Source organism: Kitasatospora sp. NPDC038210 (assembly GCF_055600605.1).
The window spans coordinates 1-44,142 of the sequence record NZ_JBVJYK010000040.1 but is presented as its reverse complement, the minus strand read 5'-3'; the positions used below and the strand labels follow the sequence as shown (position 1 = coordinate 44,142).

Genomic DNA, 44,142 nt, shown 5'->3' with positions numbered 1-44,142 from the left:
AGTCCCACGACGTGCGCTTCCACCAGCTCCAGCGCGGCACCTCCGACCGGGTGCGCAACAAGCGGGTCAACGAACGCACCGGCCAGGAAGTCGGGCGCACCTTCGAGCTCCACCAGCGGTCCCTGTCCCACACTCCCGTCCCCGGGCACGCGCCGGTCGCGTACATCCTGGTGCCGCCCGGAGCGAGCGCCAAGAGCCTGGCCGCCGAGTTCGCCCGCTTCGTCGGACTGCCGGTCGGCCCGCGCATGACCCAGGCCCTGCTCACCGCGACCGTCTGCAGCATGTACACCAGCCTGGGGGTGAGCCTGGTCCTGGTGGACGAGATCCACCGCCTCAACCCCCGCACCACAGGCGGCGCCGAGGCCGCGGACTTCCTCAAAGACCTCTCCGAACGGCTTCCCGCCACGTTCGTGTACGCCGGCGTCGATGTCACCGCCACACCCCTGTTCTCCGGTGTACGCGGCGCCCAGCTCGCCGGGCGCGCCTCGCTGGTCGACTGCGACCCCCTGCCCGCCCGCACCGGCCACCAGACACCGTTCCGTTCCACCGTGGCCGCGTTCGAGCACGCCCTCGACCACCTCGCCGAAGAACACCACCGCCCCATCCGCCCAGCGGCCCGATGACGATGAACCGTCCGCCCCGCAGCCGCGTGGTCGCCAGGCCGACCCCGGTTCGTGCTCACGGGCCGTCCACTTCCCTCCGCAAGCCGCTGTCGGGCTCCACCACTTCGTGGCGCAGCGGAACCGTGACCTGCGTCCTCTGGGCCCAGGAGCGGGCGTAGACCACGGTGTGGAACCCGCCGGCGTGGTAGCCGCCGCTGCAGATCACCACCTCGGCGTCGGTGACCTTCACGGTGAGCCTGCGCCGCGCTCCCCACTCGCCCACCAGGTAGTCGTTGCCCGCGGCGTGCACGTACCCGGCGGAGTCCGGCTGTACCCGGGTGCGGTGACTGTCCGAAGGCGGCCGGAGGAGCGGATGGTCGGCCGAAGGATCCGAGAACAGGGCGGACCGCTCGGCAGCCCAGCGCGCTGTCCGGTCGGGATCCCAAGAGCTGTGGAAGTCCTCCAGCCACGTGTGCAGGGCGGCAGCGAGGTCGTCCGGCGAGGTGAAAGAACGATCCGGTGGACAGACCGCCGTCAGATACCGACGGGCGGTCGCCAGCAGGTTCGGCACGGTGATTCCCTCGGCGAAGAACTCGACCGCGGTGCTGCCCAACTCGGCCTGCCTCCGGTAGACGGGCCAGCCGGTGCCCTCGTCCCAGCTCCATGACGGCGGCACCTCGATGCCCCGGGGATCCCAGCGCACCGTGTGCGGCACGCCGCCCCACTCGTGAAGGAGACGATGCTGGGCGGCCCACACATCCGACAGCTTCGGTGTCACCGCTGCCCGGGCTGCCAGCCGACCGGAGTCACCGGCAACCATCAGCACCACCGGGCAGCGGCGCCGCTGCCCGAATCCCACCTCGACCGAGCCCTCAGGCAGCCACAGACCGCACTCCGCCCAGCCCGGGGCCAGTTCCGGTACAAGACGCTCCCGCACCGCCGGCACCACCACAAGCGGGCGCAGGCGCGCCACCTCGGCCCGCAGCAGGCTCTGCGACGCCGGCCACCTGATCCGACGACCGATCTCCGCGGCGGACCGGGAGGGCTGCTCCTGCAGCAGACGCAGGATCCGGGCCTCGAACGGCGCTGCGAGCGACGGGCGCGGCGGCCGCCGGTAGCGGGGGGCCTCCGCCGCTCGAACGAGGCGGCGCACCGTGTTCGGCGCCATCCGCTCACGGCGGGCGATCTGCTTGATCGGCATACCGCCCTCATGCAGAAGACGCACCCGCGCCCAGGCTTCAGGGGAGAACACGCCGCCCACCCTCCACGCCCGCATCGGGCACCTCGGGCACCTCGGGCACCTGGCGGCCCGGTTCCCTCCACGCCCGGCGCACCTCACTCAACGCGGCGATGACAGGAACCACGGCAAGCAGAAGGGCCTCCAGCCCCCTCAGCACCCGACGGCCCAGGTAGTACAGGGCCGCCAGAAGACCTCCGACGGCCGTCACCGTCCCGGAGAGCTCGCTCAGCGTCATGCGGCACCGCCGCGGCGGCAAGAAACGACTGCAACCGGACGACCGGTACATGCGGGTCCCACTGCATACTCCCTCGTGCATCCACGCGGGCCCCACGTCAAAGGCCCGCCCTGCCAGCGCGCATGGATCTCCATTAGCGCCGGCACGACGGGCCATCACGTCCACAACTACTGTCCCGACCAGGGGTGACAAACCCTCGAACAACCGCCAACCGAAAACTGAACCCCTCCCGGCGGTCCGCAACCCCCGGAGCCTGCACCAGCCATCCCCACCGGACGGCCCGACGAACGCGGCAACCACTCCGGGCCGCCGAGAAAGGGACCCTCCCGTCCCTACACCACGGCCGCCCCGACCCGGCGACCTGCGCGCTCCTCACCCCCCATCGCCGCCGCGCCTGCCTGCCCCACCTCGATCCCGGCAGCCTCCTCACCGCCTGGGCGCACCACCACGGCCCTTGGCCGGTCAGCCCGCCTGCCGAAGCCCGCCCGTGCCGAAGACGTCATCGAAGCCATGCGCCTGCCGGGTGGTCACCAGGTAGTAGGAGCCACCCGGGTGCTGGTGCCCGTAACCGCTGTAGAACGCCACCTCCGACGGGGTCAGGACCCTCAGGTCGCCGAAGACGTAATACAGCGGGATCGAGACGCTGATGGCCGTGAACTGCAGGCCCGCCACGAGGCTCTTGCGAGAGACGGAGAAACGGTGGGAGTCCGCGCTGCCCAGCGAGGTCTTGGCGTCGATGCAGACGACCTGCATACCCCGCGCGGCGATCATGTCGGGCAGCTGCCGCAGGGGCGAGTCGGACAGGCGCAGCGCGGCCTGGATCGCCGGCGGGTAGGTGCCCTGGCCGAACGGGTGGACCGTCCAGCCGCGGCGTCCGAGTTCGTTCATGACGTGCTGTTCATGCCGGTCCCCGATCGCTTTGCGGTGGGTCCAGTCGGCCACGCGGCCCTCCCCTTCAACACGCACTCGTGGTACCAAAACTGATGCTTCCGTACTACTACGCTACCCGCTAAGCTGACGCCATGTCGGCATACGTTGACCCACGCTTTCGTCCCACGCTCTGGCCCGGCGCTCCGCTCCCCGTGCCGGCGCTCCGCCCGTTCACGGAGGTTGTGGTCAAGGGCGACTGGCTGCTCTGGAAGCCCGGCCCCACCTTCGGCCAGCCGCTCGTCGACCTTCCCGAGGACTTCTACCTTCGCGAACTCATGGACCTCTCCGCCGACGACCTCGACGGGATCGGAGAGGCGTTCTGCACCTACGGACTGCTCTTCGACCTGAACGGCGACGAGTACGACAAGAGCGACCTCGACGAGGAGGATCGGAAAGCCTTCGCCGAGCTTGTCCGGCGCCAGCCACCCGACGAGGAGGACCGCTGGCTGGCTGGCGTACACCGCGACCTGGTACGGGAGCACCTGGAACCGGCGCAGGAAGCCGTCCGCACCTGGCTCGCCTGCCAGCGCGAGGGCGGCCTCGAGGAACTCGTCTCCTCCCACGTCACCAACGAGGTGTTGACCGAATGGCAGGCGCTCAACGCACACAAGGACGAGCCCTGGCCCCATTCACTGGACCACCTAAGGGGGCTGCTCATCGAAACACAGCTCCAGCTCCTGTCAGGCACCCTCCAGCAGGCCCTGAGCAAGTTCAGCGTCGGCCTGGGCGACCTCGCCGATCGAGGCCCGACCGTCTACTCCGCCGCTTTCCTCCAGCTGTACAACCACCTCGCCGAAGGCGCGGCCGTACGCACATGCGCCAACCACAACTGCGGCCGCGACTTCGTCCGCCAACGCGGCCGCGCCAACTACGGCCAACACCGCACCACCGGCGTCAAGTACTGCTCCCGCGAATGCGCCCGCGCCCAAGCCCAACGCGACCTCCGCCGACGCCGCCGCACCACCGAACCCACCACCTGACAACACAGCCGGCAGCACACAGTCACACCCAACACACGCCCCCCGACAAACAGGGCTCTCAGTCGAGTTGTCGATCGCGGCCGAGCACCGGCGCGGGCACGGCGCGCTGTACGCCGCGCTGGACCGGGGGTGGATCGAGCCGACGCGGTTGCGCCGGGCTCTGGCCGGCCTGCCGGTGCCCAGGGCGGCCGACGGACGGATCGTGCTGGCTGTGGACGTGAGCAACTGGCTCCGCCCCGATGCCCCCACCAGCAACGACCGGCTCTTCTGTCACGTCTACGGTCGAGGCGACCGCAAGACGGACCAGTTCGTGCCGGGATGGCCGTACTCCTTCGTCGCCGCGCTGGAGTCCGGCCGCACCTCCTGGGTCGCGCTGCTGGACGCCGTACGCCTGGGTCCGGCCGACGACGCGACCGCGGTCACCGCCGGCCAACTGCGCGACGTCGTCACACGGTTGATCCGGGAAGGGCACAGGCGCGCAGGCGATCCCGAGATCCTGATCGTGATGGACTCCGCTTACGACGTCACCTACCTCTCCCACGCCCTGGCCGACCTGCCCGTCGTCCTGGTCGGGCGCCTGCGCTCGGACCGCGTCATGCTCCGCGACCCGGGCCCCGACCGGCGCGGCCCCAAGGGCAGTCACCCCCGACCTGCGCGGCCAAGTCCCCGGCCCACGCCCGGGCTCGCCGTTCCTGCTCCCACGGGGCGAGGTACGCGAGACAGTCCCGCAGACGCACCACCGTCCGGCCTGCCAGGTAGTCAGCGTGGGCGGCGCCAGGACTCTGGCCTGCGATCTGGTGGCCGACAACGATGATGTGCGCGAGCCGCTGGACCCGACGGCGCTGGTAGATCTCCCCGACGCCCGCCTGCACGCTCCACAGCGCCCGCAGATCGTCCAGCACCCGGTCGGTGGCGGCGAGGCCCGGGCGGGTCCGCTCCAGCAGGCTGACGATCGTCTCGTCGTCCGTGCCGGTGAGCAGCGCACCGACGGCGGGCAGGGAGAGGTCGAGCAGGGCGGTCCCGTCGGCTGGCTCGTCCAGGTGACCGGTCTTGGCGGTGTCCAGCAACGCGGCCGACACGAGAAGCGCGGCCTTGCCCACGGTGTCCGCGGGGTTGTGCCCGAGGTCCAGCGGTGCCCACTCGCGGCGGCGGTGCTCGGCGTGCCAGCGCACCAGCCGGTCGCCCCACACCACGCACCCCATCCACACGCTCGGGAACGCGATGGTGATGTAGACCTCCGGGTCGGACTCCAACGTCGCCAGGCGCAGCTGCTCGGCCGGCACGTCAACGGTCACGGCGCCGTCCAGGCGGACTTTGTAGGCGCGGGGCGGGCCCGGGGCGATCTCGCGGCTGTCGTGGTCCGGCTGCCACACCGGGACGTCGATCAGCCCGGCCCGGCCCTGGTGTTCGCCGCCGGTGATCCTCACGACATCGTCGCGCCCCCAGGCGCCGCGCTCGTCCGCCAGTGCCAGGGGAGACCGCTTCGGCCGCCAGCGCCATATCGTCCACGCCGCCGGCTCGCCGCACACCCGGCCGCGCAGCCCGTCCGCCAGATGGCACAGCAGCGCCCCGAGCCGCACGTCCTGGCCGTCCGCACCGAGGTACTCCAGCGCGGCCGCCAGGACGTCGACCACTTCGGCGCGGGGCTCCGCTGCGACGATCTCCAGCGCCTGCTCGTACGCCTGGTGCTGCTCCACAGCCGTCCTCCATCCCGTCGGTCTGCGGATCGTCGCACACGCGCAGGGCTTGGCGGGCCCGGATCCCGGCCGGACCGGCCACAGTCGGCCCGACTTCGGCGGGCGCCCCTCTGCCGGGCGCCGTCGCCATCTACGCGCGCCGCAGGCCCGCCGGTCCCGCTTCCCCCGCCCGCCCAGCCACCACCAACAGCAGCAGCAGCCAGGGCCCAGGAGAGGGATGTAGGAATTTCGGCGGCCCGTCACAGCTGCTCTGGCCTGGCCGGATGCCGCCCGCCTGCCCGGGCGGGGGCGTGGCGTCAGGAGCTACGTCAGGAGTCACAGCAGGAGCTACGTCAGGAGCTACGTCAGGAGTCGCTCCGGGGCCGGACACGGCGTTACCGCAGGCGCACGTTGCCCTTCGCGTCGATGACGATGCTCAGCTGTCCGTCGAGGTTCTCCCGCAGGATCTTGCTCAGCTGCGTCCAGTCGAAGGGATGCCGGGGAGCGGTGTCGATCCCCCCGGGGCTTGGATGCGGACCGTCATCACCCCATGTGGAGTCGAAGAGGAACGCGTCGGCGATCGTGCGCGCCATGGTGGACCCTTCTTCCAGACTGGCCGGATGGTCACCATAGATCCGGACCGTGACCCGGCGAAAGGACCGGTCGCGGTCGACCGGCATAGGGCTACCCGAGCACCAGCGCTCAGGTCAGCCGCTGGTCCCGGGCGGCACGGAGCAGCGCGACAGCGTGGGGTGCGTCGGTGGAGAGCCAGGGGTCTCCGTCGGTGGCGTCGATGATCAGGCGGCCGCGCACGTAGGCGCCCCAGCCGGCCCCGTCCCTCTCGGCCCAGCCGAGCAGTCGACGGCTCGCGTCACGGACGGCGAACACATCGGGAGCGTTGTCCCAGCCCTCGACCACCAGATCGCTCCCGTCGATGCTCCAGGTGGCGGTCGGGGCGCCCATGCCGCGGGCGAGCGGCGACTGCGCGGACACTTCGGGAGACAGTGCCAGGAGCAGCTCCCCGGGCACGGCGCTTCCCGCCCCCAAGACCTGCGCGGCGCCCGTGTGGTCGCTCACGCCGGCCGGGCCGGGACCGGGCCCAGCGGCGGCCGCGGCCCCGCTCGTTCCGACGCGCGGGGAAAGGACGGTGCGGGTGCCCGGAGTTCTGGCGGCCGCTCCGGCCGGGCTGCCGGGCGCGGCAACGTCGCCGGTGCCGGCGGCCGGTCCGACCGGAACGGGCACCGCAGTGACAGGACCGCTCGTTTCGACGCGCGAGGAGTCAAGGGAGATTGCGGGGCGGCCGGTTTCGACGCGCGGGGAATCAAGGGGTGTGGCGGCGAGCCCGGGCACGGACGCCTGACCGTCGCCCGGCCCCACACCCGGGCGGGCAGCGATCATCTCGTAGCGCAGGACGCGGGCCTGACGCACGATGCGCCGGGTGGCCCCGGTGAGAGCGGTCTCCAGAAGTGCGAGGGCCTGGACGCAGCGGAGGTCGTCACCCTCGCCACGGCGGGCCCGCTCCAAGTGCTCCAGGAACCGGGCGGTGCTGCGCTGGACGGCGGCGGCGAGCTCCAGGAGCTCGCGATGGCCGACCTCACCAGCTGCCGGGATTTCGACGCGCGAGGCAACAAGGGCATCGGCGACGGCATCCTGCTGATGCACCGCGCGCCGGCGCCGGTAGGCCTTGGACGAGCAGGAGCGCCCGCAGTACACCGGGTTCCGGCCGGGCCCCGAGGTGTGCAGCTCGGCGCCACACTCGGCGCAGCCGGGCACGGGCGACGGCGTCTCAATACGTCGCGCGTCGATTTCACCCGGCGCCTTGATGCCTCGCGCGTCGAAATCATCGGACGTCCTGATACCTCGCGCGTCGAAATCATCGCTCATGATCGGAAGAGTAGCCGGAGCTCCGGACACGGCCCGCACGCACAGCCCGCAGACGGGCCGCCGTCGCCGCGCACATCCTGCGTACGGCATCCGGCAGCGCTGCGCATCGCGGGCCTGTGCGCAGCGCTGCGCGGCGCTCATCCCTGCGCAGCGCCGCCGGTGTAGGCGAGACCTCCCTCGCCCAGCGGTCGGCGCCCTGCGCCCGCAGGGCGCGCCTCCGGGGGCTGCCCCTGCGCGGACTCGTCAGCCGGGTGCGCGAACGGGGAGCGCTCCACCGGGAGGAGACGGGCTCCGAGTGGCTGGTCGACTACGGCGTCGCCGTGGGAGAACGGCTGGGCCAGCGGGCGCCGCACCGGGCGGGACGATTGATCACTCATGCTGAGAGTCTGTCACCGAAGACCGGACATCAGTCAGCTCGTCTCGGACAACCCTCCCGCTCTCACCAGCGACCAGCCTCTGTGGATCCAGCTACGACTCCGTCTCGGCGGTTATCTTGTCTTCAAATTCAAACTCCTCGGGCAGGACGTCCTCCCAGTGCCGGAGGATGCCCTGGGCCACCAGCAGGGCTGGCACGACGTAGGCCTCGTCCAGAGCCCCCTCAAGTAGGTGAGCGACCCGGTGACGGTTGTAGTGGTTGGGAGCCTCGGGGGTCGGCTTGAACAGGTACTGCATGCCCGCGATGATCAGCCACTCGATGAGATGCCAGCTCCGGAAAGTCGTGGGCTCGGGCTTTATCTGCCATGTCTGCATCAGAACCAGCCCAGGGCCGCGGGCCCCCTTTTTGGGCGGTGGTATGGAGTCGGCGTAGGTGCTTTCGAGATGCTGTGCATAGGTGCGAACGATGTTGTCGAGAACGGCAGCAACCAAGGTCAGCGCGGCCTCGTGGTGACCGCTTTGTGCTGCCGACAACGCTTTACGGACCAGCTGAGCGAGCGGCTTGACCTCCGCATGGCTGATGGTCTGCAGGCTCACGTCGATGTCGGCAAGGATTTCGTCGCGCCGGTCGCGAAGGACCTGGTGACGCCTCACCTGGTCGTCCCGAGCCTGCACCAGCTGCTGAACGATCGCCGCACGGGGAGCCCACGCAAGCACGATGCCGTCTGCCGCGCTGATGTCCAGAATCGCTGCCCAGTCGTCGTCCCCGAAGCTGCGCAGATTGGGCGGCAGCAGCGCTTCTACAAGCTGGGTCAGGTTGCGCCCGGCCTCTTGAATCTGGCGGCTGACGTCCGGCAGGACCGACGTCAGGACTGCCAGCTGCTGCTCGAACAGCTTCTGCCCTACCGCCATATCGATGGTGGGCATCACCATCCGGGACACATGCTGCTCCATCGCCTTCGCGAGCCCGTCCGTGAAGAGACGGGTCTGCGCCCAGGCGAATTGGTGCGCAGTCTCAAGCCCGTTTCGGATGGCAGCAAGGGAGGCGTCGTTCGCCAGGGTCAGTGCCGCGATTTCCGGAACCTGGCTCTTCGGGAGACCGCTCTGGCTTGGCTTAGGCTCCTCACCAGCCTTCGACGGCTTCCCTCCCGTGCCAGCGACAGGTTGCGGCGGATCCTCGGCAGTCAGCGGCTTTGGCTCGGAGACAGGGTGATCGGGCTGCGCGTCGGGCGACTCGTCATCAGCGCTCATCCGGGCATTCTCCGTCTCCGCCCAGACCGGGCGCGAGCGATTTCGGCTCAGGGCTTCGGGCGCTGGCTCATCGCCCCTCACCGTCACCTCGCGGCCTGCGCGCGGTGCTGCGCCGCGGTCCCCGCTGCGCAGCACTGCCGGTGCAGGTGAGGCCACCGTGGCCCAGCGGCCCGCGTCAATCCGGCGACGGCCGCTCGGGCCCGGCGGCCTGACCGCGACTAACTGCTGACCAGTCCTGGACCGCACGACGGCGCCCACGCGGTCCAGCCCGGGCCGCCACCAGGTGCCGCCGGGCCGGACCGCTTCCTGGGCCCTACTCGGTGCCGGTCTCCGGGTGGAGCGGGCACGGGCCGCAGCAGCACCGGGCCGGCTGCTGGACCGCCGCGCTGGCACGCGCCTTGCGGATGGCGCCGATCGCGCTCGCCGCGCTGGAGATCACGCGGCTGACGTTGTAGACCGCGTGGGCGAGCTGGCCGGCCTGCGGGCCGCCCGGGTCAGCGACGGCCTCGGCGAGGACCTGCAGAGTGGACTGAACGGGCGTCATGACGCCCCCCTTCAGGAGAGGTGTGTTCCCTTCACCCCTTCGTGGTGCGCAGAGTCCACCTGGCAGGACCCGCGCGCAGAAACGTCTGTGGCATGGGGCACAGCGCCACGTTCCCCTACGGAATTTCGGATCCGAAAATGCGGCGCAACCGCGCACCGGACCGGCAGAACGAGGGGCGGTGTGCCAGGCAGAGAAGGCCGACCGCCAGCTGCCCGCCTACCCGAGGTCTCGGTGGGCTCCCGGACCGCAGGGGTGTCCGTTGCCACGGTGTGGACCAGGCTCCCGCAGGGCGCGGATGGGATGACACGCCCTCGATGTGCCGCATGCCCCGTGGCCCCAGATAGCCTGCCATCCGTGCATTTGGCATTCAGCGGTCGGAGGGACCGGGCATGAGCAGAGTGATCGCGGTCTACAGCGAGAAGGGCGGCGTCGGGAAGAGCGCGCTGTCGGCCGGCCTGACAGCCGCCGCCCGCTCACGCGGGTTGGACGTCGTTGCCGGAGACCTGGACCCTCGCGGAACGTTCACCGCCGAGCTCGGAATCGCCGAAGACCAGGCCCCCGCGTTCACCATGAACGACCTGCTCGCTCTCGATCCCCAAGGCGAGACCGGACTTGCCGCCGAGGCCTTCGCCCCGGCGTCCGACGCGTGGCCGGGCGTTCAGGTGATCGCCGCGGAGCGCGCTCTCGCCAACCGCGAGACCGACAACGTGGCGGTCGGCTTGGAGTTTCGCCTGCGACTTGCCCTGAAGGGCGCCATAAAGCCCGGTTCGGTCGGCATCCTCGATCTCCCCCCGCGCGCCGGCGGCAAGCTGGTCACCTCGGCCCTCGTCGCGGCGACTGACGTGATCATTCCGGCGACCCTTGACGAGGACGGCCGTATCGGCGCCAAGGAGGCGCTCGCGACCATCAAGCTGGTCAAGGACCTGGGCATGAACCCGGACCTGCGGGTAGTGGGCATCGTCCCGTCGATCGTCCCCGGCGGACGCAGCACGTTGAAGGACGCCATAGGGGGTTACCTGGCGGAGACGTACGGGGAGCTGTACCGCGACGATCTTGCGATCCCCCGGCATTCGGTGCGTCAGCAGACGCGGTTCGCGTGCGTTCCGATCACGGCTGCCTCCGGCAAGGAGGCTCAGGCACTCGCGGGTGCCTACGACCGAATCCTCACGGCGACGGGAGTGTCCCTGTAATGGCGGCCAACAAGTTGATCCAGGCCGGCACGAGCCGCCTGAAGAAGGCACCCGACTCTGCGGTCGATCCGGCGGTGCCCGCCAAGCTCCAGGAACAGGCTGCGGCACAGGCTGCTCCTTCCGCGTTGCCGGCGATCGTGGGCGCGCAGAGCGTCTTCGCGGGCGGCAAGGTGCTTACCGGCGAGGACATCACGGGCACTCCCGAGGAGCAGCTCGCCTTCGTCACCGAGCGGCTGCTTGAGATCGACGGCCTCGGGCGCAGGGCCGAGGACTTCGTCGTGCTCAACAAGGGCGTCTTGCTGGAGACCGCGCAGGAGCGCGAGCTGCACGTGGTCGCCGGCTACTCGAACTTCGCCGTCTGGGCGGGCGACGTCCTGGACGTGGACGACAAGTACATCTTCGAGCTGCTGCAGGACGCGGCCCGGGCCCGTGCCGTCTCGGAGCTGGGGCCGGACCTCACCCAGTACCTGGGGCGCGCTTCGGCCCGCAAGGCGGTGGCGGCCGTCATCGCCTCGCACGACCTGAAGACTGCCCGTACGGTCGTCGAGCGTGGCGTTGCCGAAGCCGTCACGCAGGGCAAGAAGCGCCCCACCGCGGCGCGGCTGGTCGAGCTCGCCTCCGAGCTGACGACACCGTCCATCCCCGGGCAGCAGGTGGGGTCGGAAATTTCTGACCCCGTCCCCGCCGTGCAAAGGTCAGAAATTTCTGACCTCGGGGATGAAGAGCAGCCGGGCGTCGCGCAGCTGCACGACCTGAGCCGGTCCGCGGCCGTCCTGCGAGAGCGCGTGATGCCGCTGCTCGCCCCCCGCGTGTTGAAGGCCGCGGCGGAGGCCGACCCGGCCGCGGCCCATCGGCACCTTGAGGACCTCGACGTCGAGGTGCAGCGCCTGGCCAAGCGCTTGGCCGTCGCCAAGAAGACGGTGGCCGCAGCGGTGGCCGCGGCTCCCGTGGATGCGGAGATCGTCGGCTGACTCCCGAGCGGTGACGGCGTTCGCGTCACGGCTCCGGATACGCAAAAGGGCCCGCCCCGAGAGGCGGGCCCTTCGCTGTACCGGGTCAGGGCGGGGCGGCGGTTGCCCCACGGGCAGGAGCGCCGGGCGACTACTCCGTGGTGCGCTCGCCCCGCTTGATGGCGCGGACGGTTGCGGGGGCCAGGCCCAGACGTGGGGCGAGGCGGTCGACCGGCACGCCCCGGTGCAGGGCTGCGCGGATGGCCCGGTCACGGGCCGCCCGGTACGTCTGGCGGATCCCGGCGCCGGCGACGGTGCGCTGGATCGCGACCGCGATCCAGCCGAGGGCGCTGCCCTGCCAGGTACGGGCACGGTCGCGGAGTTGGACGTTGGTCGGTCTGGCGGCGGTCGGGTTGGTGGACATGGCCGTCTCCTCACCTGGGCCACGTGCGGGCCCTGCGTGCACGGTGAGGCCAGATGGAAGATCAGGCAAGACCGCCGTTTCGGCCATACGACCGCCGACCGATGCAGAAATGTCTGAGCCACCGTGGCACGTGCTGCCGGGCAGGGACAGCGGACCGGTCTGACTTTCGGGAACCAGGCTCTTGCCGACGGGCGGGACGGCAAAGTGAACCCGGACTTCCAAAGAGGAGGATGGATGAGGGCCTGGATGAAGCCGGAAACCGAGGACGAGAGGTTCGCGCGTTGCCTTGGGCACTACGCCGCCGCTGTCACTGAGGCACTGATCGCCGACGGTCTGTCCGTCAGCCTCGACGCCATCTTCGGCCCCCGCATGGCGTGGGATGAGGCGAAGGAGAAAGGCGGTCCCGACGTCGAGGTCTTCGAGGACGCCGCGGCGTACCTGGCGTTCGGGCACGGGTTCCGGCGGCGCGTCGCGGGCGGCAAGGGCTGTGAGCTGAGGTGGGAGGCCGATTCCGGCTGGTACTTCTTCGTCGACGACATCAACGTGAAGTACGAGGAGTCGATGGCGGCGGCGCGATGGCTGGGGGCCGGTCTGGTGCCTGAGCCCACGCGCGTCGTGCAGTTCGTCTCCGCGGTGCTCCTGGATCCCGGCTCCGCCGGCAGTTCGGAACGCCCTTACTACCGGACTGCAGGGAAGGAACCGCAGGCCGTGGTCTCCCGGCTGGAGGCCCACGTGCCGAAGCGGTTCCACGGGACGACTGTGGTGGGGAACCTGCCGTGGAAGTACCGGCATGACTGGAACCGCAGCAACCTGGTCAGCCGCCAGGTCGTCTCCACAATGACCAGCACACCGGGCGAGCCCTGGACAAGCGTCCCGATCCGCGCTTCTGAGGCCGAGGCCCTGAGCCGACTCCTTGAGCTTCTGGAGATGTCCGGGCCTCCGTCCGCACTGACCGCGCTGGGCCACAACCTGGGCGAGGACCTCCGGTCCCGTCTCGCCGGGCACGGGGAAGCCGAACAGCAACAGCGCGGCATGCTCGAAGCCGTACGACTCAAAGAACACTTCGAGAAGTACCCGCAGCCGGAGTGACTGAACGAGCAAGGGCCCCGTACCCGGCGCGCTGCCGGACACGGGGCCCTTCGCGGTGTCCTGATCAGGCAGGGCCAGCAGCGCGGTCCAGGCCGATTGCCCGGGCGACGACGGCGAGGGTCTCGGTCCAGTCGCCAGCGCGGTGGACGGCGCGGTCGTCGACGTAGCAGGCGGCGCCGAGCTTGGTGCTGGTCACCAGCACCGGCCCCAGAGGAGGAGCGCGGTGATGCCGACGACGATCAGCAGCATCTGCGGGGAGATGCTGCGGGAGTTCTCCAGCCGCTGGATCTCGGCCCAGAGAGCGTCTGCCTTGGCCTGGAGGCCGATGCGGGACGGGCTGCCCGGGTCGAGACCGGCGATGGTGGTGGACAGGGCGTGCAGCTTCTCGTAGGCGGCGGCGAGCTGTGCGTCGCGGGATATCGCCCAGGACAAGAGGGTGCTCCTTCGGTCGGTCGTGCTCGGCGGGGACGGGCGCTGGTGCGGGCCGGGGCGGCGGCTGGGGTAGGCCGCCGCCCCGGAGACGGGGTCAGTGCTGGTCGTCGGGTCGGCTGGTGCGGCGCCCGTCCCGGTCGACGACCAGGACCGTCTCGATGCGCGGCTCGGGCACGGTGACCTCGACGGTGACCGGCGTGGGCTCGGGCGCGGCCACCGTGACGGCCGGGGCCTCGACCGTCACGTTCGGCGGCTTGGGCGCCTCGTTGATGACCGTGGTGTGGGTGGTGATCCACGAACCGGTGAGGGCCAGGGCCACCAGCGCGCCCCACAGCACCACGACCAGGCCCGCGGCGACCGGCCGCCCGGCACCCGGGGTGCCGTCCCAGACCATCGCGCAGGTCACCGCGCCCCACACCAACGCACCGAGCTGCGCCCCGGCGGAACCAGCGGTGCGCAGCGACCGCCACAGGATCAGCAGGCCGGTGGCGGCCCAGGCGCCGTAGAGGGTTGCGGGTCCGGCGGGCAGGCCGGTGCCGCGGTCGGTGAGGCTCCGGCGGATCGGGTCGTTGACGGTGTGCCAGACCTCGGCGGCAGGGTGGGCAACGTTGGCCGGGTCGAGCAGCCAGCGCAGTCCGGCGAGGACGTACGGGCCGAGTGCCAGGGCGAGGATGACGAGGACGGCCAGGGCGCCGAGGCCGACGAGGAGCGCCTGGGCATCGGTGAGGTCGGCGTAGCGGCCGGGCAGGACCTGGTGCGGCCGGCGGGGCGGCTCGGGGCGGTGCCAGATCATGTCCGGCCGCTCGTCCTGCTCGGGCGGTCCGATCGGGGGCAGGGCGCCGAGCGTGGGGAAGACCAGGTCCTCGTCGTCGTAGTCGTCGCGCTCGGGCTGGTCGGGGGTGTGCTGGGACACGGTGCTACTCCTCGGCTGGCGGGACGCGGAACGGGCGTGAGGTCGGGGGCCGGGCCGCCGCCGATGTGCGGTGGCGGCCCGGCTGCGGGTCAGGAGGGCAGGCGAACCGGCATCACGACGTAGCGGTAGGGCAGCTCGGCGACGTCCTGGTCGTCGCCGCCGGTGCGGGCGGTCAGCAGGGCGGGCTTGTGCTTGTCGCCGACGTGCAGGACCACCTCGGAGGAGCCGCAGGCCTTGATGCCGTCGCCGAGGAAGTCCGGGTTGAAGCAGATGGTGTAGTCGTCGGGCAGGTCGCCGGTGACGGTGACCTCGATCAGGTCGCGGCCGCGAGCGTCGTCGCCGACGCCGGCCTCGATGCGCAGCAGGCCCCGGTCGAGGGTGAGCCTCACGGGGGCGTTCTCGCGGGCAACCAGAGCGACACGCTGGACGGCGGCGGTCAGCTCGGTGGCCGGGGCGCTGATGGTGCCGTCGGCGTCGGGGATCATCGAGCCGAGCTTGGGGAACTCCGCGCTGATGAGCCGGGTCATGAAGCTGGAGCCGGTGGAGGACCAGCCCCACAGTTCGCCGTCGCTGTGGAGGGTGAGGGGCCGGTCGGTGTCGTAGGCGCGGGCGAGGTCGCCGAACGTCTTCGCGGGGATCAGCACCTGCAACGGCCTGGTGCCGGTCTTCTTCCGGCCGGCCTTGGCCTCCGGTGCCGGGACAGGCCGGACGGTCAGGGTGCGGTGGCTGATCCGGTAGCGGTTGGTGGCCACCATCGTCAGCTCATCGTCGTCCAGGGTGACCTGGACGCCGGTCAGCGCGGGCAGGGCCTCCTCGGTGGAGGCGGCGAAGGCGACCTGGGCGACGGCCTCGGCCCAGCTCTCGCCCTGCGCGGTGGCGACGGCGGGCGGCAGCGCGGGCAGCGACGGGTACTCGTCGGCCGGCAGCAGCGGCAGCTCGAACCGCGAGCGGCGGCAGGTAAGGGTCAGCCGGGTGTCGTCGGCGTCCAGGTCGACGTCGGCCCCCTTGGGCAGGCGGGCGCAGATGTCGTTCAGGAGCCGGCCGGGCACGAGGATGCGGCCGTCGTCGGCGATCTCGGCGTGGCAGGTGTCGGTCGCGTAGACCTCGTAGTCACTCGCGGCCAGGTGCAGGCCGCGGGCGTCGGTGGTCAGCAGGATGCCGGCCATCACCGGGACCACCGGCCGGGTGGAGACGGCGCGGACGGTGTGGGCGACGGCGGCGGACAGCTGCTGGACGGACAGGCGGAGCTTCACGGTGATCCCCTCCGGGGGCGGTCAGGCGGCGGTGGTGAGGGCGGCGAGCAGTTCGCGCTCGTCGTCGGACAGCTCCGAGCACGGAACGCAGGAGCCGAGGGTCTTGAGCGGCAGGCAGGCGTCGTAGCGGACCTGACACAGCGGGCAGGTCTGCCGCTTGGCCATGGCCCGGTCCAGGGCGGCGGCCCGGCCCGGGGTCATCGGCCGCACCGGCCGGGCGCCCTCGATGCGGTAGAGGTAGGCGATCCGGCGGCCGCGGCGGCAGACGACCTGCGCGGCGGGCTCCTGGCCGCCGGGGCGCAGGCCCATCGCGCGCAGCTGGCGGCGGGTGTGCAGGCCGGGGTCGGCGAACTTCCACGGCCAGGTCGGCAGGCCGCCGTGGTGCTCTCCGGTCGGATCCAGGTCGGGTGCGCGCACGCTGTTGCTCTCCGTTCCGGTTGGTCGGGGTGGTCGAGGTGGTGCGGGCCGGTCGGCCGGCCCCGGAAAGCGGCCCGCCCGCCCGGCCGGGATTCGGCGGGGCGGGCGGTGTGCGGGCCGGAGGCGAGACCGGGCGGCCGATCAGCGGACGTTGTTGTTGACCGTGCCCTTCCATCCCGCGGACTGCTTGCCGATGGTGACCTCAATGTGCCGGTGGAACATCGCGAGGACGGTGCCGGTCGCGGTGGCGCCGTCGCCGCTGGCCGTCGCGGACGCCCCGGTACCCGCCCCGGCGGCGACGGAGCGGAGCTTGCCGAGCAGGGCCGCGACGCCGATCACCACGGCTGCCACCGCGATGGCCGCCCACTTGAGGACCTCGCCGATCTGGTCGGCGTGCGGGGCGACCTGGCCGATCGCGGCGCCAACCATCCACACCGCGCCGCCGGCCGCGAGCGCGGCGAGCGAGCCGTAGAGGATGCAGTGCCGCATCACCAGCGGCAGGCCCTGCTCGGCGGCGGGCTGAACTGGGGCGGCGGGCTGCGGGGCGGGCTGCGCCTGCGCGGCGGTGGCGGTGAGGGGGTTGTGCACGGGGACGGCGACGACCTTGCCGTCGACCAGGGCGGGGATGAGGGCCGGGGTGGCGGGGGTGGGCTGGAGCGGGACGGCGACGATCCGGCCGTCGAGCGCGGCCGGTACGTAGCCGGGCTCCAGCAGGTAGGCGTTGAGGTCGACCGCCTGGTCTGCGGCGGTGGTGGGGCTGGTGGAGAGGCTGTCCACGGCGGGCTCCTTCGAGGCTGTGGGTCGGGCGGGGGATTGGGTCGGTGCGCGGCGCCGGGCGCCTTCTGGGGCCGCCGGAGACGCCCTTTGGCGGGCGGGGTCCGGCGGCCCTCGGAGAGGCCGGGAGACGGGCGTTGAGGGTGCCGGTCAGCCCTGTTCGCCGCTGTGACGGCGGGGCAGGTGCTCGGCGGTGTCGGGGTTCAGGTAGTGGTCGCGCAGGTCCGCCCGCTGCCAGGTCTGCAGCGTGGTGTCGCGCACGGCGAGGGCGGTTCCGACGGCGAGGCGGCGGCCGGTGGTGGCCAGGCGGAGCAGCTGCTCGACGGTCAGCTTCTCCCGGGTCATCAGTTCGTCGGCCTCGTCGATCAGGAGCAGCACGCGCGGCTCGGCCTCGGTCGGGGTGTGCTCCCAGCCCCGGCCGGCGCGCGCGTCGACCAGGGCGAGGGCGTCGGCGAGCATCTGGGCGGCGCCCTCGTAGCCGGTGCGGCGGTCGGCGCCGGTCAGCTCGCCGTGCGGGTCAATGGCCCAGGTGACGGCGACCGGGTCGGCGGCGTGGGCGGCGGCCAGGTGCTGGAGGCGGCGGGTCTTGCCGGAACCGGTGGGGCCGACCAGAAGAAGCTTGTACACGGGGGTGGGTCCTTTCTCGGGGCGGGTGCGCCCGCACCCCGGAAGTGGGTGCGGGCGCGGGTGTGTGGGAATCGGCCTGGTGGGGCCTGGTGGTGCGTCAGGCTGGTGCGGATCGAGGGAGGGTGCGGTGGGCTGGTTGTTCCGGGACGAGCCGGAGACGGTGGAGTTCGAGGCCGTGGTCGGGGACGACGGCACGATCTGGCCGGCGTGGACGGACGACGACGGCGTGCTGTGGATCGACTCCGAGGACGACGTCTACGTGGTCGTCGAGGGCGTGATCATCGACGGTCGGATCTACGAGGCGTGGGTGCAGGACGACGGCACGCTGTGGATCCCGGACTGACCGGCGGTCAGGGCTTGACCGAGCCGGTTACGTGGGCGGTGCCGTCGAGGGCGGACTGGATCGGCTGGGCCAGGCCGGTGGAGGCCAGCAGGAAGCCGAACACCGCCGCGACGATCGCGGCGCCGACGGTGGCGCGGCGGGAGCGGACCATGAGGAACAGGACGACGCCGGCCAGGACGACGCCGGAGACGGACACGATCACGAGGGGTTCTCCTTCGGGGAATGCTCGGGCGGGGCCCGGCCGGTCGGCCGGGCCCCGCTGCTTGTGGTGATAAGTCAGGCGTCGGCGGGGTCGGTGACGAGCTGGTAGACGCCGCGGCCGCCCGACTCAAGCCAGCCGTCTCGCTTGAGCTCGCCGACCTCGGTGTTGACGGAGCCGGTCTGGTATTCCGGGCAGAGGACCTTGCGCATCTCCGGCAGGCTCATGGGTCCGTCGGCCAGGAGGTCGAGGATCCGCTCGCGCAGCGTCGGCGCGCTGTCGAACGGGTCGTCCAGGTCGACCGCGCTGTCGGCGGCGGGCGGGTCGAAGGCCGGCATCGCGGGCAGCTCGGGCAGGGCGGCCGGGTCCGTGTCCGGCGCCGGGCCGTAGTCGGCGTCGGCGTCGGTCACCGGCACGCCGCCGGGAGCCGGGTCGGTGGGCGGGTTGTTGCGCAGCGCGTACGCCTTCCCGGCCGCGTCGGCCTCGCCGTCGGTGATGGTGGCCGGCGGCTCCTCGCCGTACAGCTCGATGAGGTCCGGGTAGATGCCGTTCTTCTTCTCGGCGTAGAACGTCCTCATGAACGAGGCCCGACCGTCGAGGAACATGTATGCCATGCCTGCCGTCGACTGTCCTTCGTCGTCCTCGGTGCCGTGGAACAGGGCCTCGATCTGCCCGGTCTCGTAGATCCGGGCGGGGATGTTCTCCAGCTGGAATCCGGGCGGCGCGACGCCGTCCAGGCCCATGTCCCGGGTGCTGCTGGAGGCGGTGCGCATCAGGACGAGGACGCCGACCTTGCCCTGCTGGCGGATCGCCTCCTCGTCGCCCAGATCCTTCAGATGCAGGGACTGGACGGCCAGGCGGATGCCGATGCCGACCTTGCGGCCGGTCTTCTGGATATCGGCGATCAGGTAGGCGGCGAGCTTCTTCTTCTTCTCGTCCGGGTGGCTGAGGAGTCGGTTGATCTCGTCCAGGGTGATGTTGATCAGCGGCCAGGGGCAGCCGATCGCGAAGTCCCCGCGGCCCATCTCGTTGCTGATCTTCTCGCGGTACTTCATGACCCGATGGCCGGTGACCAGCATCGTCAGGGCCTCGTCCTCACCCTTGGCGAACCAGTCCACCCTGCCATCGGCCTCGGGCAACGACATGCCGCCCTGGATGTCGGCCACCCACGACACCACCCCCGAGCGTTTCTCGGCGGCGAGGATCAGGTTCAGCAGCACCGACTTCCCGGCACCGGTGACACCGGCGACGATGCCGCGCAGTGCCCCCTGTCCGGGGTCCCACAGCCGCATCACCGCCGGACGTCCGTCGTGGCAGACGCCGACCGCGACCCGACCCCGCTCGTCCATCGTCAGGTCGGCGACGGTGGCCTTACGGACATTCATCAGCGGGTTCGTCCGATAGACACTGACGACGGCCTGGCGCAGCCCGTCGGTCTCGATGACCAGCCGGGTGGGGTCGTCGACGCCGAGGGCGGAGCAGACCTCGGAGTGGGGGAGCCGGATCTTCTTGCCGCGCGGGGCGGCGGCGAGGATGACGATCCGGTCGTCCTCGATGCGGGCCCGCACGAACTTCACGCCGGGGGCAGCGGCGCCGGGGGCGGTGACCGCGCTCTCCCACAGCGCCTCCAGGCTGTTGAACGCCCGGCTGGTCTCGCCGACGGTGGGGGTGACGGTCAGCACCATCCGGCCCGGGCCGGAGCCGAGCAGCGAGGTGAAGGTGACGCTCTCCTCCGGCACGTCGAACGCGGCCGCCAGGTTGCGCAGCGACAGCTGCGGGACCGCCTTGCCAGGCTGGGCGACGATGACCGCCCGGAAATCCGGCAGGCCCTCCTGGAAGTGCTCGACCATGGTCAGCTTCGTGCCCGGCGCGAGCTCGGCCTGGTCCCACAGCCGCGCCAGGAACGACTCGTAGTCCGTCGGCGCGCCCTGGGCCGGAGCGGCCTGCTGGGGCAGGGCGGCGACCAGGTCCGGCAGCGCCTCCTCGGTCAGGCCGGCGGAGCGGGTGAACGGTGCGGCGGCCGCGGCCGCCGCACCCCACAGCACCGGACCCGCGATCTCCCACCAGGCGGTGCCCGGGGCGGCGAGCGCGGCGGCGTAGAGGGCGGAGCCGGTCAGCGTCGGCAGGGCGCGCAGCGCGGAGCGCAGCAGGCCCATGCCCGGGGCGCTGCCGTCCTTGGGGGTGGCCTTGCAGTACAGCCACAGGCCGGTGCCCGCGAAGGTGCCGATCGCGCCGAGGTAGGACAGCGGGCCCTGGTCGCACTGCGGGCCGATCGCGATCCCGGCGGCGCAGGCGGCGTAGGCGAGCCGCTCGCCGGTCATGCGGCGGCGGATCGTCCCTGGGGGCACGGTCGTGGTGGTGGCGCCGATGGCCGGCGCCTCGGTCTGTTCGGTGACGGTCACCGTCGCCTTCCTCTCCTTGGGGTGTGGGTGTGGGACGGGGCCGCACCCGGTGGTGGGTGCGGCCCCGTCGGGTCGTGCTGGTGGTGCGGGCGTCAGCGGACCTCGTAGAAGCCGGGCTTGGCCATCGGCACGTCGGCGGCCTGGGCGGCCTCGTAGATGCCCCGGTACTCGCGGTCGTGCTCGGCCTCGAAGGACCGGGCGGCCATCTCCGTGTCGTCTGCGGCGTTCGCCATCTCCCCGGACGCGGTGGCCACCTTCGTCAGCGCGGCGGAGACCTCCAGGATCTGCGCGGTGTACAGGTCGACCACGCCGGCCTGCCCGCACATCTCCGAGAGGTTGCGGGCCTTGTCGGCGTTGGACTCCATGTGCCGGCGCAGCTTCCACATGCCCTGCTTGAGCGCGAGGGCGCTCGCGGTCAGCTTGGCGGTGCGGTCGGCGAGCCCCAGGAACCCGGGCGTCCCGCCGTCACCTCCGTGGTCGATCTCGCCGCCGCCGTAGGAAACGATGTCGCTCATCGGCTGCTCCCTCCTGCTCGTCAGTTGTCGTTGTGGACGCGGGCGGACGGGGTGCGCAGACCCGCGTCGGCGGTGGCCAGCTGGATGGGCTTGTAGTGGTCGGCCATCGCCTGGTCCGCGCTCTCGGACTGCTCGGCCGCCTCCAGCGAGCTGACCTTCATCTCGTCCGCCTTGCGGGCCAGCAGGTCCATCGACTCCGCCAGGCGGCTCATCGCGGTCGAGGTGAGACTGCCGATCACGTTGTGCGAGGTGCGCAGCTCGGCCGCCAGCTCCTCCAGGTCGTAGCGGATCCGGCGGGCCCGCTCGGCCAGGGCGACGCAGGTGTCGTGCGCGGCGAAGCCCTCCTGGGTGAGCCTGCCGAGCTCGTCCAGGACGTCGTCGATGGTGATCTCGGTGGCGTGCTCGGCGGACATGCCGGGCACCCCGCCGGCGGTGGCGGGCAGGGACACGCTGCTGCTCCTACTGTTCGACCCGCTCTGGGCGGGGACGGAGGCCGCCACGGCTGCGGCGGCCTGCTGGTCGGGCGCACCGGCCGGCACCGCCGCAGCCTCGGCCGAAGCCGGGGACGGTTGCGGGGCGGGCGGCATCGGGCGCGGACGGCGGGTGCCGGGCCGCTTCGTGTGCTTCACCGGGGCCGGGCCGAGCGCGGCCGGCCCGGTGGCGGGCAGACCCTGCTCGGCGCCGTGCTCGGGCGGCCGGTTGCGGGAGGCCCCGGCGTCACCGACCCGGTCCTCCCGGACCACAGTGATCACCTCCTCCCCCGCGCTCGCCATCCCGGCCGCCCCGAACGGCGTGCTGCGCCCCGCCGTGGTGCCGTCGGGCCCGGCGGTGAAGCCGCCGGTGTCCATGCCGGGCGGCGGGGTGGTCGCCTTCTTCGCGCGGGACCTGGCCCGGCGGAAGGCGGCGCCCCACCCGCCGCGGGCCTTCTTCGCGCCCGGCCCGGCGGACGAGCTGGTGGTACGCGTGCTCCCGGCCGTGGAGGCGCTGCCCGCCGCAGCCGAGGCGGCGGCCCTGGCCGCCTTCTTGGCGGCCTTCTTCTGGGCGGCCTTCTTCCTAGCCTTCTTGGAGACCTTGGAGAACACCGGCTTGTGGGTGCGCATCCGCTTGGCCCACCGCCGCTCGAACTCCTGCCGCACCGCGCCCTTGAGCGTGTTGGCGCCGGGCGGGGTGGTGCGGTAGCGCTGGTAGGCCTTCATGCAGCGGCGGCAGCGGCAGTCGCAGTCCTGGTACGCCTCCAGCGTCCCGTGTCGCATCCCGGGCCCGAGCTTCTCCTTGTGGCCCGGCATGCTGAACGTGGGAGGCGTCGTCCCGCCCGGTCCGCCGGCCTTGCCGCGCTTCTTCCCCTTGCCCTTGCGCAGGGTGCCGGAGGACGAGCCGGTGCCGGACGCGCCGGTCGGCGCCTTCACCCGGCCGCCCTTCCCGCCCGACTTACCCGGCGCGGTGCCGCCGGCCGAACCGGCCCCGGACTTGCCGGGACCGTTCTTCCCGCCTCCCTTCACTGGAGCCTGGGTGGTCCCGCCGTTCTTGCCGCTCCGGCCGCCACCGGCCTGCCCGCCGCCGGTACCGGCGGCGGTGTTCTTCCCGGGCTTTCCGTTCGTCCCGCCGCCGGTCTGCCCGCCGCCGTTGTTCTTGCCGGACTTCCCGTTCACCCCTCCGCCGGCGCCGTTGTTCTTGCCGCCGGTTTTGCCCTGGGCGGCCGGTCCGCCGCCCTGCGAGGTGCGGTGCACCGGCCCGCCGGTCGACCCGGCCGGGCCCTTCCCGGATCCGGTCCGGCCCTTGTCCGGACCGGACGGCCCGGTCTTGCCGGTGTCCTTTCCCTTCGGCGACGCGCCCGCTCCGGGGCCGCCGTCCTTGCCGCTGCCGGACCCGGCCCCTTTGCGGCCGCCGGGGGTGCCGCCGCTGGGGGAGGTGGCCGGGCCGGGTGCCGGCGCGGAGCCCGCGCCCCGGCGACCGCCAGGGCCACCCGGCCCGGCGCCGCCCCTGCCGCCGCCGGGCCCCCAGCCGGGACCGCCGCCTCGGCCGCCCTGGTAGCGGTCGAGGGAGCGGCGGCCCCACTCGTGGGAGGGGGTGAGCGTGTCCCGGCCGCCCTTCTTCCCTCCCTCCTTGCTCTCCTTGCTCTCCTTGTCGGCCTTCTCCGCGACCTCGGCGACGGCCTTGCGCTGCTCCCTGCTCGCCCGAAACGCGCTCACCGCGGAGTGGATGCCGCGCATCGCCGCGACCGACACCGCGAGCATCGCCGCCAGCGACAGCGAGCCCAGCCCCGGCCCGGAGGCCGCCTCGGAAGCGGCCTCGGAGCGGAACGCCGCGGGCACCTCGCCGGGCACCGGAGCGGGCGCCGCCACCGGCAGATCCGGCAGCGGCGGGGCCTCGACGGGCACCATCTCGGCCGGGCCGGACAGGCCCGCCAGAGTCTCCAGCGGGGAGCGCCGACCGGTGGCCGGCGGCATCTCCAGGACGGCCGGTTGGGCCGTCTCGGCAGGCAGCGGAGGCGGCGCCTCCGGCAGCGGCGGAGGTGCGAATCCGACCCCTCCACCGGCGCCTCCGGGGAACGGGATGACCGTGCCGGAGCCCTCGTCGTCGCTCATTCCTCCTCCTCTCTCAGTTGACAGACAGTCACCGATACGGCAACCTCGCGCGCGCGCGTCGCGCGCGCACCTTGGGGGGCCGCCGCAGCGGCCCCCACCCGGTTGTGGTTGCGGTTGTTGATTACGTGTTGTGACGCTTGAAGAACTCGTGGATCGAGCCGGCCAAGTCGTTCCAGACCTCGGGCCGGCCCTCGCGCTCGGCCTCCACCGCGATCGACCGGGCGACGTCCCACCAGTAGGCGGCGTACGCGGCCGAGCCCTTCGCGCGGGCCTTCTCGCCGCCCTCGCGCCAGTGCTGACTGCGGTTGCGGCGGCGCTTCGCGTCGGCCTCCGCCCGGCTCATCCGGGCCATCAGGACACCCCCCGCTTCGGCGCCGGGAAGAAGTCCGAGATGCCGCTGATCGGCGCCGGGGCCGGGGCCTCGACGGGCGCCCCGGCGGGCGACTGGACGGGCAGGTACACCCCGTCACTCCCGGCCCCGTCGGCCGGCGCCGCGGGGGCGTTCACCCCGGACAGCTGGGCCGCGCTCTTGCCCAGCGAGGTGGCCACCGCGCCGTGCAGCCGCCCGCCGCGCCGGGCCCGGCGCGCGGCCTTGCGGGCCGCCGCCGTCTCCCGGCGCTGCGGCAGCTCCAGCACCTGGTGGACGTAGGTGGCGTACAGCGCCTCGGCCGAGGCGGCCGCCCTGCGCGATGCCTTCTCCATCCGGCGCAGCTTGGCGGCGACCTTGCGGGCGCGGTTGCGCTCGGACAGCCAGCGGTCGCCGTCGATCGGCGTGTTCCGCAGGCGCTGCTCGACGATGTCGGCGAGCTGGCCGTACTGGCGGGCGTCCTCCTTGTGCTGGTCGCGCTGGGTCGCGGTGAATTTCCGCATCCCGTCGTCGGTGAACAGGACGTTCAGGTCCATGGCGGGGCTCTCCCTCCGAGAGCGTGCGGGCAGGCGGCAATGGCCTCCTGACCTGGGGTGATGGGTTTCTCGGACCCGGGCTCCGGCCGGATGGCCGGGTCGTATGGTGCTGCTCGGCGCTTCGGCGCCTTCGGCGGCCACCAGGACGTTGCGAGCGTCCTGGTGACCACCGGAGAGGCCGTGCACTGGTGCGGCCAGCCCGCTGGTCAGGGCCGGTAGCCCTGGGCGAGCAGCTCGGCGGCCTCCGTGCGGTACTCGGAGGCGGTGGCCGAGGAGGTGACTTCCAGCGCGGTCTGGATGTCCGAGAGCAGCAGTTGCTCGGGCACCTGGTCGGGGGTGGCGAGGATCATCCGGGCGACCTTGCGCACCGCCCGCTCGCGCGGCTTCAACTTCGCGAGGTCCTCCGCTTCGACCGCGCGCTTCTCGATTTCGGCGGCGGCCAGCCGCGTTTCGGCAGCGGCCCGCGTCGTTTCGGCGGCGTCCTTCTTGGACTGCTCGACGGCCGCGAGAGCAGCCTCCTGGCGCGCCCGCTCCTCCGCCGCGATCCGGTTCTCCTCAGCAGCGGCGCGGCGCGTTTCGGCGACGGCCTTCTGCGTTTCGGCGGCGGCCTTGTCCGCTTCGAGGGTGGCGAGCCGGGCTTCGGCGATGGTCTGCGTCTCGACCGCCTCCGTCTCGGCGGCGGCGATCCGGTCGGCCTCCGCGGCCTGCCGGCGCTCCTCGGCGGCGAGGCGCTCCAGCTCGGCCGCCCGGAGATCGACGGCGGCCTTCGCCTCCCGCTCCTTGGCCTCCTGGGTCTCGGCGGCGGCGGTGCGGGCGCGGGCCTCGGCCATCACGGCCGTCTCCAGTGCCTGCTCCTCCAGCGCGGCGGCCCGCTCGGCGGCCGTGACCTGGGCCTTCGCGTGCGCCCTGGCCTGCCCCATCTCGCCCTCGACCTGCGCGCGCACCGTCTCCAGCTCGCCGTCCGCGCGCAGCGCCTCGGCCTTGGCCTTGGCCTCCGCCTTCTTGCGGCGGGTCTCGGCCTCCAGCTTCCTGCGCTCGGCCTCCTCCTGGCGGGCCGCAGCGGCGCGTTCCTGGTCGTCCGGCATCGCCAGGGCCTGGGCGACGGTGTAGCCGTAGGGGGCCATCGTCATCGGCAGCAGCTCGTCCTCGGTGGCTTTCGAGAGGTCGCCGCTGTGCTTGCGCTTGAGCCACAGCTCGTAGGCGATGAGCTCCTGTTCCCGGCGGATCATCTCCATGTAGGAGGTGACGCCGGTCAGGCGCATCGTCCGGTAGAAGCGGGGGGTCTTCACCGGGGACAGCAGCCAGCGGTGCAGCGGCACCGGGTCGCTGGCGGTGCCGGACTCCAGCCGGGCCTTGTGGATGATCAGGCGGCGGCCGGCCTCGACTCCGATGACGAACAGGAATGGCATCGCGCCGTGCGCCACCGCCCGTACCGGGTCGGCGTGGATGGAGCCCTGTGAGCTGGCGTTGAACCAGATCGTGGCGCCGGTCATCGTGTGGGCGGCCAGGCGCAGCACGTGCCACGGGGTGCCCTTGCGGACCAGGTACAGGTCCAGGGCCAGGAACGCCACGATCGAGGCGTCCACGCCGACCGGGAACCACGGCGCCAGGTCCTTGGTGAAGCCCCAGGAGTTGAGGGCGACGTCGGAGAGCGTGGAGTAGGACATGGCGAAGCCGATGACGCCCACGAGGATCCCGCCGACGGCCGCCGCCAGGGACAGGGCGATCATGAGCGGGTTGTGGCGGGGCCGGTCCGAAGCGGCCGGGGTCGTCGGCGAAACGAACTCGGCCGTTGCCGAAACGGGGGTCGGCGGTGCCGAAACGGGGCCGGGCGCGAGGGGCGCCGGGCGGGGCAGGGCCGCCGTCGGCGGCATGTCGGTGATCGTCACAGGGGCCTCCGGAAGGCTCGGTTCGGGTGGGTCCGAAACGGCGGCCGGTGCTCCCGAAGCGCGATCACACGTCTCCGAAACCGGCCGCCGCTGGGGCGGGGAAGAGGCGGCCGGGCCCGAAACGCGGACTCGGGTCAGCTGCGGGCGCCGGCCTTCCCGGCGACGGCGGTCCCGGCCGGGATCGCCCGGCAGGCGGCGGCGTGCTCGTTGGCCCACCGGCGGCCGTCGGCCATCCGGAAGGCGCCGCTGGCCTCGTCGCCACACGTCAGGCACTGGTAGCCGTAGACGGGAGCGAGGTCGTAGCGGTCCTCGTCCGGTACGGCGAGCAGTGCGACCAGTCCGCCGCCCAGGGTGCGGAAGGCCAGCACCGCGTGCTCGGGCAGGGTCGGATCGGCCGGCTGGCCGGCCCGCGCCTGTTCCAGTTCGGCGCGCAGTTCGGTGATCGTGCGGTCGTGGGCGGCGAGCCGCCCGCTCGCGTCCTTCAGCAGGAGCCGGGTCACGGCCTCACTGGCCTTCGCCTTGGCGACGAGACTCTGTCCTGAGTCCGCCTGCGCGGTCTTGAGGTCGGCGCGCACGGAGTGCAGTTCCAGGTCGCGGGTCCGCAGCTCCTCCCGGACGTCCTCCAACTGGAGGTTGGTGGCCGCGAGGGCGGTCTCGGCCTGGAGGGCGCGGTCGCGCAGCTGGGCGATCCTGCCGGTGGTCGTGACGGTGAGCATGGCGCGTTCCCCTTCGGTTGGTGGTGTGGCGGTTGGTCGCCGTCCGCCGCCGCCGTCCGTGCGGGTACGGCGGCGGCAGGCGGCGGGTCAGGCGCGAGTGAAGGCCGTCAGGCCCGCTCGGCGGTCAGCTTCGTCACGTCGAGGGCCAGCTTCAGGGCCTCCACCCAGGCGCGGAGGTCGCTGGCGGATCCGGTGGTCCTGGCCGAGCGGTGGCCGGAGGTCAGCTCGTCCAGGGCGGCCTCGGCGTGACGGTGCGCCTCGTCCGGGTAGGTGTGCTCGCTTTCGGTCAGGGCCTCGATCACGCGGCGGGTGCCGAGGTTGATCTGGCCGGCCAGGTCCCGGACCACCACGTCGCTGTCATGGGTGGGGCGGTTGGCCGTGGCGGTGACCCGCAGCCGGGTCCGCTCGGCGAACTCCTCGGCCAACTCGGCCAGGCCGACCAGGCCCCGCGTCTCGGCGACGTTCTCGCGCAGCTCGACGATCAGGTCCGGGCTGGCCGGCTTGCGTCGGCCGAACTGGGCCTGGTTGAGCACGCGCTCGGCCTCGATCAGCGCGGCCTCGCGGGTCAGGCGGGTGTTGCACCAGGCCGCGCGGTTGTCCGGGGCGTCCAGCCAGACCAGGAGCTGGCCGAGCGCGGCGGTCGGCAGCGGGGAGGTCTCGTCGGTGCGGTCGAGCAACCAGGTGGGAATTGCCATCGGGGTTGTCCTCTCTTATAGGGGCGGGTGCGTCGGGCACCGTCGAACGCCGCCGCCCCGCGCCCGGTGGTCCGGGGCGGGGCGGCGGCGAACGACAACCAACCGACGGTCAGGCCGACGGGGCGAGGCGGGCGAGACGGTGGAGCGCGGCGACGGTCTCCGGGTGCGCGGCCTCGTGCAGGACGTGCCGCTGCTCCAGGAGCGCGCCGCCGGTGGCCGGCTGCTCCAGGACCGGGTCGGCCCAGGCCGCGACGTCGCGGGCGTCGAGCTCGTCCATGTAGGCGACGTACTCGGCCTGGTCGGTCTCCTCGTAGTTGCGGTGCATCTGCTCCAGCCCGGCCTGCCAGGCGTCGTACTCCTCGGTCGTCCTCACGAGCGGACTCCTTCTCTCTGGCTGGGGCTGGCTACTGCTGCTGTCCGCCGGCCTTCGCGGCCTGCGCCTTCGCGTACATCTCGCGGGCCCGGCGCAGCAGCTCGTCCATCTGCCGCTGCGTCCAGGCCTGGTCCTCGGGGCTGCTCACCGGCCGCTGTCCTTCTTGGAGGTGATCGGGGCGGGGTCAGGGGCGGGCTTGCTGCCCTGGCCGTTGCTGCCGCCGTACGAGCGCACGACGGCGGGATCGATGACGGTCACTCGGTGCCTCCGGTCTGCTGCTGACGCAGCTGCTCGGCGAGCTGCCGCTCCGCGGCGGCCTGCGCTTCGAGTCGGGCGAGCTGTTCCTGGACCTGGCGCTCCAGCTGCGCGCTGTGGTCGTCCATGGCGGGTCAGCCGGCCAGGGGGAGCGTGCGGAGGGCTGCGACGGCAGCGGAGATGGTGACCGGCAGCGGCCGGGCGGTCGGGATCGCGGTGGCGGGCGCGGGGGCGTCGAGGTCGTCCAGGTCGATGACGACCTCGCGGATCGCCCGGGAGGCGGCCAGCGCCCGGCTGCGGACCCGGCGGACCTTGTCGCGCAGCATGAGCAGCAGGCCGGCGAGGCCGCAGGCGCCGTCCGGGTAGAGGCCGGCCGCGACGTCGTCCCAGACCGCCTCGGCCAGGTCCTCGTCGAGGTCGGTCGCGGCCGGGCTGATCTCAGCGAGCTGCTCGGCAGCGGCCACCAGCAGCGCGGTGGAGTACCGGCCGTACAGGTCGTCGAAGTCGGTGGTGCCGGTGGTCTCCGCGGTGTCGACGGAGAGTGCCATCATGGTGTCCACGGTCGTGTTCCTCTCGTCTACTGCTGGTGGGTGGTGCGACCGACAACGGCCTCGGGGGCGCAACCCCGGGGCCGTTCTTGTGCTGGCTGCACGAGCAGCCACGGCCGCCGCCCACCCGGTGGTCCGGGTGGGCGGCGGCCGTGGTGGTTCGTACTGGCGGTGTGTCAGGCGGCGGCGCGCACCGGGCTGGCCTTGCGGATCGCCTTATCGGTGCGCGCCTTCGCGAGCGCCCGGGACTGGTCCTTGGTGTCCTCGTGGTCGGTCGGCACGGCGGCGCCGCGGATCGGGCCGAGGGCGTCCTGCAGCGGGATCTCGCGCAGGATGTCCTTAGCAAGGACGCGCAGCCGGACGTTGTCCCACTGGCGGGCCCGGCGGGCCGGCGCCTCCTGCGCGGCCTGGCGCTCCGTCTTGCGCTTGGCCGCGGCGGCGAGCTCGCGGTCACGGCGGTGCTGCGGCTCCAGGCGGAGCAGGTGCAGGTGGTGGCGGTGCAGGCGCTGGCCGTCCTGGCAGTGGATCTCGCCGGTGCAGGTCGTGCAGCGGGAGCAGTGGGTCTCGTAGGCCTTGCGGGCGGAGTCCGCGGTGGCCGGGGCCGGGTCGAGCTGGTGCAGCGCGGCCGGCTTCGGGGTCGGGATCTTCTTGAGCACCTTGGTGGGCCGCCGGGCGGCGACCTGGGTGCTGCCCTCCTCGATGTGCTGGGCCCAGCGAACCACCAGGACGTCGATCTCGACGACCCGGCGGGCGGAGGTGCAGCGGGTGTCCCGCTGGCCAGCCGCGAGGTCGGCGCCGGACAGGTCGGTGGAGTAGTGGTCCCTGATCGAGCGGGTCTTGTCCTGGTCGCCCATGATCCGCTGCCAGGTCTGGCAGTCCGGGCAGACCACGGTGGTCACCTCGTCGGGGCGGATGTTGTAGTGGCTCGGCGGGAGCGTCGACAGGCGGAGAGCGGGGAGAGCGGAGCGGCGCTTGGTGCGGGTGCGAGCGGGCATCGGGGCCTCCTGGCAGGGAGAGATGGAGAGTGCGGGGGAGCGGAGGTGCTGCTCTCTCCGCCCGCCAGGCCCGGCCCGATCGGCCAACGTCCTGGCGGACAGGCAGCGCAGCACGCTGCTCAAGGTCGTTCGGTGTTGCTATGTGGGCGTCCGACGTGGGGGAGCTAAGGCTCGACCCCTTGTCACCGAAGTGACCGCCACCGCCCGAAGGCGGGTGACACCGGTGTTTGCTCCGGCGTTGTCAGCGCCGGCCTTGCTCAATCAAGGTAACCATCCATGGCAACCATGTCAACATACATGCCATGGCTATCTATGGCGGGGAGCCGGATGTACGATGCGCCCATGAGTAGCGACCCGAGCCGGCAGCAGGTGCCATATCAACAGCTGGTGCAGGCCGTCCTTGCACAGATCCGCCGTGGAGAGCTCCGCCCAGGCGACAAGCTCCCCAGCACCAGCCAACTGGCCGCTGAGCACGGTCTGGCGACCGGAACTGTGCAGCGAGCCCTGGCCGAGCTGCGCTCCCGCGGCGCCGTTTACTCCCAGGCGGGGCGCGGGAGCTTCGTGAGCTCCCCGGACACCCAGCCGTCGGCTGCTCCGACGGTAGAAGACTTGGCGCGCGAACTTGCCGAGTTGCGCAGCCGCGTTGAGGAGCTGGAACGAGCCCTGCAGACGCAGGCTGAGCGCTGAACTCAAGCCTTGGACCAGTGCCGCCACGTACATGCCTCTGCTTCTTCCGATTAGCTCAGCCGCTGCAAGGTCCATCACAGCGGCCGAGAACCTGATGAAGAATCACATGCGCGTCATCAGCTCCATCAACACGTTCATACACACGTATTCACATCTGCGTACACACGGGTTTTGGCTGGTCAGCCCTAGGCTGCCGGGCATGGTGACACTGGAGGGTGGGGGCATGGCCAAGGGACGTACGGGGTGGCGGCCTGACCTGCTGCGCGCGCAGCGGGAAGCGCACGGGCTGACGTTGGAGAAGGCGGGGGAGCGGCTGCGCGAGGTCGCCGAGGACGCGAAGCTCAAGGGCATCCCGGCCGCGAACCCGCAGACGTTGTGGCAGCACGAACAGGGTGAGGTCTATCCCGGGCCGCACTACCGGCGGGCGTACTGCCTGCTCTACAGGGCGACGGATCCCGAGCTTGGGTTCCGCGCCGCGCTTCCGGGTGAGGAAACGCAGTTCCGTCTGACGCCGGCGAGCGACGATCACAACGGGACGCACGTGCTCGCTGTCGAACGGGCGATCCACCGGATCGCTCCCGGCGACGACGATGCCGATCACATGCGCGTGCAGCAGCGGATCCTGGACGCTTGGAAGCGCCGGCACACCGGCGGTGATCCGCACCGCCCGGTCGTCGTGCTGGTAGGCGGGTACGCGGGGTCCGGGAAAACGGAGTTCGCCAAGTTCCTGGCTCAGCTGACCGGCTGGCCGTTGCTGGACAAGGATCCACTGACCCGGCCGTTGGTGGAACGGCTGCTGGTGGCACTCGGCGGTGACCCGCACGACCGGCACACCGACCTGTACCGCGAACAGGTACGCAACATCGAGTACGACTGCCTGATGCAGGCGGCCTGGGCCAACATCAACTGCCGTATCAGCACCGTGCTGTCCGCGCCGTTCATCTCGGAGATGACCAACCCGGACTGGATGCAGCGGCTCACGAACCGCTGCGCTTCGCTCGGCGTCGATGTTGCGCCGATCTGGGTCCGATGCGACCCGGAGTCGATGCGCGAGTACATCACTTTCCGCTCGGCTGCCCGGGACGCTTGGAAGCTGCGGCGCTGGGACGAGTACCTCCAGACCATCGACACTGACCTGAGGCCAGCGGTGCCGCACCTGGTAGTCGACAACCGGCTCGGCGCCGCGATCTCGCTCGCCGATCAGGCCCGTCAGGCGATCCGGGAGGTCTACGCATGAGTGGGGCATCCGCCATGCAAGGCGTGATCCTCTACGGGCCGCCGGCTGCGGGGAAGGACACCGTCACCCGCGCTCTTGCCGATCTCGACACCGCCTTCTCCTTGTTCTCGCGGGTGAAGGTCGGGCCTGGCCGGTCCGCTGGCTATCGCATGGGCACGCCCGAGCAACTGGAGAAGCTTCGGGCTTCGGGCGCGGTCGTGTACGAGAACTCGCGGTACGAGAGCACGTACGTGACGGATCGGCCGGGGCTGGACAGTGCATTCACGGCTGGGGTTCCGGTGATGCATCTGGGCCAGGTTGACGGGGTGCGGGCCGTACTCGACGGCTACCCGGCGCAGTGGCTGACCGTCCTGCTGTGGTGCCCGCGAGAGGTGACCGAGGCCCGGTCTATCGGCCGGGGCGACGCGGACACTCCGGCGCGGCTGGCCGCGTGGGACGCGACCCAGGACGACCTCGACGCCAACTCGGGCTTCCGGTTCGATCTGAGCATCCGAACGGATGCGGTCGCGCCCGCGGCGGCGGCCACGCAGATCCGGCAGACGCTCACCACCCTGCACGGCGGCGACGAGTTGGTGATGGTGGACTTCGACGACACGCTGATCGACCGGCTCGCAGCGGTGACGACCTGGGTAACCGGGTACTGCGCGGGGCACGGCCTGGGTCCGGAGGTCGAGCAGCGGATGCTCGATGCCATGCGCATCCGGGCGGACCTGGACGTCATCGAGGGCCTGTGTGCGGAGCTCGGCCTGCCGGAGTCGGCCAGCGAGCTCTGGGCGCGGTACGAGCCGGAGCTCGCCATGTCGGTCAAGCCGTTCCCTGGCGTGGTGGAGGCGCTGGCCGCCGCACGGGAGGCTGGCCGCCAGGTCGTCGTCGTCACCAACGGCGGCGCGCAGATCCAGCGCGCCAAGCTGAAGGCCACCGGCATTACCGACGTGGTCGCCAGCGTGTGTATCTCCGAAGAGATCGGCGCCCGGAAACCGGACCGCCAAATCTTCGAGGCCGCGGCCGCCAGCGTCGGCCGGGACCTCTCCCAGGGCGGGTGGATGATCGGGGACAACGCCGAAATGGATGTCGTCGGCGGCCGGGAGGCCGGGCTGCGCACCGTCTGGATTTCACACGGCCGTACCTGGCCGGGCGGGGTGGGGCCAGACCTCATCGCCCAGACTGCCGTGGAGGCCTTCGCTCTCGTCCGCAGTGGTGGTCACCGGTGACGTCGGATCAGCCGGTTGTTGGCGTGCTGCATCCTGGCAGCATGGGCGCGGCCGTCGCGGCCTGCGCGGTGTCAGCGGGCACCCGGGTGCTGTGGTGCCCGGCCGGGCGCAGCGCCGCAACCGTGCAGCGCGCCGAGCAGGCCGGGCTGGAGCCGGTGGCGGACCTGTGCGAGCTGCTGGAGCGGGCCGAGGTCGTGCTGAGCCTGTGCCCGCCGGCCGTTGCTGAGGACATCGCCAGCGAGGTCGCCGGGTATGGGTTCGCCGGCATATACGTCGAAGGCAACGCAATCAGCCCGGAGCGGGTGCGGCGGATCGCCGACCTGGTGGGCCGGAGCGCTCGGGCGGTGGTCGACGGCTCGGTGATCGGTTCCCCGCCGGTCGGCGGCAAGCGCGCGCAGTTGTTCCTCTCCGGCCCGCCAGCTGCTGCCCAGCTGGTCTCGGCGCTGTTCTCCGGTACAGCGGTCTCAACGCCGATTCTGGGAGAGGAGATCGGTCAGGCGTCCGTGCTGAAGGTCTCCTATACCGCTTACCAGAAGGCGTCCCGGGTGCTGGCTGCGCTCTCGTACGGCCTGGCACAGCACCACGGCGTCGACCAGGCGCTGCTGGACGTAGCAGGCAAGCGGGCTAGCAGCTACCTGACCGAGACCGACTACATCGCCAAGACCGCCGCACGGGCATGGAGGTGGGCACCGGAGATAGAAGAGGCCGCGGACGCACTGCACGAGGCGGGCCTTCCGGACGAGGTTCTGCGTGCAGTTGCCGAGACGCTCCGGGGTTGGAACGACGCGAAGGACGACAGGGGGCTCTCGGCCGGGGGCGCGCTGGAGATCCTACGGCGCTTCAGCCTGCAGGACGAAGGAGAATTGATGCCGCCTACCTAACAGCCAGTAGGGCGAGGACACGCCCCAAAAGCGCCCGGACTCCGTCCGCACGGGGCTAGGCTCGCCTGGTGCCCCCTGGGCACCCCGCACAACTCCAGAAATGCGAAAGCGACCCTGCATCCGCCAAGATTTGGGCCGCTCTCGCTACAGAACCTGCGTCGTCACGACGGTACCAGCCATACCCGCCCACAGGCGAGAGACACCCGTCACTCGCCCCTGTCGGCCGATTCCCGCTAACTGCCAAGTGACGGCGCTCCACCCGAGAGGTAGCGCCACCTTGCCCAGTTCCGCTACACCGCGTGTTGAGCGCGTCACTCCGCTCACCCCGACCTCCGCCCCCCACTCCCACCGTCCGGCCGTCCAGGCTGAGCTGCTCCTGGCACCTGCCAACGGGCACCCCGACTGCGTCGACTACGAGGCGTCTCAGGCCGCTGGGGTGTCGTTGGACGGTGGCCGGTGATCCAGCACATGAACCTGGTCTTCAGGGCTGACGGGCTGTCGACGGGGGAGGGCGCATTCCTGCTCGCGTGCTGCAACCACACAGACGACCGCGGCTACGTGATCGCTTCCATGCGCCAGTTGGCGGACGAGGCGCACATGAAGGAGACGGCCGCCAAGTCCAACAAGCAGAAGCTGATCAAGCGCGGGCTGCTGGCGGCAGGAGAGCGGTACAGCCCAAAGAACGGCGCCCGGATCGCCGACCTTTACCGGGTGAACCTCACGCTGCTCGCCAGCATGAAGCGTGCTCGCACGGACTACGGGCCGTCCCTCGTGGAGGAGCTCACCTTCGCCGACCCGCACGAAACGCCCAGCTCAGCCCCCCCGTCGGAATCCGACCCAGGGGTAGGACACGCCATCGCAGACCCCCCGTCGGAATCCGACCCGGGGGGGTCGGAATCCGACCCCCCCGGGTCGGATTCCGACCCTGCACTCCCGTCGGATTCCGACCCCCTTTTCCTTCCCTCTTCTGTCCCCTCCTCCTCTCTCCCGGACGTCACGTCGAACGCGCCCGTCCCAGGGGCCTCCAAGGCAACGGAGAGTGAGAAGATCGAACTGGAGAACAGCGAGACGGCTGCGCCGTCGGTGCACGGCCAGCGCTCGGACACCGACCCGGCTGCCGACGACCCTCAGGTGCTGCGGGTCGTGGCGGCCTGGACCGACGCCAGGAGAAGTGCCGGCTTCGGGCCTCACCGGCGCCGCGCCGCGCTGGCCGAGTTCACCGACTCGGCGCGGGCACTGATTTCGGCAGGTGCCTCGGTGGAGTGGCTGCTCTCGGTGGCCGCCTGGATGGGCACCACTCAGCCGACTTGGGTCGGTCTGGCGGAGGCGACCACTGCCCAGTACGCCGGTGCCCCGGCCAAGCCGGTCACGCGTCAGACCTCCCGGACGGTTGCCGACCCGTGCCCGTCGCACCCGAACCTGGAGGCGGCCGGTTGCCGACACTGCGCGGCGGATGCCGTCGTGGACCGCCAGCGCCGTGCGCTCGACGCAGAGCGTGGTATCGACGACGAGTCCGCCCGCCGGGCCCTGGCCGCGTTGATCCAGCGGGGCAAGAAGCCGCGGACGGTTGCTGATCGCGGCCGGGACGCCGCGGCCCGCCAGGCTGAGGAGGCCCGCCAGCAGTCCGCCAGGCGGGCCGAGTTCCTCGCCGGCTGATCCATCCCCAAACACGAGCGACGGCCGCCGGTCAACCCTGCCAGGCCCCGGCGGCCGTCCGATCCCAAGGAGAGATCACGTTGAACGTACCCGACGAGAACACCACGAGTCCCGAGTCGGCACCGCAGGCCGTCCAGGCCGGGATGGACGCGCACGACTGGAGCAACCAGGAGCCCGACGACTTCGGCCCCGACCCGGAGGCCACCGTCCCCGCGCCGCGCGCCGCGTTCGGCCGCCCGCGCCGCACTCGCTCTCACTGCCAGACTGACACCGACGGCGGCGACAGCGCTGACGGGTTCGAGCGGGTGCCGCCGCAGGACCTGACGGCCGAGCAGTCGGTGCTCGGCGGCATGCTGCTGTCCAAGGACGCGATCGCCGACGTGATCGAGGTCCTCAAGCCGACCGACTACTACCGGCCCGCCCACGAGATGATCCACGGCACGATCCTCGACCTTTACGCCCGCGGCGAGCCGGCCGACCCGATCACCGTGGCCGGCGAGCTGACCAAGCGCGGCGAGCTCCAGCGGGTCGGCGGCCCCGGCTACCTGCACACCCTGGTCAACACCGTCCCCACGGCCGCGAACGCCGAGTACTACGCCCAGATCGTCCACGAGCGCGCCGTCCTGCGCCGCCTCGTCGAGGCGGGCACCCGGATCGCCGGCATGGGCTACGCGGCCGAAGGCGACGTCGACGAGATCGTCAACGCCGCCCAGGCCGAGGTCATGGCCCTAGCCGACCAAGCCTCCGACGACGGCGCAGCGCCGCTGATGGACGGCATGGACATCACCATGACCAAGGTCGAGGGCCGCAAGCACAACAGGGGCAAGATCACGGGGGTGCCGACCGGCTTCGCCGACCTTGACCAGCTCACCCAGGGCCTCCAGGGCGGCCAGATGATCGTTATCGCCGCCCGCCCGGCCGTCGGGAAGTCCACGCTGGCCTTGGACATCGCCCGCTGCGCCAGCATCACCCACCGCCTCACCACCGCCCTGTTCTCCCTGGAGATGGGCCGCGAGGAGATCCAGCTGCGCGCGGTGTCCGCCGAGGGCCGCGTCCCGCTGCACCGCCTGCGCTCGGGTGACATGACCGACGACGACTGGGTGCGCTCGGGCCGGGCGATCAGCCGGATGACCGACGCCCCGCTGCTGATCGACGACAATCCGGCACAGTCGGCGCTGTCGATCGCCGCCCGCTGCCGCAAGATCAAGCAGCGCCGCGGCCTGGACCTGGTCATCGTCGACTACCTCCAGCTGCTCCAGGGCGCGGGCCGCCGCGCGGAGAACCGCCAGCAGGAGGTCAGCGACATGTCCCGCAACCTGAAACTGCTCGCCAAGCAGCTCGGCGTGCCGGTCATCGCCCTGTCCCAGCTCAACCGCGGACCCGAGCAGCGCGCTGACAAGCGTCCGATGATCTCCGATCTGCGCGAGTCCGGCTCGATCGAGCAGGACGCCGACGTCGTGATCCTGCTGCACCGTGAGGACAACTACGAGAAGGAATCCAAGCGCGCGGGGGAGGCCGACCTGATCGTGGCCAAGCACCGCAATGGCCAGACGGCCACGATCACCACCGCCTTCCAGGGTCACTACTCGCGCTTCGTCGACATGACCCGCGACGACGAAGTCGGCCGGCGCTTCGAGGATGATGCGTACGAGCCCGACTTCACCCCGATCGGCGCCGTCGCCCCACAGCCCCCCGATGCCGCTGAGTGGAGCCCCAGCACCAACCTGAGGTCAGACCTCGGACTCTGACAGGCGCAAGAAGGGCCCCGAGCGACCCTCAGAGCGCCTGACGGCCCCGCCTGCGCCAACAGGAGCCGGGCGGGGCCGCGATCGGCCCGCAGAAGGCGATCTAGACGTTCGACGAACAACGCACCAACCTGGTGGGGGAATCCGCCAGTCGCCGCTGTGACAGGAGATTGTGTTGAGCAGCTTGTACGACTGCGTCGTATGCCTGAATCCGATTGAGGTGGCACCGGACGGCAAAATCCGCATCGAGGGCATCGCCAAGCACGAAAAGGAATGGCTGTGGGGCCCCTACCCGGTGCACGAGCCCTGCCGGCTGAACATCCGCACTATCTACGACCAGTTGCTCGGCGACGGCATCCACGTGGCCATCGGCCTCCGCGCCAGGGCAGACGATCCCGAGACCACGGAGTTGCTGAGCGAGTGGGCCAAGGCGACCCCCAACTCAGTGGCCCAACAGTGGCCAGGTGACTTGTCTCGCCATGAGCCGCCACTGGAGACGCCCTGGCCCGAGTTCACCGACTTGATCGACCTGAACCATAAGCACCTGGCCGGACTCATTGCCAAGCGCAGCAGCCGAGAGGCTCCGGCCGGCACGGCCGTCGCCGTCCACGCGGCCGTCACGGGCAAGCGGGTCCTGCTGTTCACCGGCTACCCGCCCCAGCTAACCCGCCCCACCCTGGTCGTCGACGAAACGCACAGCCCCACCCCCGCCGTGGTCAGCCGGGCGATGCAGACTGTGCGGCCCGATCTGGTCGTCATCGAACGCTGGGAACGGATGCACGCCGACCAGCCGCTCGGCGGATCCCGCGCCGACGTGCTCGAAAGCATCGGACTCGACCTGAAGCGCACCATCGTGGATCACGAGATTCCCTGCGTAGTCACCACCTCGATCCTCGCTGACATCGATGTCCAGCGCCCTCTCCTGCACTGGATCGATCTCGACTCCCCCGCAGCAATCATGGTCGAGTTCTGCAACCCACTGCTCTTGCTCAAGCGCCACAGCCCCGCCGAAGTTCTCGTTCGCGTGGAGCGGCACATGTCCATGCAAGACCAGACAGTCCACGCCGTGGCGTGGAAGAGCTGACAGGGCTTTCCCAGCCCAAGAGGAAACCCACCGCGACGGGCGTCATCACGGCGCCGGTCATCTGAAGGCGGCTGCCTGGATGAGCAGTTCGGGCAGGCGGAGCGGGCCGCGGTGGTGAGGCCGGTGGGGGTGTTCCACAGAGCGCAGGGCCATAAGCTCCGCCTCCATTACCGCCGCCGCAGCTGACCGCCCCGCCTCGCGGGTGACAAGAGCTGATCCGATGCCCTGTTGGCCGCGCGCTGGCGGCTTCCTCAGATTCGGCAGTCGGAGGGGGTCGACTTGGCACTGAGAGAATTCAAACAGACTGTCGAACTCTGTGGATTGCGGGACGGGCGCTAATTCAAGAGCCCTGTCTGTTGATTCTAAACATTCGCACCGGTGTTTAAATTGTCGGCCCCTGTTTCTATTCTCCGGATATGGCGAATGGCGTTTTCCACACCGCGTACGGCATCGAGATCAACCTGACCATGCCCGACCTCGGCCATCCTGACCGGCCAGGCCTGCTGGAGGAGATCACCACCCCGATCGATCAGCGCAGGCGCGAACTCCTGGAGTGCCTGGAGCACCACCGCGACGGCGCCTGCCAGGCCGAGGAGGACGGCCGGTCCCCCTGGATGACGATCCGCCGCCGGACGGTCGGCGGCTCCACCTTCTGGGTGGCCGCCCACTTGCCGGTGCGCCACACCCCCACCGCCGAGGAGAGCGCGAAGCACCAGGCGATGAAGGAGCGGATCGCCCGGGCCGCCGAACGCCACGGCCTGTGCGCCGAGGTCGAGGCCCGCGCGACCGACGGGCGGATCCGCACTGACGTCCTCGTCACCGGAGACGACGGCCGGCGGATCGGCTGGGAGGCCCAGTACTCGCCGATCACCGCAGACACCGTCCGCCGCCGCTCCCGCGCGGCCGCCGAGCATGGGATCGTCCCGCTGTGGGTGACCGACACCGACCGCTCCGCCGTGGTCGAGCGGGCGCCGTGGGCGCGCGTCGACGACTTCAGCTGGAAAGAGATCGCCTCCCCGCTCGCCATGGTGGTGCGCGCCGGGGTGCGGCACCTGCAGCAGTGGAAATGCCTGCCGAGCAGCGTGCGGCCCTGCCCGGTCAACGGCAGCTCCTGCGGCCGCTTCCACGCCGAGTGGTTCCTGCCCGCGCTGTGCTTGCCCGCGAAGGCCCCCACCGAGGTCGACCAGCTCGTCGTCGCCAGCGCCGACGGCGAGTTCGTGCCGATGCGCATCCCCAGCCAGCGCGACCCGCGCTCCGTCTCCCGGATGTGGGTGCCCGCCGCCGATCGGAACCGCTGGCACGACATGTTCGGCCCCGCCGAGAACGAGGACTCCCCCGCCGAACCCGGGACCGCGGACGCCAGCATCACGTACACCTCTCAGGACCTCGACACGACCTGCCGCTACGGCGAGGAAACCTTCACCTTCAACGACCCCCGGCCCCGGCGCGGCAACTCCGCCGGCACCGGCCTGCACACCTTCGACGAGGTCCCCAAGCGGCTGTTCACGGTGCCCCGGCAGGACCGTCGGCTCGACGCCACCGCGACCCAGCGCCGCGAAGCCGCCCTCGCCCACGGCTGCGAGCCATGGCAAATCGGCCCGTGCGCTGGCTGCGGATCGGCGATCCGCCGCTACGGCGACGCCGGCGTCCACGCCTGCGAAGCCTGCCGGGCGAGGACCGCCCGGCGGTAAGTACTCGTGGGCACCAGCACTACCCGGTCAGGCTCGCCGTACCGGCGGGTTCGACCGGCCTACCCGCAGCAGTTTGTTGTCAGCCGCTCCGGCCTTGGAGGGCCCGGGACACCAAGGTCGTACGCCATGGGGCCGCGGGCGAGGACGGCGAGCGGTCGACTTCTTGTCTCGGGCACCGCCGCCCCACGGCCGCGGCGGGAAATCCGGCGGCATTGGCCCCCACGGCGTCGTGGGGGCGGGAAGACCGCGCTGCCGGGCCCGAGGGCGCCGGCAGCCGTCTGAGGCGCAGCGATCACACCGTCCAGGCCGTCACTGGGTCGGACAGCAACGCGGGCCCTCCAGGCCGTGGGCCGGGGAACGTCCCGCCTGGGTTTCCGTCCGGGTGCTGGTTGATCCAGGAGAGGCCGCCGAGGTCCAGGAGGTCGCGGGCGCGGGTCACCGCCACGTAGGCGAGCCGGGCCTCGGCGTCGTCGATCGGGCCGGGCAGGGGGAAACCGTCGTCGTCGCACTCCTCCTGGTCCTCCGGGGCGGTGAAGTCCGGGGAGATGCGCACGCTGGGCCACTCCCTGCCCTTGGCCTTGTGTGCGGTGGAGACAACCACCTGGGCGTCCTGCTCGCTGCTCAGCTTCGCGACCGCCTGCAGGATCACCTCGGGCCCGTGCTCGTCGACCAGGTCGACCAGGGGCAGCAGGTCGTGGCCGGCCGGGTCGAATTCGGCATACTCCTGGAGCTCTCCCCAGCTGTCGAACAGCAGCAGTTCCGGGTGGGAGGTCTTCCGGCCGGCCTTGAGGTCGATCGCGGCGCGGGCGAGCGCGACCAGGGCCTGGCCGCCGCCCACCAGCGCGACGCTGGTGCCGTTGTCCAGCTGGCGCATCACCTCCAGCATCGCGCCCACGTTCGTGCGGCACAGGATCGCGCTCGGTGCCGGCACTTCCGTGATGCGGGTGTCGATCCGGGTGGTCCCGGCCAGCCGGATCGGGGCGTCGACGATCGTGAGCCAGCGGTTCGCCTCCGCCGCCAGCTCGGGACCGAAGCGGAAGGACTGCGACAGCGAGAGCTGGGTGCCGGCGAAGTCGCTCATTACGTCCCGGGCCCCGCGCCATCCGTAGATCGCCTGGGCCGAGTCGCCGACCATCACCAGCTGGGCGTGCCCGCGCTGGTCGTTGAAGAGCTTCTCCACCACCGAGTTGGTGTCCTGCGCCTCGTCCAGGAGCAGGAAGTCCGCCTGGATCTTCGGGCGGGTCAGCGCCCAGATCTTCAGGTAGTGGTCGTGATCGAAGCGCACGACGCCCTCGTCCGGGTTCTGCAAGTCGGCCCACGCTTTCCGCGCGTACGGCAGCACCACTTCGACGAGCTGCGAGTGCAGCGACTCTTCCTCGATCCCGCGCAGATGGGGCACGTGCCAGCGGGTGATCTCTTCGTCGGCCGAGCGGCAGAACCTCGCCACGGTCTCCAAGGCGGCCGTGGACAGGGCCTTGTTGCTGACCTTCCGAGGGCCGATACGGATCGTCATGTTGATGCCGAGCAGCAGGCCGGTCTTCCACCCTGGAAGCCGCGGGGCGTTCATCCGCCCGCTGTACTGGTGCCCGATGGCGCCGTACGCCATGGCGTGGGCCGTCTTGCACAGCACGTTGCCGGGGAACTTTTGTGCTGCGTCGGTGGCGATCGACTTGTTGAAGGCGAGGTACCGGCCCTTCTTGGTCGTCGCGCGGGCGAGCATCTGCAGCGTGGTCGTCTTGCCGGTGCCGGCCCCCGCTTGCAGCACCAGGTGGTCCCCTGACTTGAACGCCGCGACAGCAGCTTCCTGCTCAGGAGTGGGTGCAGGCGCGATCACTGAAACCTCCGGGTGTGGCCCATGAACAGCGGTCGAAGCCGGTGCTTCGGTAGCGAAGTAACCAGGGATCCACCGTCTTCGCGCAGATGCTGACACACGACGGAGGTGCCCTCGGATAGTCAGACCGTCGCCCGCCGCCACCCGCAGACGTCCATTCGTGCCCGAACACGCCGTTGACGGGACGAGAAGGTGGAATCCCCCTATCGGCATCCACCCGGAAGAGGACTGCGGGCAGTCCCGGCCGCCACCCGTTCGGAGGACTTCTCCGCCCACAGCGGCTTACAGCTCGATCCCGTCGTCGGGACGAACCCCGAAGTACCGACGGTGCACATCGCTGCGCTTCTTCTCGGTCCTGACGCACCGGTCGCAGCGCCACCCCTCGGGTGCCGAGCCGGACCGCCCATTGAAACAACCGTCGGTCGCGCAGATCGTCCTCGGAGGCTCGCCGCTGAAGCCCGCCAGCCCAAGCCGGAGTGGGTTCGACATCGCCTTTGTGTCCGGGCAGGTACGCAGGATGTGCTCCATGTGCGTGAGCGGACGGAAGTCGACCCACTCCGGAGGCACGGCGTCATGCGCTGGCCCGTCGGGGATGTGACTGTGGCAGCGCTGCCGATGCCAGCGCAGAAACTGTTGATAGTCCCCGCCATTCAGGTTGAAGGCCCACATGGTCCCGGTCAGCGCAAGATGCTGTCTTGTCCGGCCCTGGACATAGGGGATCGGGAATTCCTGCCAATAACCGATCGGATATTCGAAGACCAAATTCCGGCACCGATCGCCTGTCGATGCCGCATGCGCGACGCAGCGGACCGATCCGATCGCTGCCGGGGCCAAGCGGAACCGGCCGCAGTACTCGATGACGTGCCGCACCACGGCCTCGGGCCCCACCGATGGCGGCTCAGTCACGCCACCCTCACCCTGCGGCGGGAGAACCGGAAGGAACTCCCCACTCTCGATCCTCGTCCGCATCCGAACCCCAAGGTTCCGTACCAACAGCCGCAACGAAGGATGCACATCACCCTGGTTGAGTGCCGGACAGATGGCCGGGTGAGCCAGAAAACAGTCACCCCCGCCATAGCCCTGGCACGCAACTCCATTGAAGACATGCCATCGAAGTTGTTGCGGCACATCCGGAGTGAAATTCCGGACCTGATTCAAAGGGATCCCCGGCTCCTCATACCGGTCGAACCAGTTCACCGGGGTACCGCAGTAACGGCACTCCCCACGCGCGCCACGGCGAGGCGTCTTCGAGGCACTGCCCTGATGGATCTTCAGCGTCCGCCGCCGTACAGGGGCGAGCTCGCTCTTCTGATCGTCGAGGGGAAGACCCTCCCAACCGACCGCCATGATGGAACCGTCCGCGAAGTAGTTTCTACAGAGACGACTGAAGAGTGGAACCCCGCACGTGCGCAGGGGGCCGAACGCGCACTTCTCGACCGACGTTCATGCCAAAGGAGCAGCGCTTGGCCTTGCCCCCGCGCCCCGACGCACACCACCAACCCCCGCCGTCCGGCCCGACACCGTTCGTGCCATCGACATCCACGTCAGCGCGGCCGCCGTCCCCACCCCGGCACCGGAGGTCGAACCGACCGCCCCAGCCAGGAGCGCGAGGCCTGCCCAGACGGCGCTGGCGGCCAAGCCGGTCGCCGACGTCGTGCTGGACAAGAGCCGGCAGTCCCGTGCTCTACGAGCGCCCGCTGGAGGAGTACCCGACCGTCCGGGAGCATGCCGGGGTCGGCGATTAACAACCGGCTTCTCCTGCGCTCTTCCCGGTTCCCGGACGCCCGCTGCCTGCCCTGCCGACCAGACCGGGAACCGGCCAGGGCCGTTTCAAAGTCTGGTGATCTTGTGAGTGTGCTGGTCAGGCGATGCCGAGGAGGTCGAGCGGGCGGCTGAAGGGTTCGTAGGAGGCGTG

General features: G+C 71.3%; 45 protein-coding genes and 2 pseudogenes. 15 read left to right on the top strand and 32 right to left on the bottom strand.

Translation table 11 applies throughout. From position 1 onward, the window contains the following. A pseudogene (locus ACZ7KX_RS39770) lies at window positions 1–575 on the top strand (ATP-binding protein); the annotation flags it as partial. Between the two features lie 103 nt (window positions 576–678). On the opposite strand, the gene ACZ7KX_RS39765 reads toward ACZ7KX_RS39770, so the two are convergent. From ACZ7KX_RS39765 to ACZ7KX_RS39755, 3 genes are all read right to left on the bottom strand, one after another. Then, a complete protein-coding gene (locus ACZ7KX_RS39765; RefSeq protein WP_470330811.1) occupies window positions 679–1,854 on the bottom strand; it encodes a helix-turn-helix domain-containing protein in 1,176 nt (391 codons plus the stop codon). Further along, window positions 1,841–2,077 (bottom strand): hypothetical protein, encoded by a 237-nt coding sequence (locus tag ACZ7KX_RS39760; RefSeq protein ID WP_470330810.1) that lies wholly within the window; start codon window positions 2,075–2,077, stop codon window positions 1,841–1,843. The genes ACZ7KX_RS39765 and ACZ7KX_RS39760 overlap by 14 nt, the downstream gene beginning before the upstream one ends. Window positions 2,078–2,539: 462 nt before the next feature. Next, window positions 2,540–3,019, bottom strand: a complete 480-nt coding sequence (locus ACZ7KX_RS39755; protein ID WP_470330809.1) for a hypothetical protein — start codon at window positions 3,017–3,019, stop codon at window positions 2,540–2,542. 80 nt (window positions 3,020–3,099) lie between these two features. Here ACZ7KX_RS39755 and ACZ7KX_RS39750 point away from each other — a divergent pair, with 80 nt between their 5' ends. Both ACZ7KX_RS39750 and ACZ7KX_RS39745 read left to right on the top strand, forming a co-directional pair. Further along, window positions 3,100–3,987 (top strand): hypothetical protein, encoded by an 888-nt coding sequence (locus ACZ7KX_RS39750; RefSeq protein ID WP_470330808.1) that lies wholly within the window; start codon window positions 3,100–3,102, stop codon window positions 3,985–3,987. 61 nt (window positions 3,988–4,048) lie between these two features. Continuing rightward, window positions 4,049–4,648, top strand: a pseudogene (locus ACZ7KX_RS39745) (transposase); the annotation flags it as partial. Here the strand turns inward: ACZ7KX_RS39745 and ACZ7KX_RS39740 are convergent. The 6 genes from ACZ7KX_RS39740 to ACZ7KX_RS39715 all read right to left on the bottom strand — a co-directional run bounded on the left by ACZ7KX_RS39740 (window position 4,581) and on the right by ACZ7KX_RS39715 (window position 9,717). Then, complete coding sequence (locus ACZ7KX_RS39740; RefSeq protein ID WP_470330807.1) at window positions 4,581–5,684, bottom strand: hypothetical protein; 1,104 nt, start codon at window positions 5,682–5,684, stop codon at window positions 4,581–4,583. The pseudogene ACZ7KX_RS39745 and the gene ACZ7KX_RS39740 overlap by 68 nt on opposite strands. Before the next feature lie 374 nt (window positions 5,685–6,058). Further along, window positions 6,059–6,343 (bottom strand): hypothetical protein, encoded by a 285-nt coding sequence (locus ACZ7KX_RS39735; protein ID WP_470330806.1) that lies wholly within the window; start codon window positions 6,341–6,343, stop codon window positions 6,059–6,061. Between the two features lie 22 nt (window positions 6,344–6,365). Further along, complete coding sequence (locus ACZ7KX_RS39730; protein WP_470330805.1) at window positions 6,366–7,547, bottom strand: hypothetical protein; 1,182 nt, start codon at window positions 7,545–7,547, stop codon at window positions 6,366–6,368. A 137-nt stretch (window positions 7,548–7,684) separates the two neighbouring features. After that, on the bottom strand, window positions 7,685–7,924 hold the full coding sequence (locus tag ACZ7KX_RS39725) for a hypothetical protein (RefSeq protein ID WP_470330804.1): 240 nt from the start codon (window positions 7,922–7,924) through the stop codon (window positions 7,685–7,687). A gap of 91 nt (window positions 7,925–8,015) precedes the next feature. Beyond that, window positions 8,016–9,173: a hypothetical protein gene (locus ACZ7KX_RS39720; RefSeq protein WP_470330803.1), complete on the bottom strand. Its 1,158-nt coding sequence runs from the start codon at window positions 9,171–9,173 to the stop codon at window positions 8,016–8,018. A 313-nt stretch (window positions 9,174–9,486) separates the two neighbouring features. Next, on the bottom strand, window positions 9,487–9,717 hold the full coding sequence (locus tag ACZ7KX_RS39715) for a hypothetical protein (RefSeq protein ID WP_470330802.1): 231 nt from the start codon (window positions 9,715–9,717) through the stop codon (window positions 9,487–9,489). A gap of 389 nt (window positions 9,718–10,106) precedes the next feature. Here ACZ7KX_RS39715 and ACZ7KX_RS39710 point away from each other — a divergent pair, with 389 nt between their 5' ends. After that, the gene (locus ACZ7KX_RS39710; RefSeq protein ID WP_470330801.1) at window positions 10,107–10,907 is read left to right on the top strand and encodes a ParA family protein; all 801 of its coding nucleotides are present in this window, start codon (window positions 10,107–10,109) and stop codon (window positions 10,905–10,907) included. Further along, window positions 10,907–11,878, top strand: a complete 972-nt coding sequence (locus tag ACZ7KX_RS39705) for a hypothetical protein (protein ID WP_470330800.1) — start codon at window positions 10,907–10,909, stop codon at window positions 11,876–11,878. The genes ACZ7KX_RS39710 and ACZ7KX_RS39705 overlap by 1 nt, the downstream gene beginning before the upstream one ends. A 130-nt stretch (window positions 11,879–12,008) precedes the next feature. On the opposite strand, the gene ACZ7KX_RS39700 is transcribed toward ACZ7KX_RS39705, so the two are convergent. Continuing rightward, the gene (locus ACZ7KX_RS39700; protein WP_470330799.1) at window positions 12,009–12,281 is read right to left on the bottom strand and encodes a hypothetical protein; all 273 of its coding nucleotides are present in this window, start codon (window positions 12,279–12,281) and stop codon (window positions 12,009–12,011) included. Window positions 12,282–12,515: 234 nt separating this feature from the next. Here ACZ7KX_RS39700 and ACZ7KX_RS39695 point away from each other — a divergent pair, with 234 nt between their 5' ends. Beyond that, window positions 12,516–13,370 (top strand): DUF6292 family protein, encoded by an 855-nt coding sequence (locus tag ACZ7KX_RS39695; RefSeq protein WP_470330798.1) that lies wholly within the window; start codon window positions 12,516–12,518, stop codon window positions 13,368–13,370. A gap of 64 nt (window positions 13,371–13,434) precedes the next feature. On the opposite strand, the gene ACZ7KX_RS39690 is transcribed toward ACZ7KX_RS39695, so the two are convergent. The 7 genes from ACZ7KX_RS39690 to ACZ7KX_RS39660 form a co-directional block, all read right to left on the bottom strand. After that, the gene (locus tag ACZ7KX_RS39690) at window positions 13,435–13,566 is read right to left on the bottom strand and encodes a hypothetical protein (protein ID WP_470330797.1); all 132 of its coding nucleotides are present in this window, start codon (window positions 13,564–13,566) and stop codon (window positions 13,435–13,437) included. Then, the gene (locus ACZ7KX_RS39685; protein ID WP_470330796.1) at window positions 13,563–13,802 is read right to left on the bottom strand and encodes a hypothetical protein; all 240 of its coding nucleotides are present in this window, start codon (window positions 13,800–13,802) and stop codon (window positions 13,563–13,565) included. Before ACZ7KX_RS39685 ends, ACZ7KX_RS39690 begins: the two co-directional genes overlap by 4 nt. Window positions 13,803–13,896: 94 nt before the next feature. Next, window positions 13,897–14,715: a hypothetical protein gene (locus tag ACZ7KX_RS39680; RefSeq protein WP_470330795.1), complete on the bottom strand. Its 819-nt coding sequence runs from the start codon at window positions 14,713–14,715 to the stop codon at window positions 13,897–13,899. A gap of 89 nt (window positions 14,716–14,804) precedes the next feature. Further along, entirely contained in the window at window positions 14,805–15,968 is a 1,164-nt protein-coding gene (gene dnaN / locus ACZ7KX_RS39675; RefSeq protein ID WP_470330794.1) for a DNA polymerase III subunit beta, read from the bottom strand. Window positions 15,969–15,989: 21 nt separating this feature from the next. Next, on the bottom strand, window positions 15,990–16,385 hold the full coding sequence (locus ACZ7KX_RS39670) for an RRQRL motif-containing zinc-binding protein (RefSeq protein ID WP_470330793.1): 396 nt from the start codon (window positions 16,383–16,385) through the stop codon (window positions 15,990–15,992). A gap of 141 nt (window positions 16,386–16,526) precedes the next feature. Continuing rightward, entirely contained in the window at window positions 16,527–17,162 is a 636-nt protein-coding gene (locus ACZ7KX_RS39665; protein WP_470330792.1) for a hypothetical protein, read from the bottom strand. Window positions 17,163–17,309: 147 nt separating this feature from the next. Continuing rightward, window positions 17,310–17,786, bottom strand: coding sequence for an AAA family ATPase (locus tag ACZ7KX_RS39660; protein ID WP_470330791.1), 477 nt, complete (start codon window positions 17,784–17,786; stop codon window positions 17,310–17,312). A gap of 127 nt (window positions 17,787–17,913) precedes the next feature. Between ACZ7KX_RS39660 and ACZ7KX_RS39655 the strand changes: the two genes are divergently transcribed. Then, window positions 17,914–18,129 (top strand): hypothetical protein, encoded by a 216-nt coding sequence (locus ACZ7KX_RS39655; RefSeq protein ID WP_470330790.1) that lies wholly within the window; start codon window positions 17,914–17,916, stop codon window positions 18,127–18,129. Window positions 18,130–18,136: 7 nt separating this feature from the next. Here the strand turns inward: ACZ7KX_RS39655 and ACZ7KX_RS39650 are convergent, their stop codons facing one another. The 13 genes from ACZ7KX_RS39650 to ACZ7KX_RS39590 form a co-directional block, all read right to left on the bottom strand. Then, a complete protein-coding gene (locus tag ACZ7KX_RS39650) occupies window positions 18,137–18,331 on the bottom strand; it encodes a hypothetical protein (protein WP_470330789.1) in 195 nt (64 codons plus the stop codon). Between the two features lie 74 nt (window positions 18,332–18,405). Continuing rightward, complete coding sequence (locus ACZ7KX_RS39645; RefSeq protein ID WP_470330788.1) at window positions 18,406–20,730, bottom strand: hypothetical protein; 2,325 nt, start codon at window positions 20,728–20,730, stop codon at window positions 18,406–18,408. Window positions 20,731–20,822: 92 nt separating this feature from the next. Further along, window positions 20,823–21,245 carry a conjugal transfer protein TraB gene (locus tag ACZ7KX_RS39640; protein WP_470330787.1) on the bottom strand — a complete coding sequence of 141 codons (423 nt, stop codon included), beginning with the start codon at window positions 21,243–21,245 and terminating at the stop codon, window positions 20,823–20,825. A 20-nt stretch (window positions 21,246–21,265) separates the two neighbouring features. Next, window positions 21,266–23,830 (bottom strand): hypothetical protein, encoded by a 2,565-nt coding sequence (locus ACZ7KX_RS39635; RefSeq protein ID WP_470330786.1) that lies wholly within the window; start codon window positions 23,828–23,830, stop codon window positions 21,266–21,268. Window positions 23,831–23,951: 121 nt separating this feature from the next. Next, complete coding sequence (locus ACZ7KX_RS39630; protein ID WP_470330785.1) at window positions 23,952–24,182, bottom strand: hypothetical protein; 231 nt, start codon at window positions 24,180–24,182, stop codon at window positions 23,952–23,954. Continuing rightward, on the bottom strand, window positions 24,182–24,733 hold the full coding sequence (locus tag ACZ7KX_RS39625) for a hypothetical protein (RefSeq protein ID WP_470330784.1): 552 nt from the start codon (window positions 24,731–24,733) through the stop codon (window positions 24,182–24,184). Before ACZ7KX_RS39625 ends, ACZ7KX_RS39630 begins: the two co-directional genes overlap by 1 nt. 206 nt (window positions 24,734–24,939) lie before the next feature. Further along, on the bottom strand, window positions 24,940–26,463 hold the full coding sequence (locus ACZ7KX_RS39620; protein WP_470330783.1) for a DUF2637 domain-containing protein: 1,524 nt from the start codon (window positions 26,461–26,463) through the stop codon (window positions 24,940–24,942). A 293-nt stretch (window positions 26,464–26,756) separates the two neighbouring features. After that, complete coding sequence (locus ACZ7KX_RS39615) at window positions 26,757–27,338, bottom strand: zinc ribbon domain-containing protein (RefSeq protein WP_470330782.1); 582 nt, start codon at window positions 27,336–27,338, stop codon at window positions 26,757–26,759. Window positions 27,339–27,445: 107 nt separating this feature from the next. Further along, entirely contained in the window at window positions 27,446–28,033 is a 588-nt protein-coding gene (locus ACZ7KX_RS39610) for a hypothetical protein (RefSeq protein WP_470330781.1), read from the bottom strand. A gap of 109 nt (window positions 28,034–28,142) precedes the next feature. Beyond that, on the bottom strand, window positions 28,143–28,406 hold the full coding sequence (locus tag ACZ7KX_RS39605; RefSeq protein ID WP_470330780.1) for a hypothetical protein: 264 nt from the start codon (window positions 28,404–28,406) through the stop codon (window positions 28,143–28,145). Between the two features lie 254 nt (window positions 28,407–28,660). Then, window positions 28,661–28,789 carry a hypothetical protein gene (locus ACZ7KX_RS39600; RefSeq protein WP_470330779.1) on the bottom strand — a complete coding sequence of 43 codons (129 nt, stop codon included), beginning with the start codon at window positions 28,787–28,789 and terminating at the stop codon, window positions 28,661–28,663. Window positions 28,790–28,795: 6 nt separating this feature from the next. Next, window positions 28,796–29,221 (bottom strand): hypothetical protein, encoded by a 426-nt coding sequence (locus tag ACZ7KX_RS39595; RefSeq protein ID WP_470330778.1) that lies wholly within the window; start codon window positions 29,219–29,221, stop codon window positions 28,796–28,798. Between the two features lie 164 nt (window positions 29,222–29,385). Then, window positions 29,386–30,204 carry a hypothetical protein gene (locus ACZ7KX_RS39590; RefSeq protein WP_470330777.1) on the bottom strand — a complete coding sequence of 273 codons (819 nt, stop codon included), beginning with the start codon at window positions 30,202–30,204 and terminating at the stop codon, window positions 29,386–29,388. A gap of 342 nt (window positions 30,205–30,546) precedes the next feature. Between ACZ7KX_RS39590 and ACZ7KX_RS39585 the strand changes: the two genes are divergently transcribed. The 8 genes from ACZ7KX_RS39585 to ACZ7KX_RS39550 all read left to right on the top strand — a co-directional run bounded on the left by ACZ7KX_RS39585 (window position 30,547) and on the right by ACZ7KX_RS39550 (window position 40,396). After that, window positions 30,547–30,891, top strand: coding sequence for a GntR family transcriptional regulator (locus tag ACZ7KX_RS39585; protein WP_470330776.1), 345 nt, complete (start codon window positions 30,547–30,549; stop codon window positions 30,889–30,891). Window positions 30,892–31,114: 223 nt separating this feature from the next. Beyond that, window positions 31,115–32,128, top strand: a complete 1,014-nt coding sequence (locus tag ACZ7KX_RS39580) for a P-loop nucleotide/nucleoside kinase family protein (RefSeq protein WP_470330813.1) — start codon at window positions 31,115–31,117, stop codon at window positions 32,126–32,128. Continuing rightward, entirely contained in the window at window positions 32,125–33,339 is a 1,215-nt protein-coding gene (locus tag ACZ7KX_RS39575; RefSeq protein WP_470330775.1) for an HAD family hydrolase, read from the top strand. The genes ACZ7KX_RS39580 and ACZ7KX_RS39575 overlap by 4 nt, the downstream gene beginning before the upstream one ends. Next, window positions 33,336–34,220 carry an NAD(P)-dependent oxidoreductase gene (locus tag ACZ7KX_RS39570; protein ID WP_470330774.1) on the top strand — a complete coding sequence of 295 codons (885 nt, stop codon included), beginning with the start codon at window positions 33,336–33,338 and terminating at the stop codon, window positions 34,218–34,220. Before ACZ7KX_RS39575 ends, ACZ7KX_RS39570 begins: the two co-directional genes overlap by 4 nt. 456 nt (window positions 34,221–34,676) lie before the next feature. Beyond that, the gene (locus ACZ7KX_RS39565; RefSeq protein WP_470330773.1) at window positions 34,677–35,876 is read left to right on the top strand and encodes a hypothetical protein; all 1,200 of its coding nucleotides are present in this window, start codon (window positions 34,677–34,679) and stop codon (window positions 35,874–35,876) included. A 143-nt stretch (window positions 35,877–36,019) separates the two neighbouring features. Further along, window positions 36,020–37,624: a replicative DNA helicase gene (dnaB, locus tag ACZ7KX_RS39560; protein ID WP_470330812.1), complete on the top strand. Its 1,605-nt coding sequence runs from the start codon at window positions 36,020–36,022 to the stop codon at window positions 37,622–37,624. 172 nt (window positions 37,625–37,796) lie between these two features. Then, window positions 37,797–38,705 carry a hypothetical protein gene (locus ACZ7KX_RS39555; protein ID WP_470330772.1) on the top strand — a complete coding sequence of 303 codons (909 nt, stop codon included), beginning with the start codon at window positions 37,797–37,799 and terminating at the stop codon, window positions 38,703–38,705. A gap of 416 nt (window positions 38,706–39,121) precedes the next feature. Then, window positions 39,122–40,396 (top strand): competence protein CoiA family protein, encoded by a 1,275-nt coding sequence (locus tag ACZ7KX_RS39550; protein ID WP_470330771.1) that lies wholly within the window; start codon window positions 39,122–39,124, stop codon window positions 40,394–40,396. Between the two features lie 292 nt (window positions 40,397–40,688). On the opposite strand, the gene ACZ7KX_RS39545 is transcribed toward ACZ7KX_RS39550, so the two are convergent. Beyond that, the gene (locus ACZ7KX_RS39545; RefSeq protein ID WP_470330770.1) at window positions 40,689–42,230 is read right to left on the bottom strand and encodes a UvrD-helicase domain-containing protein; all 1,542 of its coding nucleotides are present in this window, start codon (window positions 42,228–42,230) and stop codon (window positions 40,689–40,691) included. 279 nt (window positions 42,231–42,509) lie between these two features. Next, window positions 42,510–43,574, bottom strand: coding sequence for a DUF6083 domain-containing protein (locus ACZ7KX_RS39540; protein WP_470330769.1), 1,065 nt, complete (start codon window positions 43,572–43,574; stop codon window positions 42,510–42,512). Between the last annotated feature and the right edge of the window lie 568 nt (window positions 43,575–44,142).

What these genes read in the sequence shown, in the direction of transcription:
- ACZ7KX_RS39635 (WP_470330786.1), bottom strand. Translation starts at nt 23,830, where the DNA reads ATGAGCGACGACGAGGGCTCCGGCACGGTCATCCCGTTCCCCGGAGGC.
- ACZ7KX_RS39710 (WP_470330801.1), top strand. Translation starts at nt 10,107, where the DNA reads ATGAGCAGAGTGATCGCGGTCTACAGCGAGAAGGGCGGCGTCGGGAAG.
- ACZ7KX_RS39695 (WP_470330798.1), top strand. Translation starts at nt 12,516, where the DNA reads ATGAGGGCCTGGATGAAGCCGGAAACCGAGGACGAGAGGTTCGCGCGT.
- ACZ7KX_RS39640 (WP_470330787.1), bottom strand. Translation starts at nt 21,245, where the DNA reads ATGAGCGACATCGTTTCCTACGGCGGCGGCGAGATCGACCACGGAGGT.
- ACZ7KX_RS39615 (WP_470330782.1), bottom strand. Translation starts at nt 27,338, where the DNA reads ATGCTCACCGTCACGACCACCGGCAGGATCGCCCAGCTGCGCGACCGC.
- ACZ7KX_RS39735 (WP_470330806.1), bottom strand. Translation starts at nt 6,343, where the DNA reads ATGCCGGTCGACCGCGACCGGTCCTTTCGCCGGGTCACGGTCCGGATC.
- dnaB (WP_470330812.1), top strand. Translation starts at nt 36,020, where the DNA reads ATGGACGCGCACGACTGGAGCAACCAGGAGCCCGACGACTTCGGCCCC.
- ACZ7KX_RS39720 (WP_470330803.1), bottom strand. Translation starts at nt 9,173, where the DNA reads ATGAGCGCTGATGACGAGTCGCCCGACGCGCAGCCCGATCACCCTGTC.
- ACZ7KX_RS39600 (WP_470330779.1), bottom strand. Translation starts at nt 28,789, where the DNA reads ATGGACGACCACAGCGCGCAGCTGGAGCGCCAGGTCCAGGAACAGCTC.
- ACZ7KX_RS39620 (WP_470330783.1), bottom strand. Translation starts at nt 26,463, where the DNA reads ATGATCGCCCTGTCCCTGGCGGCGGCCGTCGGCGGGATCCTCGTGGGC.
- ACZ7KX_RS39750 (WP_470330808.1), top strand. Translation starts at nt 3,100, where the DNA reads ATGTCGGCATACGTTGACCCACGCTTTCGTCCCACGCTCTGGCCCGGC.
- ACZ7KX_RS39575 (WP_470330775.1), top strand. Translation starts at nt 32,125, where the DNA reads ATGAGTGGGGCATCCGCCATGCAAGGCGTGATCCTCTACGGGCCGCCG.
- ACZ7KX_RS39625 (WP_470330784.1), bottom strand. Translation starts at nt 24,733, where the DNA reads ATGGACCTGAACGTCCTGTTCACCGACGACGGGATGCGGAAATTCACC.
- ACZ7KX_RS39630 (WP_470330785.1), bottom strand. Translation starts at nt 24,182, where the DNA reads ATGGCCCGGATGAGCCGGGCGGAGGCCGACGCGAAGCGCCGCCGCAAC.
- ACZ7KX_RS39590 (WP_470330777.1), bottom strand. Translation starts at nt 30,204, where the DNA reads ATGCCCGCTCGCACCCGCACCAAGCGCCGCTCCGCTCTCCCCGCTCTC.
- ACZ7KX_RS39580 (WP_470330813.1), top strand. Translation starts at nt 31,115, where the DNA reads ATGGCCAAGGGACGTACGGGGTGGCGGCCTGACCTGCTGCGCGCGCAG.
- ACZ7KX_RS39725 (WP_470330804.1), bottom strand. Translation starts at nt 7,924, where the DNA reads ATGAGTGATCAATCGTCCCGCCCGGTGCGGCGCCCGCTGGCCCAGCCG.
- ACZ7KX_RS39730 (WP_470330805.1), bottom strand. Translation starts at nt 7,547, where the DNA reads ATGAGCGATGATTTCGACGCGCGAGGTATCAGGACGTCCGATGATTTC.
- ACZ7KX_RS39700 (WP_470330799.1), bottom strand. Translation starts at nt 12,281, where the DNA reads ATGTCCACCAACCCGACCGCCGCCAGACCGACCAACGTCCAACTCCGC.
- ACZ7KX_RS39550 (WP_470330771.1), top strand. Translation starts at nt 39,122, where the DNA reads ATGGCGAATGGCGTTTTCCACACCGCGTACGGCATCGAGATCAACCTG.
- ACZ7KX_RS39540 (WP_470330769.1), bottom strand. Translation starts at nt 43,574, where the DNA reads ATGGCGGTCGGTTGGGAGGGTCTTCCCCTCGACGATCAGAAGAGCGAG.
- ACZ7KX_RS39705 (WP_470330800.1), top strand. Translation starts at nt 10,907, where the DNA reads ATGGCGGCCAACAAGTTGATCCAGGCCGGCACGAGCCGCCTGAAGAAG.
- ACZ7KX_RS39585 (WP_470330776.1), top strand. Translation starts at nt 30,547, where the DNA reads ATGAGTAGCGACCCGAGCCGGCAGCAGGTGCCATATCAACAGCTGGTG.
- ACZ7KX_RS39715 (WP_470330802.1), bottom strand. Translation starts at nt 9,717, where the DNA reads ATGACGCCCGTTCAGTCCACTCTGCAGGTCCTCGCCGAGGCCGTCGCT.
- ACZ7KX_RS39760 (WP_470330810.1), bottom strand. Translation starts at nt 2,077, where the DNA reads ATGACGCTGAGCGAGCTCTCCGGGACGGTGACGGCCGTCGGAGGTCTT.
- ACZ7KX_RS39610 (WP_470330781.1), bottom strand. Translation starts at nt 28,033, where the DNA reads ATGGCAATTCCCACCTGGTTGCTCGACCGCACCGACGAGACCTCCCCG.